The organism is Stenotrophomonas sp. GD04054 (genome assembly GCF_029836955.1).
Taxonomy (GTDB): Bacteria; Pseudomonadota; Gammaproteobacteria; order Xanthomonadales; family Xanthomonadaceae; genus Stenotrophomonas; species Stenotrophomonas maltophilia_A.
This window is the reverse complement of record NZ_JAOECR010000023.1, coordinates 1-54,962: the sequence shown is the minus strand read 5'-3', so window position 1 is coordinate 54,962 and position 54,962 is coordinate 1. Positions and strand designations below refer to the sequence as shown.

The following is a 54,962-nucleotide window of genomic DNA, read 5'->3' as shown; positions in this document are numbered from 1 at the left end:
GCTGCAGATCTGGGACGGCACGATCCTGGGCATGCAGCTGCTGAACGAGCCGGTGATCTGGTCGATCGCCACCGTCATCTGCATCTGCCTGTTCATCGGCGCCATGGGCAAGTCGGCCCAGGTCCCGCTGCACGTGTGGCTGCCGGACTCGATGGAAGGCCCGACCCCGATCTCGGCACTGATCCACGCCGCGACGATGGTGACCGCCGGTATCTTCATGGTCACCCGCATGTCGCCGCTGTTCGAGCTGTCGCAGACGGCGCTGAACTTCGTGCTGTTCATCGGTGCCACCACCGCGTTCTTCACCGGCCTGATCGGCATCGTGCAGAACGACATCAAGCGCGTCGTCGCGTACTCCACGCTGTCGCAGCTGGGCTACATGACCGTCGCCCTGGGCGTGTCGGCCTACTCGGCCGCCGTGTTCCACCTGATGACCCACGCCTTCTTCAAGGCCCTGCTGTTCCTGGGCGCCGGCTCGGTCATCATCGCGATGCACCACGAGCAGGACATGCGCAAGATGGGCGGCCTGCGCAAGTACATGCCGATCACCTTCGTCACCATGTGGATCGGTACCCTGGCCCTGGTCGGTACGCCGTTCTTCTCCGGCTTCTACTCGAAGGACACCATCATCGAGGCGGCCGAGATCCACGCCCACATGCAGAACAGCTGGGTGGCCACCTATGGCTACTGGGCAGTGCTGGGTGGCGTGCTGGTGACCAGCTTCTACAGCTTCCGCCTGCTGTTCCTGACCTTCCATGGCAAGGAACGCTTCCGCGACGCGCATCATGACGATCATGGCCATGGCCATGATGATCACCACGCTGCCGACGCCCACCATGCTGATGCCCACCACGGCGATGCCCATGACGACCACGGCCATGGCCACGGTCCGCATGAGCCGCACGAAACCCCGTGGGTGGTGACCCTGCCGCTGATCCTGCTGGCCATCCCGTCGATCGCCATCGGTTTCTTCAGCATCGGTCCGATGCTGCACGGCACCGACTGGGCCGGCCACCATGCGCACGACGCAATCAAGGGCCAGGTCAACACGTTCTTCACCGGCATCGTCGATTTCTACGATCCGGCCAAGAACACCGTTGCCTTCCTGGGCGAAGAGTTCCACGGGCCGGTGGCGTTCGCGCTGCACGGCATGATGCTGCCGCCGTTCTGGCTGACCCTGGCGGGCTTCCTGCTGGCTGCACTGTTCTACCTGTGGAAGCCGGACCTGTCGGGCAAGGCGCGCAAGACCTTCGCTCCGCTGGTGTCGGTGCTGGAAAACAAGTACGGCTTCGACAAGCTGTGGATCGATGGCTTTGCCGGTGGCAGCGTCAAGCTGGGCAAGGTCGCACGCTGGATCGACAGCAACATCGTCGACGGCGTGGTCAATCTTTCGGCACGTGTTGTGGACGTCGCAGCCGGCGTGCTGCGTCGTACCCAATCCGGTTTCCTCTATCACTACGCCTTCGCGATGATCATCGGCCTGATTGCCCTTCTGGGCGTGCTGATGCATTACCTGCGTTGATGACCTGTACGGAATAAGAAGACGTGTCGAACTGGCCTCTACTCAGTGTCCTCATCTGGCTGCCGATCATCGGTGGTGCCCTGATCCTTGCGATCCGTGATGCGCAGACCGCCCGCTGGGCGTCGCTGGGCGTAGCGGTGCTGACGTTCGTGGCGAGCCTCTCGCTGCTGAGCGGCTACAACGCGGGCATCGACGGTCTGCAGTTCGTCGAGACCCATGCCTGGATCCCGGCGTACAAGATCGGCTACAACCTGGGCGTGGACGGCATCGCCGTGGCGCTGATCCTGCTGACTACCCTGGTCAGCGTGCTTGCCCTGATCGGCGCCTGGAGCGCCATCGACAAGCGCGTCAACCAGTACGTGGCCGCCTTCCTGATCCTGGAAGGCGTCACCGTCGGCATCTTCGCCGCGACGGACGCGATGCTGTTCTACGTGTTCTTCGAGGCGATGCTGATCCCGATGTTCCTGATCATCGGTGTCTGGGGTGGCCCGCGCCGCATCTACGCAGCATTGAAGTTCTTCCTGTACACCTTCCTCGGCTCGGTGCTGATGCTGGTGGCGCTGATCTACCTGTACATGAAGGGCGGCAGCTTCCAGCTGGCCGACCTGTACGCGCTGCCGCTGTCGGCCAAGGAACAGACCTGGATCTTCTTTGCCTTCCTGATCGCCTTCGCGGTCAAGGTGCCGATGTTCCCGGTCCACACCTGGCTGCCGGACGCCCACGTGGAAGCGCCGACCGCCGGTTCGGTGATCCTGGCCGCCATCGCCCTGAAGATCGGTGGCTACGGCTTCCTGCGCTTCAACCTGCCGATCGTCCCGGACGCGTCGCAGGAATGGGCGTGGCTGGTGATCGCGCTGTCGCTGATCGCGGTGATCTACGTCGGCCTCGTCGCCCTGGTGCAGGACGACATGAAGAAGCTGATCGCCTATTCGTCGATCGCGCACATGGGCTTCGTCACCCTGGGCACCTTCATCGCGTTGTGGCTGGTGCGTGAAGCCGGCAACGCCGATGCCGCCCGCCTGGGCCTGCAGGGCGCCATGGTGCAGATGATCTCGCACGGCTTCGTGTCCGGCGCAATGTTCTCCAGCGTTGGCGTGCTGTACGACCGCATGCACAGCCGCCGCATCGCCGATTACGGCGGCGTGGTCAACGTGATGCCCTGGTTTGCGACCTTCGCCATGCTGTTCTTCATGGCCAATGCAGGCCTGCCGGGCACCAGCGGTTTCGTCGGCGAGTTCATGGTCATCCTCGCGGCCTTCCAGCGTAATCCGTGGATCGCGCTGGGCGCGGCCACCACCCTGATCATCGGCGCCGCCTACACCCTGTGGCTGTACAAGCGCATCTTCTTCGGCGAAGTGGCCAACAGCCACGTTGCCGAACTGAAGGACATCAACGGCCGCGAATGGCTGGTGCTGGGCGTGTTCGCCATCGGCGTGCTGGCCTTGGGCATCTACCCCAAGCCGCTGACCGACCTGATGGAGCCCTCGATCGCGAAGCTGGCGATGCAGATCGCATCCAGCAAGCTGCTGTAATTCCAGGATTTGATGATGACCACCTCGCCGCTGCTGCCATTGACCGCCGCTGACCTGCCACCGCTCGCTCCCGAGCTGGTGCTGATCGGCAGCGCCTTCGCCCTGATGATCCTCGACCTGTTCGTCAGCAACCGGAACAAGATCGTCACCCACCTGTTCTCGCTCGCTGCGCTGGCCGTGGTGCTGTTCATGCTGGCCACCGGCGTGGGCGGGCAGGGGGAGGTCTTCCATGGCATGTTCGTGCGCGATACCGCCGCGGACGTGATGAAGACCGGGATCGTGCTGCTCAGCGGCCTGACCCTGGTCTACGGCTGGCGCTACCTGCGCGACCGCAACCTGTTCCAGGGCGAGATCCCGGTGCTGATCCTGTTCGGCACCGCCGGCATGATGATCCTGGTCTCGGCGGGCAGCCTGCTGATGGTCTACCTGGGCCTGGAACTGCTGGCGCTGTGCTCCTACGCGCTGGTTGCCAGCAACCGTGAGAACGGCCTGGCCTCGGAAGCGGCGATGAAGTACATCGTGCTGGGTTCGCTGGCTTCTGGCCTGCTGCTGTACGGCATGTCGCTGATCTACGGCGCCACCGGCAGCCTGCACCTGGACGTCATCCGCGAGGCCATCCCGCACTCGGAAGAGCGCGTGCTGCTGATCACCGGTGCGGTGTTCATGATCGCCGGCGTCGCCTTCAAGCTGGGTGCCGCGCCGTTCCACATGTGGCTGCCGGACGTGTATCAGGGTGCCCCGGCACCGATCGCACTGTTCATCAGCTCGGCGCCGAAGCTGGCCGCCTTCGGCATGGCCTACCGCCTGCTGGAAATGGGCGTGGGCCCGCTGTCGACCGAACTGCAGCTGCTGATCGCCGGCCTGGCCGCAGTCTCGCTGGTCATCGGCAACCTGATGGCCATCGCGCAGAGCAACCTCAAGCGCATGCTGGCGTTTTCCACCGTCTCGCACATCGGCTTCCTGCTGATGGGCATTGCCGGTGGCGGCTCGCAGGGCTATGCCGCCGCACTGTTCTACGCACTGGCCTACGCCATCATGTCGACCGCCGCCTTCGGCGCGATCATCGCGCTGTCGCGTGCCGGCTTCGAAGCCGAGAACATCGAAGACTTCAAGGGCCTCAATGCCCGCAACCCGTGGATGGCTGGCCTGGTGCTGTGCATCATGGCGTCGCTGGCTGGCATCCCGCCGTTCCTGGGCTTCTGGACCAAGCTGGCGGTGCTGGGCGCGGCCGTCAACGGTGGCCTGCTGTGGCTGGCCATTCTCGGCGTGCTGTGTGCCGTGGTCGGCTGCTTCTACTACCTGCGCGTCATCAAGGTCATGTACTTCGATGAGCCGGTGGGCGAGGCCATGCCGCGCAGCAATGACCGCGTGCTGGGCCTGGTCCTGGGCGTGAACGCGCTGGCGCTGCTGGCGCTGGGCCTGGCATGGAACCCGATCATGGTCTGGTGCCAGCAGGCATTTGCGCATCTTGCATAAAAGTTGACACAAAGCTGCGCGATTCGTGTAATATGCGCAGCCTGAGTTGTCACTGCAGCGGTTCAGCCAGAACATCGTTGCGGTAGCCCTCCTCGAAAGAGCAGGGCAGCAGTTCAAACACTTCCGGTGCGGGGTGGAGCAGTCTGGCAGCTCGTCGGGCTCATAACCCGAAGGTCGCAGGTTCAAATCCTGCCCCCGCTACCAACTTCATATCGGCGCCAACCGGTTTGATGAATGAGGGAAGGCTTGCATGTTTTGAAGCATTCACTCATAATTCCGCTTCTGATGCGGGGTGGAGCAGTCTGGCAGCTCGTCGGGCTCATAACCCGAAGGTCGCAGGTTCAAATCCTGCCCCCGCTACCAAGTAAACAGTTCGCCTTCGAAGTCCTGCTTCGAAGGCGTTTTTCTTTGGGGTTCCGCATTTTTGTAGAGTCGAGCCATGCTCGACTGCCGGTGCGGCAAGGCCGGCCCAAGCCTTGCACCAGCGCGGTGCAGTCGCTATCATCAGCGGCCTAGCAATACCCCTGAAGGCGGCCTCCCAGCGGGAGTCCGGACCCGGAAGGAGGGCCGCAACCGGCAGGCACTGCAGGTTGCAACCGGAATCCAGTCACCGGAGTCTTTCCGGAAAAGGGGCCCAACGGGCCCTTTGTCGTTTCCGGGGCGTCATGTTTCCACGCCGGCCAAGGCCGGCACCCAACCATAGAGATCAAGGCAGGCTGTGAGCGACAAGGCAACCGACATCGCGAATCTGCTCGCCCCGACCGTTGTGTCGCTGGGCCTGGAGCTGCTGGGCGTTGAGTATCTGCCGGCCCCCGGCGGTGCGACCCTGCGCCTTTACATCGACGTGCCGCTGGCTGAACAGCCCGAGCGCATCATCAATGTCGACGACTGCGAGCGGGTCAGCCGCGAAGTGTCGGCACAGATGGACGTCGAAGACCCGATCAGCGGCAACTACACGCTGGAAGTGTCTTCGCCGGGCGTCGATCGTCCGCTGTTCAACCTGGAGCAGTTCGGCCGTCACCTCGGCGAAATGGCCAAGGTCACGCTGAAGCTGCCGCAGGACAACCGTCGCCGCCTGCAGGGCCGCATCGAAGCCATCGACGAGACCGCAGGTGCCATCACCTTCATCGTCGACAAGGCCGAAGTGGTCGTGTCGGCCGACAACATCGACAAGGCACGGATCATGCCCGACTGGGTGGCGCTGGGGCTGGCCCCGAGCAAGCCGACCGGTCCGGCACCGAAGCGTCCGAAGCCGAACAAGAATTCTTCTTCCAACGAGCCGGCGGCAAAGAAGCCGCGCGCGGAGTGAGCCAATGAGCAAGGAACTGTTGCTGGTAGTCGACGCAGTCGCCAACGAGAAGGGCGTGCCGCGTGAAGTGATCTTCGATGCCATCGAGGCCGCCCTGGCCTCGGCAGCGAAGAAGCGCTATCCCGACGAGGAAGTGCTGACCCGCGTGGTCATCGACCACAAGGATGGCAGCTACGAAACCTTCCGTCGCTGGGAAGTGGTGGCCGATGACGTGGTCATGGAATCGCCGGACCGCCAGATCCGCCTGATGGACGCCGTCGATGAAGCCGAAGGCGTGGACGTCGGCGACTACATCGAAGAGCAGATCGAGAACCCGGACTTCGGCCGCATTGCTGCCCAGGCCGCCAAGCAGGTCATCGTCCAGCGCGTGCGCGAAGCCGAGCGCCAGCAGGTCGTGGATGCATGGAAGGATCGCGTGGGTGAGCTGATCACCGGTGTGGTCAAGCGCGCCGAGCGCGGCAACATCTATGTCGACCTCGGTGGCAACGCCGAAGGCTTCATCCCGAAGGACAAGGGCATTCCGCGTGACGTGCTGCGCGCCGGTGACCGCGTGCGCGGCTATCTGGCCGAAGTCCGTTCGGAACCGCGTGGCCCGCAGCTGTTCATCAGCCGCGCCGCCCCGGAATTCATGATCGAGCTGTTCAAGCTGGAAGTGCCGGAAGTCGGCCAGGGCCTGGTGGAAATCAAGGCCTGCGCCCGCGATCCGGGCGACCGCGCCAAGATCGCCGTGCTCGCCCACGACCAGCGCACCGATCCGATCGGTGCCTGCATCGGCATGCGCGGTTCGCGCGTGCAGGCCGTGTCCAACGAGCTCAATGGCGAGCGCGTGGACATCGTGCTGTGGAACGACAACCCGGCCAACTTCGTCATCAACGCGATGGCGCCGGCTGAAGTGCAGTCGATCATCGTCGATGAAGACAAGCATTCGATGGACCTGGCCGTTGCCGAAGACCGCCTGGCCCAGGCGATCGGCAAGGGCGGCCAGAACGTGCGCCTGGCCAGCCGCCTGACCGGCTGGCAGCTCAACGTGATGACCCAGGACCAGGTCACCGCCAAGTCGGAGGCCGAGCAGGCTTCGGCCCGCCAGCTGTTCATGGACAAGCTGGAAGTGGACGAGGAAATCGCCGGCATCCTGGTGAGCGAAGGCTTCGGCACCGTCGAGGAAATCGCATATGTCCCGGTCGGCGAACTGCTGGCCGTGGAAGGTTTCGACGAAGACATCGTCGAAGAGCTGCGCGCTCGTGCCCGCGATGCGCTGCTCAATGAGGCCCTGGCAGTCGAGGAAGGCCTTGAAGACGGCCAGCCGGCGCAGGACCTGCTGTCCCTGAAGGGCATGGACGAAGCCACCGCGTATGCGCTGGCCGGCCACGGCGTGCGCACCAGTGAGGACCTGTCCGACCTGGCCGCCGACGAGGTCATGGACTTCGGCATCGAAGGGCTGGATCAGGCGCGCGCCGCTGCGCTGATCCTGGCCGCACGTGCCGAGGAGATCGCCCGACTGGAACGCGGCGAATGAGCCGGCAATGAACAGGGCCCTGAGCCGCTCAGGGCGTAGAATCCGCGCCACCTCCAGATGCGGGGGGGCGCCCACAAGATCATAGGATCCGAATGTCGCAGCAAACCACCATCCGCAAGCTTGCCGAACTGGTCAACACGCCGGTCGAAAAACTGCTGGAACAGCTGGCCGGTGCCGGCATGAAGTTCAGCGGTCCCGACCAGGTCGTGACCAGCACCGAGAAGGTGAAGCTCCTGGGCTTCCTTCGTCGTTCGCACGGCAAGCCCGAGCAGGCCCCGGAAGAAACTGATCAGTCTGCAAAGAAGATCACGCTCAACCGCCGGAAACAGCAGGAAGTGACGGTCAGTTCCGGTCGCAGCAAGACGACCGTGAATGTCGAGGTGCGCCAGAAGCGTACCTACGTCAAGGATGGTGCTCGCGCCATGACCCCGGACGAAGAGCGCGCCGACATCCTGCGCAAGCTGGAAGAGTCGCGTGCGCGCAACCTTGCCGAACAGCAGGCCCTGGCCGAGAAGGATCGTCTGCGCGACGAAGCCATCGTCCGTGCCCGTGAGGAAGAGGTTGCGGCCAAGGAACGCGCAGAGGCCGAGAAGAAGGCCGCCGAGGAAGCTGCGGCCGCCGCCAAGGCTGCCGAGGCGCTGGCTGCCAGCAAGCCCAAGCGCGCTCCGATCGATGAAACCGCGCCGCGCCCGCCGCGTGCTCCGGCCGCCGCTCCGGCTGCGCCGCGCAGCGCTCCGCCGCCGCCGCGCAACGACGACCGCAACAACCGCAGCGCGCCGCGCAACGAGCGTGGCCCGGGCGACCGTTTCGCCGGCCAGATGCACCTGTCGGCTGCCGACCGCGCGCGTCGTGGCAACAGCAACAACAGCAACACCCGTGGTCGTCCGGGCGGGCGTAACCAGGCCGGTGGCCGTCGCGACATGTCGCGCGGTGGCAACAATGCAGGTCCGCACGCCTTCGAGCGTCCGACCGCGCCGGTGGTGCGTGAAGTGGCGATCGGCGACACGATCACCGTGGCCGACCTGGCGCAGAAGCTCGCGCTGAAGGGCGGTGAGGTGGTCAAGGCGCTGTTCAAGATGGGCGTGATGGCCACCATCACCCAGTCCATCGACCATGACACCGCCGCGCTGGTGACCGAAGAACTCGGCCACAAGGCGATCCGTGCCAACGACAACGACGCCGAAGACGCACTGCTGGCCTCGACCGGTGAAAACCAGGGCGAAGCCACCCAGCGTCCGCCGGTGGTCACCATCATGGGCCACGTCGACCACGGCAAGACCTCGCTGCTGGATTACATCCGCCGCACCAAGGTCGCCACCGGCGAAGCCGGCGGCATCACCCAGCACATCGGTGCCTACCACGTGGATACGCCGAAGGGCGTGATCAGCTTCCTGGATACCCCGGGCCACGCGGCATTCACCTCGATGCGTGCGCGCGGCGCCAAGCTGACCGACATCGTGGTGCTGGTCGTGGCCGCCGATGACGGCGTCATGCCGCAGACCAAGGAAGCGATCCAGCACGCCCGTTCGGCGGGTGTGCCGCTGATCGTGGCGATCAACAAGATCGACAAGTCCGACGCCGACCCGATGCGGGTCAAGAACGAACTGCTGTCCGAGCAGGTCGTGGCCGAAGACTTCGGTGGTGACACCCAGATGGTGGAAATCTCGGCCAAGACCGGCCTGGGCATCGACGACCTGCTGGACGCCATCTCGATCCAGGCCGAACTGCTGGAACTGAAGGCCGTCGACGAAGGCCGCGCTTCGGGCGTGGTGATCGAATCGTCGCTGGACAAGGGCCGTGGCCCGGTCGCCACCGTGCTGGTGCAGCAGGGCCGCCTGAAGAAGGGCGACTACCTGGTGTGCGGCATCCAGTACGGCCGCGTGCGTGCGCTGTTCGACGAAACCGGCAAGCAGCCGGAGTTCGCCGGCCCGTCCATCCCGGTGCAGGTCCTGGGCCTGTCCGGTGTGCCGGAAGCGGGTGATGACTTCGTGGTCGTCGAGGACGAGCGCCTGGCCAAGGACGTTGCCCAGCAGCGTGAGACCAAGCGCCGTGAATCGCGCCTGGTCGCCACCGCCGGCAGCCGCATGGAAGACATCATGGCGACCCTGGGCAAGGGCGAGGGCCAGCAGGTCCTCAACCTGGTCATCAAGGCCGACGTGCAGGGTTCGGTGCAGGCCCTGAGTCAGGCACTGGTCGCGCTGTCCAACGAAGACATCCGCATCAACGTGATCCACTCCGGCGTGGGCGGCATCACCGAATCGGACGCCAACTCGGCGGCCGCTTCGAAGGCCACCGTCATCGGCTTCAACGTGCGTGCGGACGCTTCGGCCCGTCGCATCATCGAATCCAACGGCGTCGATCTGCGTTACTTCTCGATCATCTATGACGTGATCGATCAGGTGAAGCAGGTGGCTTCCGGTCTGCTGGGCGTGGAGATCCGCGAAGAGATCATCGGTATCGCCGAGGTCCGCGACGTCTTCCGCAGCTCCAAGCTGGGCGCCGTGGCCGGCTCGATGGTCATCGAGGGCGTGGTCAAGCGCAACAAGCCGATCCGCGTGTTGCGCGACAGCGTGGTGATCTTCGAGGGCGAGCTGGAATCGCTGCGTCGCTTCAAGGAGAACGTCGAGGAAGTCCGCAACGGTACCGAGTGCGGTATCGCGGTGAAGGCCTACAACGACGTCAAGCCGGGCGATCAGATCGAGTGCTTCGAGCGTATCGAAGTGCCGCGCACCCTGTAATGTGGTGTGGCCCGACCAACGGTCGGGCCCTACCAGGGTAGAGCCCGGTAGGGCCCTGCCATGCTGTAGAACTCGGCCAACGGTCGGGTACCATGTAGATGTAGTGCCCGACCGTTGGTCGGGCGACAACTGAACCAAGAGCTCCTCGTGCCCAAGACTTTCCATCGAACCGACCGTGTCTCCGCCCAGCTGCGCCGTGAACTCGGCACCCTGGTGCACAACGCCGTGCGCGAGCACGGGTTGCCCTCGGTGAGCGTGTCCGACGTGGAAATCACCCGCGACATGGCCCATGCCAAGGTATTTGTCACCGCGCTGATGCCGGAACGTTCGGCTGAAGCCGTGGCCGGCCTGAAGGAACTGGGCTACCGCCTGCGCATGGACCTGGCCCGTGCGATGAAGCTGCGCCACGTGCCGGAGCTGCATTTCCACTACGACGACTCGGTCGACCGTGGTGAGCACATCGACAACATCCTGCGCGATCTGCCTGATACGTTGGCCGCTGAGAAGCGTCGCGAGAGCGACGAAGAATAACCGCGCGACGCCGGGCATGCCCGGCGTTGTTGCATTCCGGCTGCGCGATGTCTGATGCAGACCGCGCTGCAGCAGTCGAGCATGGCTCGGCTCTACAAAATCCTGTCATGACCCGAATTCAGTTCCGCCGCCTGGATGGCATCCTGCTGCTCGACAAGTCGACCGGCATGAGCTCCAACGCCGCCCTGCAGGTGGCCCGTCGCCTGTTCCGTGCCGAAAAGGGTGGCCATACCGGCAGCCTCGATCCGCTGGCCACCGGCCTGCTGCCGCTGTGCTTCGGCGAGGCGACCAAGATTGCCGGACTGTTGCTCGGCTCGGCCAAGGCCTACGACGCCGAGATCATGCTGGGCCAGACCACCGACACTGACGATTCCGAAGGCCAGGTGCTGCTGCAGCGCCCGGTGCCTTCGATCAGTGCCGAGGCCCTGCAGGCGGCGCTGGCGCCGCTGACCGGCAGCATCCGCCAGCGTGCTCCGATCTATTCGGCACTGAAGCAGGGTGGGGAGCCGCTGTATGTGAAGGCCCGCCGTGGTGACGTCATCGAAGCGCCGGAGCGTGAGGTGCAGGTGCATGCCATCGAGGTGCTGGAGCAGCAGCCCGAGCGGTTGCGGCTGCGCGTGACCTGCGGCTCCGGCACCTACATCCGCAGCCTGGCCCGCGACCTGGGCGAGGCGCTGGGCTGCGGTGCCCACATCAGCGCGTTGCGCCGGCTGTGGGTCGAGCCGTTCCGTGAACCGGCGATGGTCACCCTGGACCAGCTGCGGGCGATGGTCGAGGCAGGCGACGAGGCCGGGATGGACGCGCTGCTGCTGCCGCTGGCGGCCGGCCTGGCTGAATACCCGCGGGTCGACCTGGATGCCGACCAGGCCCACCGCTTCTGCGTCGGCCAGCGCCAGCGCGACCTGTCCTGGCCGCATGGCCTGGTGGCCGTGTTTGGCCCGGACGATGCTGTCCAGGGCCTGGGCCAGGTCGATGACAGTGGCCTGCTGGCCCCGCAGCGTCGTTTCAACCTCTGACCTGGGCCGGGCGGTTCAGCCCCGGTCCTTGTCCCGGAAGCCCCCGACCGTTACAATTTCGCGGCCGTTTTCCGGCAGCCTGCCTCGCGCAGGTTTCATCCTCGTAGTCCATGGCGAGCCTGGCGGTGCGCGAAGCGCGTTCCTGCCGGCCACGCATCACAGAGAAAAAAGAAATGTCGATCGACACCCAGAAGGTCATTGAAGACAACAAGCGCAGCTCGGCTGACACCGGCTCCCCGGAAGTCCAGGTTGCACTGCTGACCGCCCGCATCGAACTGCTGACCGGCCACTTCAAGACCCACAAGAAGGACCACCACAGCCGCCGCGGCCTGCTGCAGATGGTCAACCGCCGTCGCAGCCTGCTCGACTACCTGAAGAAGAAGGACGTCGAGCGTTACAAGGCCCTGATCGAGAAGCTTGGCCTGCGTCGCTAAGCAACGAATCCCCCGCGGCGCAGCGATGCGCCGCGGTTTTGTTTTGTAGCACCGCAATCCCCGATTCAGGCCGGAACGATCCGGCCACCCGCTGGCGGCAAGGGTCGCCGACGGTCCAAATTCGCAGACAGCATCCCCAAGGACACCCTCCGTGGCAAAAATCACCAAAACCTTCCAGTACGGCAAGCACACCGTCACGCTCGAGACCGGCGAAGTCGCCCGTCAGGCCAGCGGTGCCGTCATCGTCAAGATGGACGACACCGTACTGCTGGTCACCGCCGTCGCCGCCAAGAGCGCGCGCGAAGGCCAGGACTTCTTCCCGCTGACCGTCGATTATCAGGAAAAGTTCTACGCCGGCGGCCGTATCCCGGGTGGTTTCTTCAAGCGTGAAGGCCGTGCGACCGAGAAGGAAACCCTGATCTCGCGCCTGATCGACCGTCCGATCCGTCCGCTGTTCCCGGAAGACTACAAGAACGAAGTGCAGATCATCGCCACGGTCATGTCGCTGAACCCGGACGTGGACGGTGACATCCCGGCCCTGATCGGCGCCTCGGCTGCCCTGGCCCTGGCCGGCACCCCGTTCATGGGTCCGATCGGCGCTGCCAAGGTCGGCTACAAGAACGGCGAGTACATCCTGAACCCGACCGTCAGCGAACTGGCTGACTCGCAGCTGGAACTGGTTGTCGCCGGTACCTCCAACGCCGTGCTGATGGTCGAATCCGAAGCCGCGCTGCTGTCCGAAGAAGTGATGCTGGGCGCCGTGACCTTCGGTCACCGCGAAATGCAGAAGGTCATCAACGCGATCAACGAGCTGACCGTCGAAGCCGGCACCAAGCCGTCGACCTGGGAAGCCCCGGCCAAGAACGACGCGCTGATCTCCGCCCTGAAGGAAGCCATCGGCCCGCGCCTGGGCGAAGCCTTCCAGGTGCGTGACAAGCTGCAGCGCCGTGACGCCATCTCGGCGATCAAGAAGGACGTGGTTGAAACCCTGGCTGGCCGCGTGGCCGCTGAAGGCTGGAACCCGGCCGAGCTGTCGAAGGAATTCGGCGAGCTGGAATACCGCACCATGCGTGACTCGGTGCTGGACACCAAGGTCCGTATCGACGGCCGTGCGCTGGACACCGTCCGCCCGATCGCCGTGAAGACCGGCGTGCTGCCGCGTACCCACGGTTCCTCGCTGTTCACCCGCGGCGAAACCCAGGCCATCGTGACCATCACCCTGGGCACCGCCCGTGATGGCCAGGTCATCGATGCCGTTGCCGGTGAGTACAAGGAAAACTTCCTGTTCCACTACAACTTCCCTCCGTTCTCGGTGGGTGAGTGCGGCCGCATGATGGGCCCGAAGCGCCGCGAAATCGGCCACGGTCGCCTGGCCAAGCGCGGCGTGCTGGCTGTCATGCCGTCGCTGGAAGCCTTCCCGTACACCATCCGCGTCGTCTCGGAAATCACCGAGTCGAACGGTTCCTCGTCGATGGCATCGGTCTGCGGTTCGTCGCTGGCCCTGATGGACGCCGGCGTGCCGGTGAAGGCGCCGGTTGCCGGTATCGCCATGGGCCTGGTCAAGGAAGGCGAGCGTTTCGTCGTCCTGTCCGACATCCTGGGTGACGAAGATCACCTGGGCGACATGGACTTCAAGGTGGCCGGTACCGCTGAGGGCATCTCCGCCCTGCAGATGGACATCAAGATCGAAGGCATCACCGAAGAGATCATGAAGCAGGCCCTGCAGCAGGCCAAGGCTGGCCGTCTGCACATCCTGGGCGAAATGGCCCACGGCCTGACCGCTCCGCGTGAAGAGCTGTCGGACTACGCGCCGCGCCTGCTGACCATCAAGATCCACCCGGACAAGATCCGCGAAGTGATCGGCAAGGGTGGCTCGACCATCCAGGCCATCACCAAGGAAACCGGCACCCAGATCGACATCCAGGACGACGGCACCATCGTCATCGCTTCGGTCAATGCCATCGCTGCCCAGGCCGCCAAGGCCCGCATCGAGCAGATCACCTCGGACGTCGAGCCGGGCCGCATCTACGAAGGCAAGGTCGCCAAGATCATGGACTTCGGTGCGTTCGTCACCATCCTGCCGGGCAAGGACGGTCTGGTCCACGTGTCGCAGATCTCCAGCGATCGCGTCGAGAAGGTCGGCGACGTGCTGAAGGAAGGCGATGTGGTCAAGGTCAAGGTGCTGGAAGTCGACAAGCAGGGCCGTATCCGCCTGTCGATGAAGGCCGTGGAAGAAGGCGACGCCGCCAGCGCCGAGTAATCGACCTCCGGTCGATTACGGTAGGTGTCAACCTTGGTTGACACGCTTCTGGAATCGCTGAATTGAAAAAGCGGGCTTCGGCCCGCTTTTTCTTTGCCTCGCTGTTATGAAGAACCGCGCACCCAGGTCGTTGCATGTCCTGCCGCAGTGCACGAGAGGCGCTACGCAGCCATCGTTCTGTCGCGGTTGCGCGGATCGCAGCTGTCCACTGGACGACATGCCACGACAACCGTCCCGCAGCCCCATCCGTTTGCTAACGTGGCTGCGCCTTCGAACCGGGAGATCCCATGTTCCGCCAGACTGTGGCTGCCCTTGCCGTGCTGATTGCCGGTGCCTTGCCCATAGCCGTGCATGCGGCACCCGCGCAGCCGCCGATCTTCGGTGCCTACTACCCCGGTGGTTCTGCCGAGCGCTACCCGGTGTCGAGCATTCCGGCCGAGCGCCTCACCCACCTGTTCTACGCGTTCTCCACCATCGAGGACGGGCGCTGCACGATCGCTGCGGAAGCGCCGAAGAATTTCGCGGCGCTGGCCGAGCTGAAGAAGGCGCACCCGCATCTGCGCACGCTGATCTCGATCGGTGGCTGGGGCGCAGGTGGATTCTCCGATGCAGCGCTGACCGAGGGCAGCCGCAAGCGCCTGGTCGACTCATGCATGGCGCTGTTCTTCGATCGTCATGCTGGCAGTTTCGATGGCGTGGACATCGACTGGGAGTTCCCGGTCAGTGGCGGGCCAAAGGAGCTGGCACACCGCCCGCAGGACCGCGCCAATCTGACCCGGCTCGCGCAGGCGTTCCGCGTGGCCCTTGATGCGCATGGCCGCAAGGCGGGGCAGCCGATGCTGTTGACCGCCGCACTGGCCGCCGGTCGCCTGCAGACCGATGGCCCCTACGATCCAGCGGCAAGCTATGACCTGCCGGCGCTGGCCAAGGTGTTCGATTTCATCAACCTGATGAGCTACGACATGGGCACCGGCTTCTCATCGGTGTCGACGTTCAATGCGCCCCTGCATGAAGTACCGACCGATCCGCTGGCGCCGGAACTGCGGCGCTGGAACAACGTTGCCGGCGCGGTGCAGTACTACCGCGAGCGCGGGGTGCCAGCCCACAAGCTGGTGCTGGGTGTGCCGTTCTACGGGCGCGGCTTCAAGGTCACCGGCGATGCGCCGGATGGGCTGTACCAGTCCTACAGTGCACCGGCCGATGCCGGCGACTGGCGCGTGATCAAGGCGCGCTATCTCGACCAGCCGGGCTGGACGAAGCACTGGCAACCACAGGCGCAGAGCCCGTGGCTGTACAACGCCGAGCAGAAGGTTTTCATCAGCTATGAAGACCCGCGCTCGATCGGCCTGCGTGCGCAGTTCGCCCGCGAGCAGGGCCTGGCCGGCGTCTTCATGTGGGAGCTGACCGGCGACGACGAACAGGCCGGCCTGCTCAACGCCATGCTGGGCCCCTGGCAGAAGGCACGCATCGGCGATTGAGCTGCATCAGGCGATGTCCGGCGCAACGCCGCAACGCCATCGGCCCGACCCCGCACAGCATGTCCATGCCCGCAGCGCTACGCTGCGGGCATGATCCATCTCGAACGCCTGGACCATCTGGTCCTCACCGTCGCCGACATCGACCGCAGCTGTGATTTCTACCAGCGCGTGCTCGGCATGCAGGTCGTGCGCTTCGGCGCCGGTCGTACCGCGCTGCAGTTCGGCCAGCAGAAGATCAACCTGCATCCGGCCAGCGCCCCGCTGCAACCGCATGCGCTGCGGCCCATGCCGGGCAGCGCCGATCTGTGCCTGGTCACGCGCACGGCGACGACCGATGTGCTGGCTCACCTGCAGGCGCAGTCCGTTGCAGTGAAGGAGGGGCCGGTCGCACGTACCGGCGCGCTGGGGCCGATCGAATCGGTGTACTTCCGCGACCCGGATGGCAACCTGATCGAAGTGAGTCGTTACCCCGGCGAGGCATGATCCTGCTTGGGTAGCGTCAAACTTGCTCGACGGAGCTTGGCGCGAGATCAACAGCTGTCGAGCATGCTCGACGCTACAGGGGGCGTTGCGCGTAACGGTCGGTAGCGCCGGGCCATGCCCGGCGACGGCTCAGTTGGCCCAGACGCTGTTGGGGTCGCCATTGCGGGCGCGGCGTTGGCTGGCCACAGCCAGGCGGGCGAAGCCGAAGGCCATGGCCAGCGCGATGGCATCGACCCAGAACAGCGGCCAGTGGCCACGCGCGGCAGCACGCCACAGCCAGTCACCATTGAGCGCGCCATGCAGGATCGGCACCAGTGCGGTACTGATCGCCGCCGCCCACAGCAGTTCGCGTGCCGCCTGCGCCGGGCGTCGCAGCGCGGCCCACAGCGCACAGGCCGCCCAGCTGCCGAAGCAGGCCCAGCGGATGCCGTGGTCGACCGCGGACGGTGCCAGCCGCTCCAGCACCAGCGCGGTGACGAACGCGACCGAGATCGCCACGCACAGGCCGATGCACACGCCGACCGTGGCCCGCGCCATGTTCACACCGGCGCGTGGCTGCTGCGGCTGGCGACGCTTGCGCCGCGATTCGATCCACAACAGGTTGCCGGAGTAGAACAGGAAGGCACCGCCAAGGCCGAGCAGGAAGTACAGCCAGACCACCACGCCGTTGCCGAACTCGCCAAAGTGCAATGCGTAGGCCGCGCTGAGCGTGGCGTGGTTGGCGTCGCGCTGGCCCGGCAGCTGGGAGGCCAGGACGTTGCCGGTGGCCACGTCCAGTGCCACCGCGCCGAGCGGGCCGAGCGTGCCGGTGGATTCGCCGGTGATCTCGATGGTGGCATTGGCATCGCCGGCGTTGGCCAGCTTCAGGTAGGTCGGCTCGAAGTTGGCCACGCCTTGTGCACGGGCGACTTCAAGCGCGCGTGCATGCAGCACGCGCAGGCTGCCCGGCGGCGCCGGAATGCCGCTGGCGTCGCGCACCGGCGCGGTGTCCATCGCCGTCGGCACCGCCTGCAGGGCCTTGCCGTCGTAGATCAGCGGGTTGAGCAGGGCCATCTGCACGAACACCAGGCAGAGCAGGGCGCCAGTGACCGCGAACATCAGGTGGAAGGGCAGGCTGAGCACGCCGATCACGTTGTGCGCGTCCTGCCACAATTGTTTCAGGTTGCGGCCCGGACGCAGTGCGAACAGATCACCGAACAGCTTTGGCAGGTGGATCACCAGGCCACTCAGCAGTGCCATGCCATACAGCAGGCTGACGATGCCCATCACGTAGATGCCGGCCACCGGCAGGCCGAGGCTGTAATGCAGCTCGTTGACCAGTTCGGCCAGCCCGGTCTGTGGCGGCGTCGGGCTGCCGGCGATCTGTCCCGGCCAGGCGTAGCGCCAGCTGCCGTCATCGGCCTGCCAGTAGGCCAGTGGCTGCGGGTGTTCGGTGCCGGGGAAGGTCATGCCGACGTGGCGGCGCGCTTCCGGATGCGCGGCAAGCACGTCCTCCAGCAGGTACTGCGCGTCGTCCAGGCCGGCGGGGAGTGCGGTGGCTGCACCGGGCGTCTGCCACAGCGGCAGGTCGTGGTGGAACAGGGTCAGCGCACCCGCGTAGAAGGCCACGAACAGGCCGAAGCCGGCGACCAGGCCGACCCAGGTGTGCAGGGTGGTGAATGTGCGCAGCGTCTGTGAGCTGAACTTCATGGGGTGGGTCTCATTGCACCGCGCCGGTCAGGCGCAGCAGCCCGAGCGCGGCAAAGCCGACGGCGGCACTGCCGGCCAGCACCAGCCAGGCGCGCAGCGCGCTGCGGAAACTGAACGCCCACAGGGCGGCCAGCATCCACAGCGGGATGAAGGCGATGAGGGTCGGCACCAGCGCCCGTTGCCACGGGCCGGGCGGCAGCCACGCCAGCAGGCCGGTGACGGCGGCGGCCAGGAGGAAGCCGGCCACGATGCCGGCGAAGGCGCGCGGCCACATCACGGCGACTCCGTACCGGGGCGGTGCCAGGCCGCCAGCGCCGGCAGCAGCATGGCGGCCAGCATCCAGGTGCACAGCATCGCCACCAGGCCGGCGGCAAAACCGAGCTCGGCCATCCACAGCCACAGCGCGGCGGCAGCGGCGACCAGGCCGATCTGGCGGCCAAGGCGGCCGGCACGGCGCAGGCGCGGCCAGCGGCAGTGCGGCGAGGCGGCATAGAACGCCAGCGCCGAGAACATCGCCGCCAGCATGCCCAGGCTGCAGAAGCCGAGCGTGGAAAGGCCGACGGTGATCATCGCGGGCGGCCAGCGTGGCAGCGGGCCGGCGAACGCGGGGCACGGGCGGGGCCGGCGGGAGCCGGTCGGAGCGGGTGGCGCATCACGGGGTCCTGGGGGAAAGCGGGCAGGCTGGCACAGGGCGGCCTGCGCCGACATGGTAATCATTGCAATTTCACGCCGCCAGCGAGACCCATTCAGCGGACCGTACGGTAGCCCTTGGGCTTTCCCCTGCGCTGGTTTAAGATCAGCGTAGAACCCTGACTGGAACAAGGTGGCCCGCGCCCAGCGCCGGCCGAGCGTGCGACATGAGCACTACCACCGCCCACTGTTGACCTGCCCCCGAAGGCCCTGTGTTCCAGGCGCCCTCGCGGCGCTTTTTTATTGCCCGGGCGCCGCCCCGGGAACGCTTTCCAGCCCGCCCAGCGGGCCCCGCACGAAGCCACTGCGATGATCAACATTACTCTTCCCGACGGCAGCCGCCGCGAATTCGAAAATCCCGTCAGCGTCATGGAGGTCGCCCAGTCGATCGGCGCCGGCCTGGCCAAGGCCACCATCGCCGGTGCCGTGGATGGCGTGCTGGTCGATGCCAGCGACGTCATCGACCACGATGCCAGCCTGCGCATCATCACCGCCAAGGACGAGGAGGGCGTTGAGATCATCCGCCACTCCTGCGCCCACCTGGTCGGCCACGCCGTCAAGCAGCTGTACCCGGACGTGAAGATGGTGATCGGCCCGGTGATCGCCGAGGGCTTCTACTACGACATTTACTCCGAGCGCCCGTTCACCCCGGACGACATGGCCGCGATCGAGAAGCGCATGGGTGAACTGATCGCCCAGGACTACGACGTCATCAAGAAGGTGACGCCGCGCGCCGAAGTGATCGAGATCTTCAAGGCTCGTGGCGAGGACTACAAGCTGCGCCTGATCGAGGACATGTCCGACGACATCCAGGCGATGGGCATGTATTACCACCAGGAATACGTGGACATGTGTCGCGGCCCGCACGTGCCGAACACGCGCTTCCTGAAGGCCTTCAAGCTGACCCGCATCTCCGGCGCCTACTGGCGTGGCGACGCGCAGAACGAACAGCTGCAGCGCATCTACGGCACCGCCTGGGCCGACAAGAAGCAGCTCGAGGCGTACATCAAGCGCATCGAAGAAGCCGAGATGCGCGACCACCGCCGCATCGGCAAGCAGCAGGACCTGTTCCACCTGCAGGAAGAAGCGCCGGGCCTGGTGTTCTGGCACCCGAAGGGCTGGGCACTGTGGCAGGTGGTCGAGCAGTACATGCGCAAGGTGTACCGCAAGACCGGCTACGGCGAAGTGCGCTGCCCGCAGATCCTGGACGTGAGCCTGTGGCAGAAATCCGGCCACTGGGACAACTACCAGGACGCGATGTTCTTCACCGAATCGGAGAAGCGCACCTACGCGCTCAAGCCGATGAACTGCCCGGGCCACGTGCAGGTGTTCAACCAGGGCCTGCACAGCTACCGCGACCTGCCGATCCGCTATGGTGAGTTCGGTGCCTGCCACCGCAACGAGCCGTCCGGCGCGCTGCACGGCATCCTGCGCGTGCGTGGTTTCACCCAGGACGACGGCCACGTGTTCTGCACGGAAAACCAGGTCGAGGCGGAAGTGACCGCGTTCCACCAGCAGGCGCTGGCGGTCTACCAGCACTTCGGCTTCGATGAGATCCAGGTCAAGATCGCGCTGCGTCCGGAATCGCGCCTGGGCGATGACGCTACCTGGGACAAGGCCGAGGGCGCGCTGCGCTCGGCACTGTCCAGCAATGGGGTGGAGTGGCAGGAGCTGCCGGGCGAGGGCGCCTTCTACGGCCCGAAGATCGAGTACCACCTGAAGGACGCGATCGGCCGTACCTGGCAGCTGGGCACCATGCAGGTCGACTTCATGATGCCGGGCCGTCTGGGCGCCGAGTACGTGGACGAGAACAGCCAGAAGAAGCACCCGGTCATGCTGCATCGCGCCATCGTGGGCTCGATGGAGCGCTTCCTGGGCATCCTGATCGAGCACCATGCCGGCCAGTTCCCGACCTGGCTGGCGCCGACCCAGGTGGTGGTGGCCAACATCACCGACGCTCAGGCCGAGTACGTCTCGGGCGTGACCAAAACCCTTGCGGAGCAAGGCTTCCGCGTCAGCTCGGATTTGCGTAACGAGAAGATCGGCTATAAAATCCGCGAGCATACGTTGCAGCGCGTGCCCTACCTGCTGGTCATTGGTGACCGCGAGAAGGAAAATGGGGCTGTGGCGGTGCGTACGCGTTCTGGCGAAGACCTGGGCAGCATGAGCCTGCAGGCCTTCATCGAGCGGCTCCAGGCCGAGGGCGCGTAAGCAAAGGTCCGGTCCGGGGGCACAGGCACCCGGACCGGTTCGATACCCTTGGGAGAACGTAATATCAGCACCCCTGACAACAAACAGAACCGCAAGAATCAGGAAATCCGTGTGCCGCGCGTCCGCGTGATCGGCAGTGACGGAGAAATGATCGGCGTGTTGTCGCGCGACGAAGCGCTGTCCATGGCCGAAGATGAAGGCCTGGACCTGGTCGAAATCCAGCCGCAGGCCGATCCGCCGGTCTGCAAGATCATGGACTTCGGCAAGTTCAAGTTCGAAGCGCAGAAGAAGGCCAGCGAGGCCAAGAAGAAGACCAAGCAGGTCGAGATCAAGGAAGTGAAGTTCCGTCCGGTCACGGACGAGGGCGACTACCAGATCAAGCTGCGCAAGATGCGCGGGTTCCTCGAGGATGGTGACAAGATCAAGGTCAACATCCGTTTCCGTGGCCGTGAAATGAGCCACCAGGAACTGGGCCGCGAAATGGCCAACCGGATCGAGACCGATCTGGGCGAGGACATCGTCATTGAATCCCGTCCGCGCCTGGAAGGGCGTCAGATGGTCATGATGATCGCGCCGAAGAAGAAGACCTGAGGCCTGACGGGCCGCCTTCCGGGGCGCCTGGCTGAATGGTTCAGGGTAGAGGGGCGCCATGGGCGTCCCTTTGCTTTTGCAGGAAGCCGGTGAATTGCCGGCGAAAGGGTTGCAGGGGCTGGTGGCAGGGCGGTTTTGCCTGTATCATGCCCGGCTCGACCCACCCAGGACGGGTCGTACGCCGATCATGGCAGGACGGAAAGAGCGGCCCAGGCCGCCGCCAGATCAGTCAGAAACCAGGGTCATATCCCATCAAGGACATTGCAATGCCCAAGATCAAGACCAACCGGGCAGCGGCCAAGCGTTTCCGCAAGACCGCCTCGGGCAAGTACAAGTGCGGCCACGCCAACCGTAGCCACATCCTCACGAAGAAAGCGACCAAGCGTAAGCGTAATCTGCGTCAGACGGGCCATGTCCGTGCAGAAGACGCAGGCCGTCTGGACCGCATGCTCCCTTACCTCTGAGGAACTGAAAAATGGCACGAGTTAAGCGTGGCGTACAGGCGCGTCGCCGCCACAAGAAGATTCTGGATCTCGCCAAGGGCTATTACAACGCCCGTCGCAAGGTCTTCCGCGTCGCCAAGCAGGCGGTCATCAAGGCACAGCAGTACGCCTACATCGGCCGTAAGCAGAAGAAGCGCAACTTCCGTTCGCTGTGGATCACCCGTATCAATGCGGCTGCCCGCATCAACGGCCTGAGCTACAGCCGCTTCATGAATGGTCTGCTGAAGGCCGGCATCACCCTGGATCGCAAGGTCCTGGCTGACATCGCCGTGCACGACGCAGCCGGCTTTACCGCGCTGGCCGAAAAGGCCAAGGGCGCGCTGGCGGCATAAGTCCTTCCCGATGCCGTAACCGTTCACTCGGAACGGTGTCAGGTCAAGGCAATGCATGGGGAAGGGCGCAAGTCCTTCCCCATTCTTTTTTGGGTCCCGGCGAGGCCATGACGGCAGCGCGGGGACGGCGGTGGCGACAGGGGTCGGCCCTTCGCGCATCGCGATGGCAGATCGACTGGAGTTCCGGCCCCCCATGAGCGACATCCAATCCCTCACCACCCAGGCGCTGGCCGATGTGGCCGCCGCACAGAGCCCCGACGTGCTGGAACAGCTGCGGGTGGCCCTGCTTGGCAAGAGTGGCAGCATCACCTCGCAGCTCAAGCAGCTCGGCGCCTTGCCGGCCGACGAGCGCAAGGCCGCCGGTGAAGCGATCAACCAGGCCCGCGACGCGCTGACCCGCGCGCTGGGCGAGCGCAAGGCGCTGCTGGAAGACGCGGCACTGGATGCGCGCCTGGCCGCCGAAGCCATCGACATCACCCTGCCGGGCCGCAATGGCGACCGCGCCGGCCTGCATCCGATCACCCGCACCCTGGAGCGCATCACCGGCATCTTCGGCCGGCTGGGCTACGAGTTGTCGGAAGGGCCGGAGATCGAGGATGACTGGCACAACTTCGAGGCGCTGAACTTCCCGCCGCACCACCCGGCGCGCGCCATGCACGACACCTTCTACTTCGGCGACGGCCGCCTGCTGCGCACGCATACCTCCGGTGTGCAGGTGCGCTACATGGGCGACCACGCGCCGCCGCTGCGCATGATCGCCGCCGGCAAGGTGTACCGCAGCGACAGCGACCAGACCCATTCGCCGATGTTCCACCAGGTGGAAGGCCTGCTGGTGGACGAGCATTCGACCTTCGCCGACCTGAAGGGCACGCTGGCCGAGTTCGTGCGCGCCTTCTTCGAGCGCGACTTCGAGATGCGCTTCCGCCCGAGCTACTTCCCGTTCGTTGAACCGGGTGCGGAAGTGGACATCGCCTGGCAGCAGCCCGATGGCAGCACCCGCTGGCTGGAAGTGCTCGGCTGCGGCATGGTTCATCCGAACGTGCTGCGCAACGTCGGCATCGATCCGGAGCGCTACACCGGCTTTGCCTTCGGCATGGGCGTGGAGCGCTTCGCGATGCTGCGTTACGGCGTCAACGATCTGCGCGCGTTCTTCGAGAACGATGTGCGCTTCCTCAAGCAGTTCGCGTAAGCGCCGGTCCGTAGAGTCGAGCTTGCTCGACTGCTTCTAAATTCGCAGGCCCAGGCGCATGCGCCGGGCCCACCAGGGTGACACCATGAAATTCTCCGAAAACTGGCTGCGCAGCCACGTCCCGACCCGCGCTTCGCGCGATGAACTGAGTGCGGTGCTGACCGCCATCGGCCTGGAAGTGGAAGAAGTGACCGCGCTGGGCGAAGGCCTCGAGCACGTGGTCGTGGCGCGCATCGTCGACGCCGTACGCCATCCGGAAGCCGACCGCCTGCAGGTGTGCAAGGTCGATGCCGGGCAGGGCGAGCTGCTGCAGATCGTGTGCGGCGCACCGAACGCACGTCCGGGCCTGGTTGCGCCGCTGGCGATGGTCGGCGCGCAGATCGGCGAGCTGAAGATCAAGCCGGCCAAGCTGCGCGGTGTCGAGTCCAACGGCATGCTGTGCTCGGCCAAGGAGCTGGGCCTGGACAACGATGCCTCCGGCCTGCTGGAGCTGCCGGATGACGCACCGGTCGGCCAGGCTCTGGTCGAGTACCTGGGCCTGCCGGACGCCAGCATCGAGATCAAGCTGACCCCGAACCGCGCCGACTGCTTCAGCCTGCGCGGTATCGCCTACGACGTCGCCGCGGCCACCCGCAGCGACGTGCTGGATTTCACCGCCGAGGCGATTCCCGCCATCGGCAGCCGTGAGCTGGCCATCCAGCTCGACGCCGGCGCCGAAGCACCGCGTTACCTGGGCCGCGTCATCGAAGGTGTCAACGCCGCCGCCAGGACCCCGCTGTGGATGGCCGAGCGCCTGCGCCGCAGTGGCGTGCGCCCGGTCTCGCTGCTGGTCGACATCACCCAGTACGTGATGCTCGAGCTCGGCCAGCCAATGCACGCCTACGACCTAGGCACCCTGCAGGGCAGTATCGCCGTGCGTCGTTCGCGTGCCGGCGAGAGCCTGAAGCTGCTGGACGGCCGCGACGCCGCGCTGGACGACAGCTTCCTGGTCGTGACCGACGCCGATCGTGCGGTCGGCCTGGCCGGCCTGATGGGCGGCTTCGACACCCGTGTCACCGACGCCACCACTGCCGTGTTCCTGGAAGCCGCGCACTTCGCCCCGGCAGCGATCATGGGCCGTGGCCGCAAGCTGGGCCTGCACACCGATGCCGGCCACCGCTTCGAGCGTGGTGTCGACCCGGCACTGCCGCGTACCGCCATCGAGTACGCCACCCGCCTGGTGCTGGACCTGGCCGGCGGTACCCCGGCGCCGGTCACCGAGGCCGTGCGTGAGGCCGACCTGCCGCAGCCGGCAACCATCGTGCTGCGCCGCGCCCGCATCACCCGCGTGCTCGGCATCACCGTCGACGATGCGGAAGTCGAGCGCATCCTGCGCGCGCTGGGGATGGACGTGGTTGCCACCGCCAACGGCTGGCAGGTCACGGCGCCGAGCCGCCGCTTCGACATCGCCATCGAAGAAGACCTGATCGAAGAGCTGGCGCGCATCCACGGTTACGAGCAGATCCCGACCACGCTGCCGGGCGGCGCCTCGCGTGTGGCGATGCCGAGCGAGACCCAGCTGGACGCGCTGAGCGTGCGTCGCCAGCTGGTCGCCCGTGATCAGCAGGAAACCGTCAACTTCGCCTTCGTCGACGATGCGCTGCTGACCCAGTGGCAGCTGCGCGACAACCTGGTGCCGCTGGCCAACCCGCTGTCGGCCGAACTGGCGGTGATGCGCCCGTCGCTGCTGCCAGGTCTGGTCGCCACGTTGGGCCGCAACGCCGCTCGCCAGATCGGCCGCGTGCGCCTGTTCGAACTGGGCCGCGTGTTCGCCCAGCAGGCCGGCGACGGCCGGCCGGCGCCGCTGGAAACCCCGCGCGTGGCCGCTGCGGTCTGTGGTGATGCACAGGCACTGCAGTGGGGCATGCCGGCCCGCAAGGTCGATTTCCATGACCTGAAGGGCGACCTGGAGTCGCTGGCCGCTGCCAGTGGTGCGGTACTGGAGTTCCGCCCGTCGGCCCGTGCCTACGGCCACCCGGCCCGTTCGGCCGAGGTGTTCCGCGATGGCGTGGCGATCGGCTGGATCGGCCAGATCCACCCGCGTCTGGCCAAGGCAATGGACATCGAAGCCGACGTCTATGCCTTCGAACTGGACCTGGAGCCGCTGACCGCCCGCCGCCTGCCGCGTGCCGGTGAACTGTCGCGCTTCCCGGCAGTGCGTCGCGACCTGGCATTCCTGGTGCCTGAACAGGTGGCCTGGGCCGATCTCGCGGCCACCGTCCGCCAGGCCGCTGGCCCGCTGCTGCGCGACCTGAACCTGTTCGACCGCTACGTCGGCCAGGGCGTCGAGCCGGGATTCAAGAGTCTCGCTATGGGCTTGATTTTGCAGGACAAGTCGCGCACTCTGACGGACCGCGACGTGGATGCGGTGGTGGCCGAGGCGGTCACTGCCATCGAGCGTGAACATCACGCCCGGATCCGCGGCTGAGCGGGCAGCACTCGGGGGTAGCAGGCAATGGCATTGACCAAGGCGGAGATGGCGGAAAAGCTGTTCGACGAAGTCGGTCTGAACAAGCGGGAAGCCAAGGAATTCGTCGACGCGTTTTTCGATGTGCTGCGTGAAGCATTGGAACAGGGACGTCAGGTGAAGCTGTCGGGCTTCGGCAATTTCGATCTGCGGCGCAAGAACCAGCGCCCGGGTCGCAACCCCAAGACCGGCGAGGAAATTCCGATTTCCGCCCGTACGGTGGTCACCTTCCGTCCGGGCCAGAAGCTCAAGGAGAGGGTGGAAGCTTATGCTGGATCCGGGCAGTAACCGCGAACTACCGCCGATCCCGGCCAAGCGCTACTTCACCATCGGTGAGGTCAGCGAGCTGTGCGACGTCAAGCCGCACGTCCTGCGCTACTGGGAAACCGAGTTTCCCAGCCTTGAGCCGGCCAAGCGCCGAGGCAACCGCCGCTACTACCAGCGCCACGACGTGCTGATGGTGCGGCAGATCCGCAGCCTGCTGTACGAACAGGGCTACACCATCGGTGGTGCACGCCTGCGTCTGGATGGCCCCGATGCCCGCGAGGAATCGGCGCTGAGCAACCAGATCATCAAGCAGGTGCGCATGGAGCTGGAAGAAGTGCTGCAGTTGTTGCGCCGCTGATCCCATTTCCATCGTAATCCGCTATACTTCACGGCCCGCCGCACTGGCGGGCACATCGCAGCATCAGTCGGGGCGTAGCGCAGCCTGGTAGCGCATCTGCCTGGGGGGCAGAGGGTCGTCGGTTCGAATCCGGCCGTCCCGACCACTGTGATGAATCAAGAAGCCTGCGCAGCGATGCGTGGGCTTTTTTGTGCGCGCGGTGTATGCTGCGCGCCACTCGTACTACCGCGGCTGCTGAACCCGGTACTCACGAGAACACATCATGGAATCTGCAAGAAACCGTGCCTGGCGTCGCAGCCAGGCGCGCAACCGTGGTGGCGACCGCGCCACGACCGCCTACAGCTACAAGCCCGAGAAGAACTGGAAGCTGCTGTACACGCGCGATGCCCAGCTTGCGCGCGCACGCCAGCTGGGCTTCACCTATCCGGTGCTCAGCGCCCGCCAACTGCAGGAACAGGAATGATCAACCTGCTGTTCGTCTGCAGCCGCAACCAGCTGCGCAGCCCAACCGCCGAAGCCATGTGGCGACGGCGGCCAGGCTTCACTGCGCTGTCGGCCGGCACCAGCCCGCATGCACGACGCCCCATCGGCCCGGCGGACATCCGCTGGGCCGATGTCATCTTCGTGATGGAGGCCAAGCACCAGCATCGCCTGCAGGCCGCATACGCGCGCCTGCTGGAACACAAGCGCCTGCATTGCCTGGATATCCCGGACGACTATTGCTGCATGGATCCCGTGCTGATGGATCTGCTGGACACCAAGGTGACCGCGTATCTCGATCAGCTGCCGGCAAAGCGGTAGATCAGCTCCGGGTCGCCGTCATCCAGTCCATGCACGATGCCGCTGTCGATGAAGCCCGATGCAACGAGCAGGCGCTGCATGGCGATGTTGGAGGCATTGGTCGAGGTGAACAGCTTGCGTTGTCCACGCTGTGCAATCGCGTGCCGCAGCAGTGCGGCGCCGACGCCCTGGCTGCGCCGCTCGCGCGCGACCATCAGCATTTCGACGAAGCCTTCGCCGAAGAAGTGCTCATGGAGGGTCATGTAGCCAACGATCTCGCGCTCCTGCTCGGCAACATGCACGTTGCCCCGCGCCAACCACTCGCCAATCTGTTCCGCCCGTCGAGGGTCGCTTGCCGCCACGCTGTCGAGTGCGATCAGCGCGGAGGCATCGGCGGGCGTCGCGTCGCGGACGCGCAGCGCAGTCGCAGCGGGCATGGTCGGGCTCCTGACAGGAGGGCCCAGTCTATCGGCTCTGCCGCAGGCGCAGCCGCACCCGCCGCAGCCAGCGCGTGCTCGGCAGTCAATACACGCGGAACTCGGCCCGGCAGCCGTCGCTGACCCACACGCCGCGGCGGTCCCAGCCCCAGTTCTGGTCCTCGATGCAGGCCGTCACCGACTTCTGCTTGATCAGGCGCACCTCGTGGCGCACACGGATACGGCATTCCTTGTCCTTCTTTTCGTAGGACTCGCAGACCAGGCGCTCGCCATCATCGTCACGGTCCCTGCCGCGGCCCGGCCAGCGTCCGCGCCCATAGCCGTCAGCGACGAACTCGGCGCGGCAGCCGTCGGTCACCCACAACGTGCGGCGGCTCTGGCCCCAGTTCTGGTTCTCCACGCACCGGGTCACCGACAGTTGCCTGGCCAGGCGCATCGGGCCTTCGATCGGGCATTGCGCGGTCTTGTTGAACTGCGATTCGCAGCGCAGCGCCGGAATGTGATCGGTGTCGTAGTCCTGTGCGGCCACGGTGGTGGCGGCCAGCAGCAGGGCAAGGGAGGTGCCGGTGATCGTCAGCAGCAGGCGATGGGACATGTGCAGGCTCGGTGGGGATGGGGCGGCAAGAATGGCCCAGTCCGGGGCTGCCGGAACGCTTCGTTCCGAAGATGGCTCAGTGGCGGTTTAGTAGTACGCGCGGGCCCATGCAGAGGCTTACATCCCGTATCATCGCTGCACATCCGATCGCATCGGTTTACACCCTCTTACATGTCTCCCACGCCGGTCGGCACAGCCTGTGGCTGTTGTCACTGGCATGCGGCCGGCGCGTGGAGGAGGATGCGCGGACCACGACGACCACAGGGGGTTGCGTTGATCAGCAGTACCGTCATTCATCGCTCGGCCGACGCAGGTGGCGCCGAGGTGCGGGTCCTGGACACCACGTTCAAGGGCAAGCATGTGTTCATTGCCTGGGGCCTGCGCGGGCCGGAACTGACCCGCAGCGCGGACCCGGCTGCCACCGTGGCCGCACGCAAGGCGCTGCACGCGGTTGCCGGCCACAGCGAGGGGCCGCGCAGCCCGGAAGTGTTCATCGCCAACCAGTCGGCGGTGGCGATCACGGTCTATCGCCTGCTTACCGAGGCGCGCTCCGGCGATGCCATCTTTTTCCTGTGCGATTCACAGGCGGTGGTCGAGTGGCTCATCACCGCGCTGGAAGTGAAGGGCGCGGACTGATTCCGCGCTCCGGCGCGCATCGATTCACGCCAGCGCCGCGTCCACCGCAGCCCGTGCGTGCAGTGCAGTGGTATCGAACAGCGGCACTGCGCTGTCTTCCGGTCGTACCAGCAGCATGATCTCGGTACAGCCCAGGATGATGGCTTCGGCACCGCGCGCCACCAGTCTCGCGATCACGCCGGCGTAGACCTGTCGTGAGTGCTCGCTGACCACACCGGCGATCAGTTCCTGGTAGATGATGTCGTGCACGCTGCGACGATCATCGGCTTCGGGTACCAGTACCTCCAGCCCGAAGCGCTCCTGCAGCCGGCCGCGGTAGAAGTCCTGTTCCATGGTGAAGGCGGTGCCGAGCAGGCCCACCTTGCGTGCGCCTGCCTGCACGATGGCCTGGGCGGTGGGGTCGGCGATATGCAGCAGCGGCAGTGGGCAGACCGCCTCGATGCGGTCGGCCAGCTTGTGCATGGTGTTGGTGCAGATCAACAGCAGATCGGCGCCACCGGCCTGCAGGCGCCGTGCAGCGTCGGCCATGTGGTCGCCCAGCGCATCCCAGTCGCCGTCATGCTGCAGCTGCTTGATGCCGGCGAAATCCACCGACCACAGCAGCAGCTGCGCCGAATGTGCGCCACCGAGGCGCTGCCGCACGTCCTCGTTGATGAGCCGGTAATACTGCGCCGAGCTTTCCCAGCTCATGCCGCCGATCAGGCCAAGGGTCTTCATGCACAGCTCCATGCCGGGGAGCCGTCATTGCAGCACAGCCGATGCGGGAGTTGCACTACACATTAGTGATTGCTAATGTGTTGGTCATGATCGAGAACGCCCTCTTCAAAGCGCTGGCCGACCCCACCCGCCGCCACATCTTCGAAAAGCTGGCCGGGGGCGGGCAGCATGCCAGCGCGCTGCGCGAGGGCATGGCGATCAGCCAGTCTGCGATGTCCCAGCACCTGGCGGTGCTGCGCGATGCCGGGCTGGTGAGCGAACAGCGCCAAGGCCGTTTCGTCCACTACGAGGTCGATCCGCGCGGGCTGGCGCACATCGGCAACTGGCTGCAGCGCTACCGGGCCTACTGGCCCGCGCGGATGGATGCCTTGCAGGATCTGCTGAAGGAGATGGACTGATGGACGATGTTCTGAACGAAGCGGCTCCCGTGTTGGTGATGGAGCAGTGGCTGCCAGCGCCACCGGAACGGGTCTGGCGCGCACTGTTCGATCCGGCGCTGCGTGAGCGCTGGTTGCCTGCGGCCGATCTTGCCGATCCGCAGCCCTGCCTGTGCGAGGAGGGGCGGGAGCTGGGGTTCCGCCTGCGCGATGCGCAGCCTCCGCATCTGCACAGCCTGGTGTGTTTCCAGCTGCGCGCGGATGACGGCGGGGGGACGGTGCTGACCATCGTGCATCGGCTCACCGACCTGCGCGCGCTGCTGCCGTTGGCCGCCAACGACGATCATCGCACCATGATGCGCGCGGCCTGAGCCGGCGCCTGGATCGAACGCTACAGGGAGCAGGCACATGCGGGACAGAATGCAGCTGATACCAATGGTGGTGGAACGCAGCGAGTGCGGTGAGCGCTCGCATGACATCTACTCGCGGCTCCTGCGCGAGCGCATCATCTTTCTCAACGGTGAAGTCGATGACACTGTGTCGGCGCTGGTCTGCGCGCAGCTGCTGTTCCTGGAATCGGAAAACCCGGAGAAGCCGATCCATCTGTACATCAACTCGCCGGGTGGAGTGATCTCCAGCGGCCTGGCGATGTACGACACCATGCAATACATCTCGGCCCCGGTGCATACGCTGTGCATGGGCACCGCGCGGTCGATGGGTTCGTTCCTGCTGATGGCCGGCGAGCCCGGTCACCGTGCGGCGTTGGCCAATGCCAGCCTGCATGTGCATCAGCCGCTGGGCGGGGTGCAGGGCCAGGCGTCGGACATCTTCATCCATGCCGAGGAAATGCAGCGCACCAAGCAGCGCATCACCCGGCTGTATGCGCAGCATTGCGGACGCAGTGTCGAGGAGGTCGAGCAGACCCTGGACCGCGATCGTTTCATGAGTGCCGAGCAGGCATGCGAATGGGGCTTGATCGACCAGGTACTGGTACGGCGCGACGCGCTCGCGGCCTGAGCCTGCCTCTGTAACCACCGCATCCATGCTGCGCTGTGTGTGCCGCGCCAGGCCGGCGCACTCTATGCTGGTGGGATCTTCTGAAGTGGATGTCCGATATGGCCCTGCATACCTGGTGGTGGTTCCTCGCCACGGTGTTCGTTCTGTGTGGTACGCCGGGGCCGAACATGCTGCATATCCTCGGTCGCAGCGTCGGGCTCGGCTTTCGCGGTAGCGTGCCGGCGATGGCTGGCTGCCTGCTGGCGATGCTGCTGGTGCTGGCGGCCTCCGCAGCAGGCTTGAGTGCGCTGCTGCATTCCTCGCCGATGCTGTTTGAGGTGCTGCGCTATCTGGGCGTGGCCTATCTGGCCTGGCTGGGCCTGAAGGCATGGCGTGACAGTTGCCGGCCGGCACCACCGGTGACGGTCGATGCCGCGCTGCCGGTTGCGGCGTCGCTGGGCGCGTGGAAGGTGTTCCGTGGTGGCCTTCTGGTGGGCCTGAGCAATCCCAAGCTGCTGCTGTTCGCTGCGGCGTTCCTGCCGCAGTTCGTCGACCCGTCGCGTGGCCAGGCGCTGCAGTACAGCGTGCTGGTCGCCACCTTCGCCGGCTGCGAACTGTTCTGGTACGTGATGTATGCCACCGGTGGCCATGGCCTGCGCCGATGGTTGGCCAAACCCTTCGCGCGGCGCTGGTTCGAGCGGCTGGTGGGTAGCGTGTTCCTGGCCTTTGCGGTGGCCCTGCTGCGTTTCCGCCCGCGCTGATTCACGCCGCGCACGCGGCCTGTTCACGACTGCCGCATCGGCTACGGCCTAGCCTGATCATCCAGTACGCAGTCCCCACGGGGAAAGGTTTGACATGATCAAGTGGGCCATCATCTTCGCCATCATCGGCGTCATTGCGGGCGTGCTCGGCTTCGGCGGCATTGCCGGCGCCGCGGTCGGCATCGCCAAGTTCCTGTTCTGGGCCGGCATCATCATCGCCGTGGTGCTGTTCCTGCTCGGCATGACCGTAGCGAAGAAGGTCAGCTAGCGTTGATCGCGCAGCAGCGTACTCAGTGTGCGCTGCTGCGCGAGAACAGATTGATCACCAGTACGCCAGCACAGATCAGGCCGATGCCGATCAACGCCGGTGCATCCAGGCGCTGCTTGAACACCACCAGCCCGATCAGCGAGATCAGCGCGATGCCGACGCCGGACCAGATCGCGTAGGCGATGCCGGTCGGGATCGACTTCATGGTCATCGACAGCAGGTAGAAGCACAGTCCATAGCCGACCAGCGCGCCCAGTGTCGGCGCCAGCCGGCTCATGCCGTCGGATGCCTTCAGCAGCGACGTGGCAATTACTTCCAGCACGATGGCAGCGGCAAGGTAGAGGTAGGGATTCATTGAGCGCTCCTGCTTACTGCGGGTCGCATAGTTTCAGGGCCTGTTCGGCCATCGCCAATGCGTTGGCGCGTTCTTCCTCGTCCAGCGGTCGCCCATAGGCCGTGGCCCAGTAGCCATCGGCAGCGCAGCGCGCCGCATACAGTCGGGGATCGTTGGCTTCGCCGGCGAACTCGGCCAGCATCGCACGCTTCCAGGTACGCCAATGCGCGAGCAGGGCTGGTTCCATCAGGTTGCCCAGGGTCAGGCCGATGTCGTTGTCCTGTTCCTGCTGCAGCAGATGCTCGAAATTGGCCTGCACATAGGCGCGGCTGAAACGGCCATACCCTTCGGGGTTTTCCTGCAGCAGGGCACGTACCCGCGCTTCGAATTCGCCGATGAGCGCTCCGATGGCTTCATCCACCAGTGCCTGCTTGCTGCTGAAATGATGGAACAGCGCACCCTTGCTGACACCGGCGGCCTGTGCGACGTCCTGCACGGTCAGCGCGGCCAGGCCATTACGGCCGATCACTTCAATGGTGGCCTGCAGCAGTGACTGGCGCACGCTGTCGGGCGCCTTGCGGCGCGAGCGGGAGGGGGATGCGGACATGGCGGGAAGAAACCGACTGGACGGTACGATTGTAACGCAGGCCCGTGGTGTCACCGCGCTGCCGGCCAGGGCCGGCAGCGGAACCGTCATGCGTCGATGCGGGCGAAACGCGGCTGCGGTCCGTGTTCGCCCGGTACCTGTTCGACGAACATGGCATACGGGCGCACCCACAGGCCGCCTTCGCCATAGAGCGCGCGATACAGCACCAGTGGCTCCAGCGTCTCGCTGCTGCGGACGATATCGAGCACGTCGTACTCGCCGCCCTTGAAGTGGCGGTAGCGACCCGGGGCCAGGGTGGGTAGCGGGCTCAGCTCAGCCATGGGGTGCGAGCCTCACTTGCGTGCCGGGCTGGCCGGCTTCGCGCAGTAGGCATCGATGGCCTCGGCGGTATTGGCCAGGCCCTGTGCCTGTGCCAGTTCCCACGGGCGTTCGCAACGCTGGCTGTGCTCGCACCACTGGTAGCCGGCCGAACCAATGCATCCGTGGGCATCGCGATCGCCGCCCACCTTCGGTACCGCAGACGAGGTGGGTGCCGCATCGGCACGTGCGGCGGCGTCGTGCTGGTTGGCGCACGCGGTCAGCACCAGCAGGGCTGGAATCAGAAGAAGCGCTTTCATCGGGCGGGCTCCGTGCCTAAAGCGACAGTGTCTGTCGCAAATAGCCGTCCAGCAAGCGCTCAGTGCATGGCGGCGCGGATCAGCTCTTCAATCAGCACCAGATAGCTGGCCACGAAATAGAACTTCAGCAGCGTCCAGCGCTGCTGCGAGAAGAAGGTGCGCATGTGGAAGGGGCCCCTGTTGGTGACGGTAGTGTGAAGCTCCGTCAACTCCGTGACAAGGGTCACGGAACGCCTTCACTAAACAGCCTCAGGGATGTGAGGGTTGGGAAGCGCCCGACCGAATCCTGAGGCATTTTCGTACAAATCTGATGGGCCATCTCCGACGCGATCGATAGCCTGAGGGTGTACTGGCACGTGGCCCTGCCGCCTGTCACCGCCTCTTTCCTTCCGCAGGAGCTTCTCATGGTCTTTACTGTCCAATGCACTGCCCGGCACTGGTCCGTGTTGCATCCGAAGGCGGGTGACGCCACCCGTTACGCCCGCGGTGCCGATGCCTTCGACGCGGCCGCTGCGCTGGCCCTCGAGCACCATCGTCGCACCGGCCAGCGCAGCACGGTCCGGGTCGAGGCGCTCGGCAGCACCGTGGATGCGCTCCATATCGGGGAGTGACGCCACCGGCCGAGGCGCAGTCAGCCACGGTTGAGTTGTTTGAATGGGGAAAAAACCGCCGTGGTGCGCCCCCCTGTGCGCCGCGCCACGAATCCCGGATGCTTGCGCCATCGTATTCATCCGGAGATTCCGATGGGCAAGGCACTCACCTGGCGCACCCTGGCCTGCACGCTGCTGCCGATGCTGGCGGCCGCAGGCGGCGCGCAGGCGCAGAGCTATGGCTACGGTTATGACGACGATCGCTATGGCGGTCGTGATGGCGGTGGCATCGTCCGCTGCGAATCGATCAAGAACCGCAGCAATGAATGCCGCCTGGAAGGCCGTGCCCGGATGATCCGCCAGTTGTCCGGTTCGCCGTGCGTGGAAGGCGAGACCTGGGGGCAATCGCGCTACGGTGTGTGGGTCACCCAGGGCTGCCGTGCCGAGTTCGTTGGCGAGTACCGCCGTGGCGGTGGCTGGGGTGGTGGCCATGGCAACGGCTGGGGCAACGGTGGCAATGGCTGGGGCGGGGGTGAGGTGATCACCTGCCATTCCAACGGCCACCGCCAGGAGTACTGTGATGCCCGCATCCGTCGTGGTGTGCGCCTGGTGCGTCAGGATTCACGCAGCGCCTGCATCGAGGGCCAGACCTGGGGCTGGAACCGTCGTGGCATCTGGGTCAGCGACGGCTGCCGGGCGCAGTTCCAGGTGAATTGAGCTCGCCCATCGAAAATCAGAATAATCTGATACAGCTCACATTTTGAACGTCGTATCTTCTGTGATCAGGGCGCCCCTGCGTGCCCCTGATCCGTCGCGATGAAGTCTGCCGTAACCGGCACGCCCGTCCCGCCACCGTCGATACGCTGCCTCAAGGAGTGAGCTGCATGTTGATCCGCCTGCAATGCGAGCAACGCCAATGGCGAGTGCTGCACCCGGACCGGCCGGAACCGATCGAGTTCCGCGATGGTGCCCGGGCCTACGATTTCGCTGAAACCCTTGCACGCCTCCACTTCGTCGACACCGGGCAGCGCGCTGCGGTGCGGGTGGAGGCCAGCGGCGCGTTCGTGGAAGCGGTCAGCTACGGCTGAGGGTTGGGGTTTCCGGCCAGATCATCGTTCCGGAGCCCGCTAGCCACGCACAGCGTGGATCTACTTTGCATCTGTCTCCACGCATGGCGTGGATCGACCCCTGTTCCGCAGTAGATCCACGCCATGCGTGGATCTACTGGTGGTGACCGGCCTCAGCCTGCCGCGCTGAGCGGCGGGGTCCCGGCAGCCAGCTGCGGCCAGCGCTTGAGCACCGCCGCGCGGATGCCCGCTGCATCGATACCGGCTTCGGCCAGCAGGTCCTCACGGCTGGCGTGGTGCTGGTAACTGTCGGGCAGGCCCAGGTGCAGGATCGGGCGCAGTACGCCTTCGGCGTTGAGCAGTTCGCCGACGCCGGAGCCGGCGCCGCCGGCCACCACGTTGTCTTCGATCGTGACCAGGCCCTCGTGCTGGGCGGCCACGGCCAGCACCAGCTCGCGGTCCAGCGGCTTGATGAAGCGCATGTTGACCACGCTCAGGCCCAGTTCGCGGCCGACCTGTTCGGCGGCGGCCACGGTGCTGCCGAAGGCGAGCAGCGCGACGCGGCTGCCCTGCAGGCGCAGCTCGCCCTTGCCGATTGGCAGGGTGGACAGGTCGGTACCGGCGGCAACGCCGGTGCCGGTGCCGCGCGGATAGCGCACGGCAGCCGGGCCCGGATGCTGCAGGCCAGTGCTGAGCATCTGCCGGCACTCGGCTTCATTGGACGGAGCCATCACCACCAGGTTCGGCACGCAGCGCAGGAAGCTCAGGTCGAGGTTGCCGGCATGGGTGGCGCCGTCCGGACCGACCACGCCGGCGCGGTCGATCGCGAACAGCACGTCCAGGTCCTGGATGGCCACGTCATGCACCAGCTGGTCGTACGCGCGCTGCAGGAAGGTCGAATAGATTGCCACCACCGGCTTGCCACCCTGGGTGGCCATGCCGGCGGCGAGGGTGACCGCGTGCTGTTCGGCAATTGCCACGTCGAAATAGCGCTGCGGGTATTCCTTGCTGAAACGCACCAGGCCGGAGCCTTCGCGCATCGCCGGGGTGATGCCGTACAGGCGTGGCTCGGCAGCGGCGGCATCGCACAGCCAGTCGCTGAACACATCGGTGTAGGTCGGCTTCTTGGCACCGGCCTTGGCCACCAGGCCCTTGTCCGGATCGAACGGGCCGACGGCGTGGTAACCGATCTGGTCGCCTTCGGCCGGCTCGTAGCCCTTGCCCTTGGTGGTCATCACGTGCAGCAGCTTCGGGCCCTTGGAGGCGCGCAGCGTCTTCAGCGTGGACAGCAAGGCGGGCATGTCGTGGCCGTCGATCGGGCCGGTGTAGTGGAAGCCCATTTCCTCGAACATCGTGGACGGCACGAACATGCCCTTCCAGTGTTCTTCCCAGCGCTTCACGAAGCGCGCCGGGTTGTTCTTCTTGTCGCCGAGGATCTTCTTGCCGCCTTCGCGCAGCGCATTGAGCGTGCGGCTGCCGGTGGCGCGGCCGAGCATCTTGGTCAGACCGCCGACCGCCTCGGAGATCGACATGTTGTTGTCGTTGAGGATCACCAGCAGGTTCGGCTCGGGCTCCATGCCACCGGCGTGCATCAGCGCTTCGAACGCCATGCCGGCGGTCATTGCGCCATCACCGATCACTGCAACGACCTGGCGGTTGTCGCCTTCGGACTGGCGGGCGATGGCCATGCCGAGTGCGGCCGAGATCGAGGTCGAGGAGTGGCCGACGCCGAAGGTGTCGTACTCGCTCTCTTCGCGCTTCGGGAACGGCGCGACGCCGTCCTTCTGCTTGACGGTGTGGATCTCGTCGCGGCGACCGGTCAGGATCTTGTGCGGGTAGGTCTGGTGACCGACGTCCCAGACCAGCTGGTCCTGCGGAGTCTGGTACAGGTAGTGCAGGGCCACTGTGAGTTCGATCACGCCCAGGCCGGCGGCGAAGTGGCCGCCGCTCTTGCCCACCGACTCGATGAGGTAGGCGCGCAGTTCGTCGGCGACCGCCCTCAATTCGGATTCGTCGAACGTGCGCAGGTCATCCGGTGTCTGGATGCGCGCGAGGCGGGGATAGCGGGCAGAGTCGATCATCATGTTCGCACTTGTTCTGAACGCCCATTTTCGCCCTCAAACGGGGGTGGGGCAAGCAAACGCCGCCGCCCGTGACAGGACGGTGAGGGTTGCATTTTCAGCGATTCAGGTGCTCAGTTTTGACCGCTTGGGCAATTGCGCCTTCAGGAAGGCCATCTGGTCGGCCAGGATGTTGCGGTTGGACAGGATCAGATGCTCGATCCAGCTGGGCCGGTAAGGCACCGCCAGCAACGGCATTCCGGCCTGCTGGGGGGTGCGGTCGCTCTTGCGCGAGTTGCAGTGGAAGCAGGCGGTGACCACGTTTTCCCAGCAGTCCAGGCCACCCTTGGACAGCGGCATGACGTGGTCGCGGGTGAGCGTGGGGCGGTTGAACTGCTGGCCGCAGTACATGCACAGGTGTGCGTCGCGGGCGAACAGGGCCGGGTTGGTCAGGTTCGGCGTGGGGTCGATCGCGCGGGAGCGGGCGTGGCCGCGGGCGGCGATGATCGGGTGCAGGTCCATGCCGCTCTGCAGGCCGCTGAAGCGGTTGGTACCGCCGTGGATGTGCAGGCAGGGATCGCCGAGTGTCCAGGCGACGGCTTCGCGGGCGTAGAGGCACGCCGCATCCTGCCAGGTGATCCAGTCCAGTACGCGTCCGTGGGCATCAAGCGAGAGCAGCCGGACCGAACCGGGGCGATGCAGCGTCGTGGCGTTGGGCGATGCTTCGGCGCCCGGAGCAGAAAACGGAGCTCCGGCTTCGATCAGACCCAAGCGTGTAGTGTCTGTCTCCATCGGGAGAACAGCTTATACCTGAATGTTGACGATTTGTGTATCGCCGACAGGCGATACACAAATCGTCAACATTCAGGTCCACGCATTCCTCCTATCCCCCGCACCTGTCGGTGCGCCCCCTTTAGCAACCCAGCCCGCCGTTGGCGCGCTGGGTTGCCCGCGCATTCTTCCTAATCCCCGCGCCTGTCGGCGCGCCCCCTTTAACAAAAGGGGGCTTTTCTCCAGATGGATTTCGGTGGTTTCCATCCACGCATGGCGTGGATCTACGGTGTCGACCAAGGTCGACACCTACCAGCAGCAGAAATCTGTCGAGGGCGGGGTGGGTCCGGTTGCGGGGGCGTGAGCCGCATGGATGCGGCGACCGAGCTTACATGGACGTACTTGCAGCGTCCCCCGCAATTGGACCCACCTCGCCACCCCGCAGGAAGCCAGCTCTTGCCGTTGATGTTGCTGTTGCGGTGGCCGGCCAGCGGCCGGCACTACCGCGGGTGCCGGGCGCAGCCCGGCTCAGGCGCCGAAGCGCTCGTCGTCCATCGCCATCAGCGGGGCGGCGCCGGCCTGGATCGCGGCGGCGTGGCTGAGGGTGCGCGGCAGCACGCGGGCGAAGTAGAACCGTGCGGTCTCGCGCTTGCCCTGAGCGAAAGCGGCGCCGTGCGCGCTGGCATCGGCGGCCGCCACGCTGCGGGCCCACCAGTAAGCCAGCACCACGTAGCCCGAATAGAACAGGTAGTCGTAGCTGGCCGCGCCGAGTTCGTCCGGATTGGAAGCCGAACGCTGCAGCACATCCATGGTCAGCTTGCCCCATTCGGCGGCCTTGGCGCGCAGCGGGCCGATGAACTCGGCCAGCGCTTCGTTGCCCTCGTTGGCCTTGGCGAAGGCTTCGATCTCGGCCAGCATCAGCTTCAGGCCGGCGCCCTGGCTGGACGCGGTCTTGCGGCCGATCAGGTCCAGCGCCTGGATGCCGGTGGTGCCTTCATACAGCGTGGTGATGCGCGCATCGCGGGCCAGCTGCTCCATGCCGTGTTCGCGGATGTAGCCGTGGCCACCGAAGCACTGCAGGGCGTTGTAGGTGTTCTCGATGCCCCATTCGGTCTGGCAGGCCTTGGAGATCGGGGTCAGGAAGCTCACCAGGGTGTCGGCGCGCTCGCGCTCGGCGGCGTCCTCGGCGTGGTGGGCGACGTCGATCAGGGTGGCGGCGTGCAGGGCCAGCAGGCGGCTGCCCTCGACCAGTGACTTCACCGTCAGCAGCATGCGGCGCACATCCGGATGGACCAAGATCGGGTCGGCCGGCTTGTCCGGGAACTTGGCGCCGCTCAGGGCGCGCGACTGCAGGCGCTCACGGCTGTACTTCAGTGCGTTCTGGTAGGCGCGCTCGGACAGGCCGATGCCCTGCAGGCCGACGCCCAGGCGCGCGGTGTTCATCATGGTGAACATGGCCTGCAGGCCCTTGTGCGGCTGGCCGACCAGGTAGCCCTGCGCACCATCGAAGTTCATCACGCAGGTGACCGACCCCTTGATGCCCATCTTGTGCTCGATCGAGCCGCAGCGCAGTGCGTTGCGCTCGCCGACGTTGCCTTCGCGGTCGACCTTGAACTTCGGGGTGACGAACAGCGAGATGCCCTTGGCACCCGGAGGGGCGTCGGGCAGCTTGGCCAGTACCAGGTGGACGATGTTGCCGGTCAGGTCGTGCTCGCCGGCAGTGATGAAGATCTTGGTGCCGGTGATCGAGTAGCTGCCATCGGCATTCGGCTCGGCCTTGGTCTTGAGGAGGCCCAGGTCGGTGCCGCAGTGCGGTTCGGTCAGGCACATGGTGCCGGTCCAGCGGCCCTCGATCAGCGGCTTCAGGAAGGCCTCGTGCTGCCAGGCCTCGCCGTGCTGCTTCAGCGCTTCGATGGCGCCGTGCGAGAGCAGCGGGAAGTTGCCCCAGGCCAGGTTGGCGGCGTTGATCATCTCGTTGAGCGGCACGCCCAGGGTGTGCGGCAGGCCCTGGCCGCCCAGCTCCGGCGACGCGGTCAGGCCGGTCCAGCCGCCATCGACGAACTGGTCGTAGGCCTGCTTGAAGCCGGGCGGGGTGGTCACTTCACCGGTGGCCTGGTCGAGCACGCAGCCGATCTCGTCGCCGACGCTGTTGAGCGGGGCCAGCACGGTGGCGCTGAAGCGGCCGGCTTCTTCCAGCACGGCATCGACCACGTCGGCGGTGGCGTCGGTGAAGCCCAGGCGGGCGAACAGGGGTTCGACCTTGAGCACATCGTGCAGGGCGAAACGGAGGTCGGAAAGCGGGGCGGTGTAGCTGCTCATCGGTACGTCTCGATTTGATCAGGGACAGGGGGAGCGGCGCCGGGCGCCGCGGCGGAAAGCGGGAGTCAGCGCAGCACGCCCGGCAGGCCCGGGGCCTGGTTGAGGGTGCTGCGGCTGCTGATGTCGAAGCTGCGCTGCTTCTTTTCCTGCGGCGTTGCTGCCACCGTTCCCTTCAGGCCATAGGCCAGGGTGCGGTTGCTGGCCAGCGCATCGGCCACCACCAGGCGTGCGGCCGAGCTGGGCACCAGATCGACCTGGATGACGTCGGCCGAGGTGCCGCCGATGGAAATGCCCGGCGTGGCCTGCAGGGTGCCGGCGTCGCTGTCGCCGACGGTCAGCGCCAGCGCGACGTCATCGAAGGTCATGGGCATGGAGCTGTAGTTCTGCAGGCGCAGGGCTACGGTCCAGTTGCCGTCGGCGCGCACGGTCAGCTGCTGCAGGCTGGCCGCCGGTTCCGAAACACGCTTGACGATGCCGTTGTTGCAGGCAACAAGGGCGAGGGTGCACAGGACGATCAAGGCGATACGGAAGCGGTGGAGCATGGGCGCAGGTCCTCTGGAGGGGTGCGTTGGATAAGCATACTACGGCGTATGGTCGTTTGGATCGCCTGTGGCGACCCGTCGCAGAGGGTAGCGCGTGAAGATGGCGGCCGGGCGTGCGCGGCGCCGGATGGCGCGCGCGTGGTGCGCCGGATACGACGCGGTTCAGTCGGCGGGCGTATCGCGAATCGGAGCCATCAGGCGCAATGGGCCGAGGTCGTAGCCCATCGTCTCGGCTTTCTCTTTCAACTGTTCGAACCGGGTGCGATCCATTTCCGGCAGGCGCGAGAGGATCCACAGGTACTTACGGTCCGGCTCACCGACCAACGCCCACTGATAGTCCGGGTCCAGTGCCAGGACCCAGTAGTCGGCCCAGACCAGCGGCACCCAGCTCAGCCAGTCCGGCACGAAGCGCACCTGCAACTGGCCGGGATGGCCGGCAACCGGGCGTGCAACGCCTTCAGCAACCACGCGTTCTCCGTCGCCGTTGCGGCAGGCATTGGTGACACTGATGCGGCCATCGCGGCGCAGCCCGTAGTTGGCGGTGATCTCGCCGACGCACTGCTTCTGGAACGACACCGGAAGATGCGCGATCTCGTGCCACTGGCCTGCGTAGCGATCAATGTCCAGCGTGTCGACTGCGCGCACCGGTTCGGCGGCGATCACCGGGGAGGCGGCCAGCAGCAGGCAGGCAAGCAGGGTGGGGCGCAGAGGCATCGGCAGGCTCCAGGCAGGAGTCCTGAGCTTAGGCGAGCGGCCACGGGCGCGTGTAAAGGTTCCATGCGCCGGCACCATTGCCGTCGTCGGTTGCGGCTACTGCTCGAACGGGCGTTGACTGCGCTCGTCGCCGTCAAAGGTAAGTGTCCGCGTATGCAACGTGCCGCTGCCCATATCCCATTTGAAGGTGTCCAGCCCTCCGCCGCCAGTTCCCTTGGAATGCAGGCGTACTGCGCCGCGGGTCAGATTGTCGGTCAGCAGCAGTTGCGCGGAGCCGTCGGCGTCCACACGGAGTCCGGCCCGGTCCCGCCACCGGTCCTCGCCCTGTCCCTTCGGGGCGTCCAGAGCAAGAGCGACGCTGTTGTCCTCGAACGTGCTCAGGCCGCCTCGCTCGGCGCCGGAAGCGTCGAAAATCAGGATGCCGGCAGCGCGGCTTCGTCGCCCTTCTTCTACGCTGTCCTGGCCAATCTCCACCCGTACCACGCCGTGCTCGTCGAGTACCTGCAGCTGCCGCGTGCTCAAATGATCGACGTGTAATGGGGCATCGCGCTGCGAAAGCAGCCAGGCCGTGACTGCGGCCAAGCCAAGCAACAATACGGACAGCCCGGCAACCAGCCATTGCAGGCGACGCAGCGATTGCCGTAGTTGGGACAGGGAAGGGGTGTCATCCATGTCATCAGTGCTCCATGCAGTGAACCAAGGACGGTACTACAGAGACGGCAGGCACGATCGCGCAAAAAAAAAAGACCTGCATTTCTGCAGGTCTCTGAAGATGGTGGCCGAAGACGGAATCGAACCGCCGACACGGGGATTTTCAATCCCCTGCTCTACCAACTGAGCTACTCGGCCAAATTGTGTGGCAACCGTGATCAAACCCGGTTTCCGGAAAAAAAAGACCCGCATTTCTGCAGGCCTTCGAAAGTGGTGGCCGAAGACGGAATCGAACCGCCGACACGGGGATTTTCAATCCCCTGCTCTACCAACTGAGCTACTCGGCCACATGTTTCGTTGCAGCGAGGTCGCTGCCAAGGACGCGTATATTACGGAGGTCGGCTGCCTTCGGCAAGCGTTTTGCCAAGATTTCTTCACATTGCCGTCTGCGCGCTCGCAAGTGCTTGATCCTCCGTTCTGGGGCGGGGCGTGGCCAGTCGATCATCGTCTGCGGTGGAAATCAGCAGATCGCCGCGATCGCCAAAGCTGCAAGGGCAAGGGCTGCGCCGGACCTGCGCCGGTCCGGGCGATGGAACGCTGTTTTCGTGGCCGCCATCGGGGATGGCTGCGGCGTAGTGTCGGCACTCCTTTCCTGATGCTGGCAACAGCAGAGACCTGGCCATGTCCGATCCCTCGACCACCTCCCGCATCGTGCTTGCGTCGCGTCCGCAGGGGGCGCCAAGTGCAGCCAACTTCCGCCTGGAACAGGTTGCGTTGCCGTCATTGGCCGATGGCGAGGTGCTGCTGCGCAACCGCTACCTGTCGCTGGACCCGTACATGCGTGGACGCATGGACGAGGGCCCCTCGTATGCCGCGCCGGTGGCGGTGGGCGCGGTGATGGAAGGGCAGACCGTGGCCGAGGTGCTGCAGTCCAACGCCGAGGGCGTAGCCGCAGGTGAGCTGGTGCTGGCGCCGGGTGGCTGGCAGACCCACGCGGTGCTGCCGGCCAAGGCACTGGGGCGCCGCCTGGACCCGGCCGGACTGCCGCTGAGTACCGCGCTGGGCGTGTATGGCATGCCCGGCTTCACCGCCTATTCCAGCCTGCATGAAATCGCCCGTTTGAAGCCGGGCGAGACGCTGGTGGTGGCTGCCGCGACCGGGCCGGTGGGCGCGACCGTGGCCCAGCTGGCCAAGCTGCAGGGCGCGCGCGTGGTCGCCATCGCCGGCGGCGAAGCCAAGCGTGCCTATCTGCAGACGCTGGGCGTGGACGTGGCGCTGGATCATCGCGCCGCTGATTTCGCCGCGCAGCTGCGTGCGGCGGTGCCCGCGGGCGTCGACGTCTACTTCGAGAACGTGGGCGGGCACGTGCTGGATGCAGTGCTGCCGCTGCTCAACGACTTCGCCCGCATTCCGGTGTGCGGCACCATCGCCACCTACAACGAGCGGGGCGTCGAGCAGCCCGGCCCGGACCGGTTGCCCGCACTGTTCAGCCAGATCCTGCGCCAGCGCCTGACCGTGCGTGGTTTCATCGTGCACGACTTCAACCATCTGTGGCCGGACTTCGAACGCGAGATGCCGCAGTGGCTGCGCGACGGCCGCCTCCAGTACCGCGAGGATGTGGTGGAAGGGTTGGAGAATGCGCCGGAGGCGTTCTTCGGGCTGTTGCAGGGGCGCAACTTCGGAAAGCTGGTGGTGAAGCTGGATTGAGGCCTTGGCGGTGTGCCGACCAAGGTCGGCACCTACGGGAAGCTGGGTGTGCCGACCAAGGTCGGCACCTACGGGAAGCTGAGTGTGCCGACCAAGGTCGGCAGCTACCGGAAGCTGGGTGTGCCGACCAAGGTCGGCACCCACGTCAGGCAGTCGAGGCCTTTTCCCGGCGCAGCAGTTCGCGCTTGCGCGCTACGCCCCAGGCATAGCCGGACAGGTCGCCATCGCGGCGCACCACGCGGTGGCAGGGCACGGCCACCGCCAACGGATTGCTTGCGCATGCGCGTGCGACGGCACGGCTTGAGCGCGGCGCGCCAATACGCGCGGCGATATCCGCATACGAGGTAGTGTGCCCGCGCGGAATCTGCTGCAGTGCCTGCCACACCCGTTGCTGGAACGCGGTGCCACGGATATCCAGCGGCAGCGTGGCGCCCCGCGAAGGATCCTCGACCATGCCTACGACCTGTGCCACCAGTTGCTCGTAGCCTTGGTCGGCGCCCACCAGTTCGGCCTGTCGGAAGCGTTGCTGCAGCGACTGCAGCAGGGTCTCCGGATCGTCGCCGAGCAGGATCGCGACCACGCCGGTGGCACTGCTGGCCACCAGCACGCTGCCCAGTGAGCTTTCGGCAAGCGCGAAGTGGATGACTTCGCCGCGCCCCCCTGCGCGCCATTGCTTGGGCGTCATGCCCAGCAACTTCGGTGCGTTCTCGTAGAAGCGTCCACTGGAACCGAAGCCAGCATCGTGGAAGGCGTCGGTGATGCGTTCCTGTTGTTCCAGCCCGGTGCGCAGGCGGTCGGCGCGGAGCGCGGCGGCGTACTGCTTGGGGGTCAGCCCGGTGGACTGCTTGAACAGGCGATGCAGGCGCGTCGGGCTGCAGCCAGCAATATCGGCCAGTTCCTGCAGCGAGGGTTCGTCGAGGCTGGTCTGCAGGTGGCGGCAGACCCGTTCGATGCGGTCATCGAGGGCGGTGGTGGCGGTACTGTCCATGGCCGGATTCTGGCACGTGCCGGTGCTGCGGAAACTCCGTTTCCTGCACTCACCTGTGAGGCCCGGAAACGGAGTGTTGGCGGGCCGAACGCACGGCATCGTGGCGGCCACTTCACAACCGGTACCACGACCATGCGCCTGAACAACAAGATCGCTCTCATCACCGGTGCCAGCGCCGGTATCGGCCGCGCCAGCGCGCTGCGCTTCGCCGCCGAAGGAGCAAAGCTGGTGCTCAACGCACGGCGCCCGGAGCCGCTGCAGGCGCTGGCCGAGCAGATTCGCGCTGCCGGTGGCGAAGCCGTGGTGCATGCCGCCGACGTGGCCAACCCGGGCACGGCGCAGGCGCTGGTAGATCTGGCCCAGCAGTCATTCGGCGGCCTGGACATCGCGCTCAACAATGCCGGCATGCTCGGCCCGGGCGTGCCGGCGGCGGAGTTTCCGGTGGATGCCTGGCGCGAGGTGATGGCCACCAATCTCGACGCCGCCTTCCATGCGGCACGCGCGCAGCTGCCGGCACTGCTGGCGCGCGGCGGCGGCTCGCTGGTGTTCGTCGGTACCTTCGTCGGCCACACCGTGGGATTCCCGGGCATGGCGGCCTATGCGTCAAGCAAGGCCGGGCTGATCGGCCTGAGCCAGGTGATCGCTGCCGAATACGGTGCGCGCGGTGTGCGCAGCAACGTACTGCTGCCCGGTGGCACCGATACGGAGATGGGCCGGCAGGCCGCACCGACCGGCGATGCCCGCGACTTCGTGCGCTCGTTGCACGCACTCAAGCGCCTCGCCGAGCCGGAGGAGATCGCCAATGCGGCGCTGTTCCTGGCCAGCGATGAGAGCAGTTTCGTTACGGGTACCGCGATGCGCGTGGAGGGTGGGGTGTCGATCACCCGTACCTGAGCGCGGTCACGTGCGTGGTGAGTAGCGAATGCCGCTGCTGGCCATGAAGCCTTTCGGATCGAAACGGGCCCAGGCTTCGCCCCAGTTGAACCGGGCGCAGCCGCCGGCCAGTTTTCGCCCCAATGCCGTGGCCAAGGTGCGGCGCATGAACGCGACTTCGGCATCGATCGCTGCCTGGGTTGGCCAGCCGTCTTCCAGTGTTGCACCGGGTAGATCGACGCCCATCGTCACCATGTCGAGCTGTTGCCCGTGGAAGCACAGGCTGATGCCAGCGGGCGCACCGCCCAGGCTGAGCCGGTGCAGGCTCAACCAGTGATAGCTGGTGCCGACATCACGCTCCCCACTTACCAAGGCGGTAAAGGCGATGCGCGCTTCATCCAGTGAGAGCGTGGGGCAGATCAAGGCCGGCAGATTGCCGAGCTGGATGCTGCCGTCGGTCGCATCGAGGCGCATCGGCACGGCGTGTGCTGCGTGCTGGACAGAAGAGGGCATGGCATACCGGTGGGCGTGGTGCCTCGGATTCTGGCTGCACGGGGGCCGCAGCGGCAAGCCAGTGCCTGCACATGACGTTGGCAAAGGACTGACCTGTGGCTTACCCGGCAACCTCTAGCGTGATGGGCAACGTTGGCGTTCCGCCGGCGAGGGAGATTTCAATGAACGAGCGAGGCAAGGATCAGGACCCGAAGCAGGGCATCCAGGAAAGCCGCCAGGACAGGAAGCAGGACGACGTGGCCAAGCAGCGGCCGGGGCAGCGCGATCAACAGGTGCGCGATACGCACTCGCGCAGCCCGCAGCGCAAGGACGGCGGCGAGGAGCCGGCCTGAGCCGCGGGCGCTGAAAAGAAAAAACCCGCAGATCACAGAGATCTACGGGTTCTTCTGAATAGTGGTGGAGCCAAGGAGGATCGAACTCCTGACCTCGTCATTGCGAACGACGCGCTCTCCCAGCTGAGCTATGGCCCCACGGCAGGGCATCAGTCTAGCCAAGCGCCTGCCGCTTGCCAAGCCGATCAAAGGAATTCCATGTCGAGACGCGAGGCACATCAGCGGGTGACTGTGCCGAAACCGCTTGTTTCGCCGGGTTTGGGTGCTGCGCAACGAAATCGTAACAATTTGGGGGATAATGGCGGCTTGCGCAGTTATCCTCCTTTTTGCCGCCCGGCTCGCGCAGGCCGCACGGACGCCTCCTCAGAGCATTTCATGCCCTCCCATTCCGATTCCCGCCGCCTGTCGGGTATGTCGTCTTCCTTCGTTTCCTTCCGCCGCCATCCGCTGGCCCTGGCCTGTGCCGGCCTGGCCCTGGTCGGCAGCTTCGGCGCCGCCGCACAGGACAGCGCGCCGACCCCGACCGGCCTGGACACGATCACCGTGACCGCCGAACACCGTGAGCAGAACCTGCAGGAAGTGCCGGTCTCGGTGGGCGTGGTGCAGGGCGAGCGCATGCGCGACTTCACCGCCGGCGGCGACGACACCCTGCTGGCGCTGTCCGGCCGCGTGCCGAGCCTGTATGCGGAAACCACCACCGGTCGCATCTTCCCGCGCTTCTACATCCGTGGCCTGGGCAACATCGACTTCTACCTCGGTGCCTCGCAGCCGGTGTCGATCATCCAGGACGACGTAGTGCTGGAACACGTGGTGCTGAAGTCCAACCCGGTCTATGACGTGGACCAGGTGGAAGTGCTGCGCGGCCCGCAGGGCTCGCTGTTCGGCCGCAACACCACCGCCGGCATCATCAAGTTCGACACCCTGAAGCCGACCCAGGACTACACCGGCCGCGTCAGCGCCAGCTACGCGTCCTACAACAGCGTGTCGATCGACGGCGGCTTCGGTGGCCCGATCAACGACATCGCCTCGTTCCGTGTGTCGGCCCTGTACCAGCACCGCGACGATTACGTCGACAACACCTACAAGGGCCCGAGCGCCGACGGCACGGTCAGCCCGAAGAAGAACGCCATGGGCGGCTTCGATGACCGCAACGTGCGCGCCCAGCTGCTGCTGACCCCGAGCGACCAGTTCTCGATCCTGGCCTCGGCCCACGCCCGTGATTACGAAGGCACCTCAACCCTGTTCCTGCGCGGTGCGCTGACCAAGGGCTCGAACAAGACCGACGTGCCGCGCGACAAGGTCGCCTACGACGAAGCCGGCAACAACCCGCAGGCGTACAAGACCTATGGCGGTTCGGTGAAGGCGCGTTACGACTTCGGCGCGATCGACTTCACCTCGATCACCGCCTACGAAACCACCTCCGGCTACAGCCGCGGCGACACCGACGGCGGCGCTGCGGTGAACTTCCCGGTCAACGGGGTGCCGAACGGCTACGGCCAGTCGATGGGCCGCATCCGCGACCTGGACCAGTGGACCCAGGAGTTCCGCCTGGCCAGCCATGACGACAGCGCCCTGCAGTGGCAGGCCGGTGCGTTCTACTTCAACGGCAGCGACACCACCGACTTCTACCAGCGCGCGTGGTTCCTGCAGGGCGCGGCACGCAACCCGAACAACTGGGTGCGCCTGCGCAACAAGAACACCTCGTGGGCCGGTTTCGGCCAGATCAGCTACGCCTTCACCGACAAGTTCACCGTTACCGCCGGCCTGCGCCAGACCAAGGACGAGAAGCACACCCGTCTGCTGAAGACCGCTGATACCGCCGCCGGCGTGGTCACTTACAAGGGCCGCACCGACGTCAAGATGTCCGATACCACCCCGAGCTGGGATCTGAGCGCGATGTACCAGATCACGCCGGACGTGAGCGTCTACGCCAAGGTCGCACGCGGCTTCCGCGGCCCGACCATCCAGGGCCGTTCGGCGGTGTTCAATGCCGATTTCACCACCGCCGATTCCGAGACCATCCTGTCCTGGGAAGCGGGCGTGAAGAGCAGCCTGTGGGACAACCGCCTGCGCCTGAACGCCACCGCGTTCACCTACACCGTCAACGACATCCAGCTCAACGGCAACGATTCGGACGGCAACGGCGTGCTGTTCAACGCCGACAAGGCCAAGGCCTATGGTTTCGAAGCGGACATGGAGCTGCGTCCGATCCCGAACCTGACCCTGAGCGCCGGCCTGAGCCTGCTGCACAGCGAGATCAAGGACAAGCGCGTGTACGCGCAGGTCTGCGGCCTCAATGGCCAGGTGGTCTGCACCGTCGGCGACCCGACCATCAAGGTCGGTGCCAACACCTTCGCGCAGATCGACGGCAACCCGCTGCCGAACGCGCCGAAGTACAACGTCAACCTGGCGGCCCGCTACGACTTCCCGGTGAGCGACGCCGGCACCATGTTCGTCTCCACCGACTGGAACAAGCAGGGTTACACCAGCTTCGTGCTGTACGACAGCAAGGAGTTCAACTCCAAGGGTGACTTCGAGGGTGGCCTGAAGATCGGCTACTCGGGCAACTACGGTGCCTACGAAGTGGCGCTGTTCGCGCGCAACATCACCAACGAGAAGAACCTCAAGGGTGTGATCGAGAACTACATGGCCGCGGTCTACAACGAGCCGCGTACCGTCGGTGTCTCGCTGAACATGAACTGGTAAGCCTTACCCCGTCGTGTAACGGAAACGGCGCTCATCGAGCGCCGTTTTTCGTTGCTGGCCAGGCATCATCCGTGCTCAAGGCGTGGCGCTGACGCCCTTGCCCAGCGCTGCATCGGACGGCGCACTGGGGCCCAGCACCTGCAGCTGCATCGCCTCCATCCGCTCCAGTACCTTGCGCTGCTTGCCGTTGAGGCCGCGCGAGGTGATTGCGATGTGCTTGCGTGCAGCGTCCAACGGCGCGGGTTGGTAGTGCACCCTGAAGCGGCGCAGGGCGCAGCCCGTCAGCTTGTCGACCGGTGCGCAGTCGTTCGCGTTGAAATCGATATCGCCGTCGGCGGCAACAATGAAGGGGCTGAGCAGGATCTGCCCTTCGTGGGCAGTGAAGGCCAGTGGCGCGTGGGCCTTGGCGATGACCGCCTGGATGCGTACGGCAGGGATGTCTTCAGGGACGATCCTGTCATCCCAGTAGCCTTCGGTCGGGCGCGAGGTTTCATAGTTCTGGGTGCCCCATGCCACGCAGTTGCCGGAAGCCACGTGCACCGAGATGCAGACCTGCTGGGAGTGCTGATCGGTCAGGACGCCCGGTGGTACCCAGACCTTCTTCCAGGAATAGAAACGGTAGTCGACGTCGGCAAGGCGGGTGGCGCCGATGTCCTTCGATACTTCGTCCATGGTCCCCAGCGGCTTCAGCTTGGCCACGCGGGTGTTCAGGCGGTAGTTCTCCGCACCGTTCAGCAGATAGGTGCCCGGCGGAATCAGATGCACCTCGAACACGTCCATCAACACCGTCCGCTGCGGGCCCGTTTCCAGTTCGTTGGTGTTGAACAGCTGCACATAGCCCTGGGAGGGAATGTCCTTGTGCTGGAAGGACACCCGCGTCGAGAACCCGGGCAGGTCGGTCGAGCGGTTGCCCAGATGAAAGCCGGGGACCGGAGAGCCGACGCCTGGCCCGCCGTTGTGCACGACATACGGGGCCGGCACCAGCACGGCAACCAGACCATCGCGGGTGGCACCGTCAATGATGTCCACCAGCTTGGCTGTGTTCTCCTTTTCCTGTGCATAGGAAAGCGGTGCGGCCTGCCCAGCGCATGCCAGGACCAACGGGGTTAGCAGCAGTGCGCAGGCGGTCGCGATCTTGAGGGTCTGCATCGACGTCTCCTTGTCAGTACCGGCAAACCCTAGCACGGCCCCAGCAGGCCTGAGGTGCACGGCGCCGGCGTGGTCCGGCGCCTTGTGCCATCAACGTGCCGGCAGCAGCGCCTGCAACCGCGATTCCAGTTCCTGCTGGCGCCAGCCGGCCAGTGCTGCCGGCCATTGGCGGCGTTCCAGATAGCTTTCCAGATGCTTGCGGGAGGCCAGCACGCCATCCGGCAGGCCCAGCTCGCGGCTGCGCTCGGCCACCGCGTCTTGAAGCTTCTTCACCGCCTGCTTGTTGCTGTCGTTGGCGGGTAGCGCCAGCGGTGCCCCGGCCTCATCGGCCAGCGGTGTGGACAGCGCCTGCCAGACCGCGCCGGCCAGCTTGCGCGGTGCCTTCGGGAACTGCTCGAACAGCTTGCCCAGCGCAGCCTCGTCGGCCGGTGGCGTGCGCGCCAGGGTGGCGGCCAGTTCGTTGTCCAGGATCCAGCTTCGCGGGCGGTCGCTGTTGCGTGCCTGCACATCACGCCAGCGCAGCAGGCGCAGCAGGCGGTGCTGTGCGGCCGCGTCGAGGAACTGCGCCGAGCGCATCGCCAGATGCGGCCAGCGGTCTTCGTCATTGGCGACGCTGGCCAGCAGGCGCTCGCCATCGTCATGCAGCCACTGCTGGCGGCCGAGTGCCTGCAGCTTGGCATCAATGGCGTCATGCAGCGCGAACAGGTGCTCGACGTCGTCGGCGGCATACTGCAGTTGCGACTCCGAAAGCGGGCGGCGCATCCAATCCGAACGGGTTTCGCCCTTGGCCAGGGCGACGCCGGTGATTTCCGCCACCAGCTTCTGGTAACCCATGCCGCCACCGATGCCGGCCAGCGCAGCACCGATCTGGGTGTCGAACAGCGGCCGCGGCAGCACGCCGCAGGCCCACTTGAAGGCGACCAGGTCTTCGCTGGCGCTGTGCATCACCTTGGTGATGGATTCATCGGCCAGCCACGGCGCCAGCGCCTCGGTCATGCCGGGAATCAGCGGGTCGATCAGCAGGATGTCCTGCCCGACCGCCATCTGCACCAGGGCCAGCTGCGGCCAGAAGGTGCGCTCACGGATGAATTCGGTGTCCAGGCCGATGCGGGTCGGGCGCTGCTGGAAGTACGCATCCAGCTCGGCGGGGGTGGTGATCCAGGTTGCCACGGGTCAGGGCCTACTACTCGGGTTTGCTCAGGCAGGGGAGAATAGCCTAACGTCGGTGCGCGTCCGTGCCGAAGGAGGCTCTGCTTGCGTTTTTCGTTGTCACCCGTGCTGTGCACCGCCCTGGCCTTGGCCCTGGCCGGCTGCACGCCGTCGCCCCCCACGGCAACGGACCGGAGTGCCGGGGAACAGGCGCGCCCGTCCGCGGACGCAGACAGCGACGAGCGCCCGCAGGCCGGGCAGGGCAGCGTGACCATCGCCGGTGAGGATGCCGCCGAGGATGTACAGCAGTGGACGCCGCCGCGGGTGGACCGCCAGGGCCGCAGCCTGGCCCAGTTGCGCCGCGCCGCCGAGCAGGCGTTCGCCGAAGGACGGCTCTATGAGGATGCCGATGCCGCCATCCCGCTGTGGCTGGCGGTACAGGAAGAGGATCCGGATGACCGCCAGGCTCGCCAAGGCCTGCAGCGCGCCCGCCAGCGCCTGCAGCAGCAGGCGGATGCGTTGCTGGTGCGGCCGCTGAAGCAGCGCGAGGCGCTGGCTGAGGCCAGCCGCCAGGCGCTGGTGTTGCTGACGCTGGCGCCAAAGGACGAAAAGGTGCGTGCGCTGCAGGGACGGGTGGAGCTTGCCCAGCGTGTGGTGGCCTATAACCGCGCCGGCGAAGAGGACCTGCGCTCGGACCGGATCGGTGAAGACGGGGATGGGGCCATCGGCAACTTCCGTGAGGCACTGGCACTGGATGAGGACAACAGCCGCGCACGGCAGGGACTGGCCGCGGCCGAAAGTGGACTGATCCGCCGCGCCGAAGACGCGGCACGCACGCGCGATTTCGCCAGCGCCGGCACCTGGCTGGCCGAAGCGAGCAAGGTGCGCGACTCGTCGCCCACCATCGCCGACGCGTTCGAGCGCATCGAGCAGATCCGTGCGGCGGCATTGCTGCAGCTGCGCGATGACGGCCTGCGCGACCTGTCCACGCCGCAGGGCCTGAAGCCGGCGCGCGAGAAACTGGCCGAGGCCCTGCGCATCGCCCTGCCGGGAGACGCGGTGGTGGCCCAGCTGCGTGAGCGTATCGATCTGGCCACCCACTACGGCAGCTTCCGCCCTGGACAGGTGTTCAGCGACGCCATGCGCGATGGCGGACGCGGGCCACAGATGGTGGTGGTGCCGCATGGCGGTTTCCAGATGGGCGCCGGCGATGCCGAGCCGGGCTCGAGCGATGCCGAGCGACCATCGCACTATGTGCGCTTTGATCGAGGCTTTGCGATGGCGATCACCGAGGTCACGGTCAGCGATTTCCAGCGCTACGTGAAGGCGACCAATGCGCGCCCACGGGCGACGCGGCGCGGCCATTCGGTGGTCTATGACGAACGCAGCGGCAACTTCATCCGCCGCAGCGGCGTGGACTGGCGCTCGGATTACGACGGTGGCCGCGCGATGGCCAATTCGCCGGTGATGCACGTCAGCATCCGCGATGCCGAAAACTATGCGGCGTGGTTGTCCGAGCAGACCGGGCGCAGCTACCGGTTGCCCAGTGAAGCAGAGTTCGAGTACGCGCTGCGCGGTGGCAGCAGTGGTCGCTACCCCTGGGGCGATGCCGGCACGCCGCCGCCGGGCAGCGGCAATTTCACCGGCAGCAAGGACGTGTCGCCGTCCGGGCGGCATTGGCACAACGCCTTCATCGGCTATGGCGATGGCTGGTGGGGGCCGGCACCGGTAGGGAGTTTCCAGGCCAATGCCTTCGGCCTGCACGACATGGGCGGCAATCTCAGCGAATGGGTGGCCGATTGCTGGCATGCCAGCTACCGGCGCGCGCCCTCCGATGGCGCCGCCTGGTTCAACCCGGGCTGCCGCGCACGGGTGATCCGGGGCGGCAACTGGGCCAATGCGCCGGAGCAGACCCGTGCCGCCTGGCGGCAATCCCAGGACTCGGATACCACCAACGCGCGCATCGGCTTCCGCCTGGTGCGCGGCATCTGATCGGCGGCCGGCTTCACCCGTTGCTGGCATCGGCGCACTAAGATTGCGCCGTGCCCGCCGGCCGGCGGGGCCTGCTGGAAGCCGACCCGATGCGCAATGATCCCTTCTCCCGCTCGCCGCAAGGCCCGCAACGGCGCGGCCTGTTCGGCAACATCCGCTGGTGGGTGCTGTTGCTGGCCGCCGGCTATGCGGTCTTCTACTGGTTTTCCAACCGCACGGTGGATCCGTATACCGGCGAGAAGGTGATGATCGACAGCAGCCTGGATGCGCGGCAGGAGACCGCTTTGGGGCTGCAGGCCTACCAGCAGATCCTGTCGCAGGAACGGCCGATGGATCCCAATGCGCCGATCGCGCGCGATGTGCGCGACATCGCCCAGCGGTTGATTGCCAAGGTCGATGTGGTGGAGACCGCGCTGGCCCAGGAGCACGGCGTGCAGCCGGCGCATTTCGCGCGGGATTTCCAGTGGGAAGTGAATGTGATCCCATCCGAGCAGGCCAACGCGTTCTGCCTGCCGGGCGGCAAGATGGCGGTCTACACCGGGCTGGTGCCGGTGGCGCGCACCCGTGATGCGATGGCGGTGGTGATGGGCCATGAGATTGCCCATGCGCTGCTGCGCCACGGTGCACAGCGGATGGCCCAGCAGAAGCTGACCCAGATCGGGCAGGTGGCCGGCGCCGCCAGCGGCATGGATGCGCAGCAGCAACAGATGATGATGTCGGCGATGGGTTATGGGTATCTGCTGCCGTATGCGCGCAGCCACGAGACGCAGGCCGATGAAGTGGGGCTGATGCTGGCCGCAGCGGCGTGCTTCGATCCACGCGAGGCGGTGCCGCTGTGGCAGCGCATGGGCCAGGCCAGCGGTGGCCAGGCGCCGCCGGAATTCTCCTCGACCCATCCCAACCCGGGCACCCGCATCCAGAACCTGCAGGCGTTGATGCCGAAGGCGCTCGAGTACCGGCAGAAGTTCTGCGAGCAGGCAAAGTAGAGGGTTGTTCGGCAGGGCTGCGCCCTGCACCTGCCGAAGCAACAGCAACAGCGTGCATTCCGTGGGATGGCGGGGTGGGTCCGGTTGCGGGAGACGT

At 65.9% G+C, this 54,962-nt stretch carries 57 protein-coding genes and 6 tRNA genes (1 of these 63 running past the window's edge); 40 read left to right on the top strand and 23 right to left on the bottom strand.

What is annotated here, in order from left to right; all coding sequences use genetic code 11:
- From nuoL to N7573_RS12440, 14 genes are all read left to right on the top strand, one after another.
- A protein-coding gene (gene nuoL / locus N7573_RS12505) for an NADH-quinone oxidoreductase subunit L (RefSeq protein ID WP_134951222.1) crosses the window boundary here: on the top strand, positions 1–1,522 show its 3' portion. 656 nt of this gene lie to the left of the window's left edge; the window shows 1,522 of its 2,178 coding nt (coding positions 657–2,178); the start codon falls outside the window, past its left edge; the stop codon is at positions 1,520–1,522.
- A gap of 23 nt (positions 1,523–1,545) precedes the next feature.
- Positions 1,546–3,054 carry an NADH-quinone oxidoreductase subunit M gene (locus N7573_RS12500; RefSeq protein WP_024958700.1) on the top strand — a complete coding sequence of 503 codons (1,509 nt, stop codon included), beginning with the start codon at positions 1,546–1,548 and terminating at the stop codon, positions 3,052–3,054.
- Positions 3,055–3,069: 15 nt separating this feature from the next.
- On the top strand, positions 3,070–4,530 hold the full coding sequence (nuoN, locus tag N7573_RS12495; RefSeq protein WP_032128648.1) for an NADH-quinone oxidoreductase subunit NuoN: 1,461 nt from the start codon (positions 3,070–3,072) through the stop codon (positions 4,528–4,530).
- 127 nt (positions 4,531–4,657) lie between these two features.
- A tRNA-Met gene (locus tag N7573_RS12490) sits at positions 4,658–4,734 on the top strand.
- A gap of 82 nt (positions 4,735–4,816) precedes the next feature.
- Positions 4,817–4,893, top strand: a tRNA-Met gene (locus tag N7573_RS12485).
- 355 nt (positions 4,894–5,248) lie between these two features.
- Positions 5,249–5,839: a ribosome maturation factor RimP gene (rimP, locus tag N7573_RS12480; protein ID WP_164080648.1), complete on the top strand. Its 591-nt coding sequence runs from the start codon at positions 5,249–5,251 to the stop codon at positions 5,837–5,839.
- A gap of 4 nt (positions 5,840–5,843) precedes the next feature.
- Entirely contained in the window at positions 5,844–7,355 is a 1,512-nt protein-coding gene (nusA, locus tag N7573_RS12475) for a transcription termination factor NusA (RefSeq protein ID WP_005410449.1), read from the top strand.
- 92 nt (positions 7,356–7,447) lie between these two features.
- Positions 7,448–10,093, top strand: a complete 2,646-nt coding sequence (gene infB / locus N7573_RS12470; RefSeq protein ID WP_032128650.1) for a translation initiation factor IF-2 — start codon at positions 7,448–7,450, stop codon at positions 10,091–10,093.
- Between the two features lie 147 nt (positions 10,094–10,240).
- Positions 10,241–10,624, top strand: coding sequence for a 30S ribosome-binding factor RbfA (rbfA, locus tag N7573_RS12465; RefSeq protein ID WP_005410447.1), 384 nt, complete (start codon positions 10,241–10,243; stop codon positions 10,622–10,624).
- 107 nt (positions 10,625–10,731) lie between these two features.
- A complete protein-coding gene (truB, locus tag N7573_RS12460) occupies positions 10,732–11,640 on the top strand; it encodes a tRNA pseudouridine(55) synthase TruB (protein WP_032128651.1) in 909 nt (302 codons plus the stop codon).
- A gap of 173 nt (positions 11,641–11,813) precedes the next feature.
- A complete protein-coding gene (gene rpsO / locus N7573_RS12455) occupies positions 11,814–12,074 on the top strand; it encodes a 30S ribosomal protein S15 (RefSeq protein WP_005410445.1) in 261 nt (86 codons plus the stop codon).
- Between the two features lie 151 nt (positions 12,075–12,225).
- Positions 12,226–14,334: a polyribonucleotide nucleotidyltransferase gene (gene pnp / locus N7573_RS12450; protein WP_121504563.1), complete on the top strand. Its 2,109-nt coding sequence runs from the start codon at positions 12,226–12,228 to the stop codon at positions 14,332–14,334.
- A 287-nt stretch (positions 14,335–14,621) separates the two neighbouring features.
- Complete coding sequence (locus tag N7573_RS12445; protein ID WP_279913699.1) at positions 14,622–15,812, top strand: glycoside hydrolase family 18 protein; 1,191 nt, start codon at positions 14,622–14,624, stop codon at positions 15,810–15,812.
- A gap of 90 nt (positions 15,813–15,902) precedes the next feature.
- Positions 15,903–16,295, top strand: a complete 393-nt coding sequence (locus N7573_RS12440; protein WP_279913700.1) for a VOC family protein — start codon at positions 15,903–15,905, stop codon at positions 16,293–16,295.
- A 129-nt stretch (positions 16,296–16,424) separates the two neighbouring features.
- Here N7573_RS12440 and N7573_RS12435 read toward each other — a convergent pair whose 3' ends face one another.
- Genes N7573_RS12435 through N7573_RS12425 form a run of 3 tightly spaced genes read right to left on the bottom strand, consistent with a single transcriptional unit; the run spans position 16,425 to position 18,554 of the window.
- Positions 16,425–17,984, bottom strand: coding sequence for a PepSY-associated TM helix domain-containing protein (locus tag N7573_RS12435; RefSeq protein ID WP_279943169.1), 1,560 nt, complete (start codon positions 17,982–17,984; stop codon positions 16,425–16,427).
- Positions 17,985–17,994: 10 nt separating this feature from the next.
- Positions 17,995–18,258 carry a hypothetical protein gene (locus N7573_RS12430; protein WP_279912814.1) on the bottom strand — a complete coding sequence of 88 codons (264 nt, stop codon included), beginning with the start codon at positions 18,256–18,258 and terminating at the stop codon, positions 17,995–17,997.
- On the bottom strand, positions 18,258–18,554 hold the full coding sequence (locus N7573_RS12425) for a hypothetical protein (protein ID WP_005410439.1): 297 nt from the start codon (positions 18,552–18,554) through the stop codon (positions 18,258–18,260). Before N7573_RS12425 ends, N7573_RS12430 begins: the two co-directional genes overlap by 1 nt.
- Before the next feature lie 429 nt (positions 18,555–18,983).
- On the opposite strand from N7573_RS12425, the gene thrS reads away from it, so the two are divergent.
- From thrS to N7573_RS12370, 11 genes are all read left to right on the top strand, one after another.
- Positions 18,984–20,885 (top strand): threonine--tRNA ligase, encoded by a 1,902-nt coding sequence (thrS, locus tag N7573_RS12420; RefSeq protein ID WP_049401217.1) that lies wholly within the window; start codon positions 18,984–18,986, stop codon positions 20,883–20,885.
- A 63-nt stretch (positions 20,886–20,948) separates the two neighbouring features.
- Positions 20,949–21,476 (top strand): translation initiation factor IF-3, encoded by a 528-nt coding sequence (infC, locus tag N7573_RS12415; protein WP_074725076.1) that lies wholly within the window; start codon positions 20,949–20,951, stop codon positions 21,474–21,476.
- A 266-nt stretch (positions 21,477–21,742) separates the two neighbouring features.
- Positions 21,743–21,940, top strand: coding sequence for a 50S ribosomal protein L35 (gene rpmI / locus N7573_RS12410; RefSeq protein WP_005410436.1), 198 nt, complete (start codon positions 21,743–21,745; stop codon positions 21,938–21,940).
- 11 nt (positions 21,941–21,951) lie between these two features.
- Positions 21,952–22,311, top strand: a complete 360-nt coding sequence (gene rplT / locus N7573_RS12405) for a 50S ribosomal protein L20 (protein ID WP_006380762.1) — start codon at positions 21,952–21,954, stop codon at positions 22,309–22,311.
- Positions 22,312–22,504: 193 nt separating this feature from the next.
- A complete protein-coding gene (locus N7573_RS12400; protein ID WP_005417865.1) occupies positions 22,505–23,500 on the top strand; it encodes a phenylalanine--tRNA ligase subunit alpha in 996 nt (331 codons plus the stop codon).
- 85 nt (positions 23,501–23,585) lie between these two features.
- Positions 23,586–25,967, top strand: coding sequence for a phenylalanine--tRNA ligase subunit beta (gene pheT / locus N7573_RS12395; protein ID WP_279912800.1), 2,382 nt, complete (start codon positions 23,586–23,588; stop codon positions 25,965–25,967).
- Positions 25,968–25,994: 27 nt separating this feature from the next.
- Positions 25,995–26,294: an integration host factor subunit alpha gene (locus N7573_RS12390; RefSeq protein WP_005410432.1), complete on the top strand. Its 300-nt coding sequence runs from the start codon at positions 25,995–25,997 to the stop codon at positions 26,292–26,294.
- Positions 26,275–26,631 carry a MerR family transcriptional regulator gene (locus N7573_RS12385; RefSeq protein ID WP_005410431.1) on the top strand — a complete coding sequence of 119 codons (357 nt, stop codon included), beginning with the start codon at positions 26,275–26,277 and terminating at the stop codon, positions 26,629–26,631. Before N7573_RS12390 ends, N7573_RS12385 begins: the two co-directional genes overlap by 20 nt.
- Before the next feature lie 68 nt (positions 26,632–26,699).
- Positions 26,700–26,776 (top strand) — tRNA-Pro (locus N7573_RS12380).
- A 117-nt stretch (positions 26,777–26,893) separates the two neighbouring features.
- Positions 26,894–27,094, top strand: a complete 201-nt coding sequence (locus N7573_RS12375; RefSeq protein WP_279912801.1) for a hypothetical protein — start codon at positions 26,894–26,896, stop codon at positions 27,092–27,094.
- A complete protein-coding gene (locus N7573_RS12370) occupies positions 27,091–27,432 on the top strand; it encodes a phosphotyrosine protein phosphatase (RefSeq protein WP_279912802.1) in 342 nt (113 codons plus the stop codon). Before N7573_RS12375 ends, N7573_RS12370 begins: the two co-directional genes overlap by 4 nt.
- Here the strand turns inward: N7573_RS12370 and N7573_RS12365 are convergent.
- Positions 27,411–27,848: a GNAT family N-acetyltransferase gene (locus N7573_RS12365; RefSeq protein WP_279912803.1), complete on the bottom strand. Its 438-nt coding sequence runs from the start codon at positions 27,846–27,848 to the stop codon at positions 27,411–27,413. The two genes, N7573_RS12370 and N7573_RS12365, sit on opposite strands and share 22 nt — an antisense overlap.
- 85 nt (positions 27,849–27,933) lie before the next feature.
- Entirely contained in the window at positions 27,934–28,443 is a 510-nt protein-coding gene (locus N7573_RS12360) for a DUF3011 domain-containing protein (RefSeq protein WP_032128662.1), read from the bottom strand.
- A gap of 240 nt (positions 28,444–28,683) precedes the next feature.
- Between N7573_RS12360 and N7573_RS12355 the strand changes: the two genes are divergently transcribed.
- Complete coding sequence (locus tag N7573_RS12355) at positions 28,684–29,079, top strand: hypothetical protein (RefSeq protein ID WP_343238910.1); 396 nt, start codon at positions 28,684–28,686, stop codon at positions 29,077–29,079.
- Positions 29,080–29,103: 24 nt separating this feature from the next.
- On the opposite strand, the gene N7573_RS12350 is transcribed toward N7573_RS12355, so the two are convergent.
- On the bottom strand, positions 29,104–29,796 hold the full coding sequence (locus N7573_RS12350) for an aspartate/glutamate racemase family protein (protein ID WP_279912805.1): 693 nt from the start codon (positions 29,794–29,796) through the stop codon (positions 29,104–29,106).
- An 86-nt stretch (positions 29,797–29,882) separates the two neighbouring features.
- Between N7573_RS12350 and N7573_RS12345 the strand changes: the two genes are divergently transcribed.
- The 5 genes from N7573_RS12345 (at position 29,883) to N7573_RS12325 (ending at position 32,198) form a co-directional block, all read left to right on the top strand.
- Positions 29,883–30,194, top strand: coding sequence for a metalloregulator ArsR/SmtB family transcription factor (locus tag N7573_RS12345; RefSeq protein WP_012511690.1), 312 nt, complete (start codon positions 29,883–29,885; stop codon positions 30,192–30,194).
- Positions 30,194–30,544 (top strand): polyketide cyclase, encoded by a 351-nt coding sequence (locus N7573_RS12340; RefSeq protein ID WP_279912808.1) that lies wholly within the window; start codon positions 30,194–30,196, stop codon positions 30,542–30,544. The genes N7573_RS12345 and N7573_RS12340 overlap by 1 nt, the downstream gene beginning before the upstream one ends.
- Before the next feature lie 37 nt (positions 30,545–30,581).
- Positions 30,582–31,190 (top strand): ATP-dependent Clp protease proteolytic subunit, encoded by a 609-nt coding sequence (locus tag N7573_RS12335; RefSeq protein ID WP_279912810.1) that lies wholly within the window; start codon positions 30,582–30,584, stop codon positions 31,188–31,190.
- Between the two features lie 98 nt (positions 31,191–31,288).
- Positions 31,289–31,930: a LysE family translocator gene (locus N7573_RS12330; RefSeq protein WP_279912811.1), complete on the top strand. Its 642-nt coding sequence runs from the start codon at positions 31,289–31,291 to the stop codon at positions 31,928–31,930.
- A 94-nt stretch (positions 31,931–32,024) separates the two neighbouring features.
- Positions 32,025–32,198 carry a DUF1328 domain-containing protein gene (locus N7573_RS12325; protein WP_006380555.1) on the top strand — a complete coding sequence of 58 codons (174 nt, stop codon included), beginning with the start codon at positions 32,025–32,027 and terminating at the stop codon, positions 32,196–32,198.
- Between the two features lie 22 nt (positions 32,199–32,220).
- Here the strand turns inward: N7573_RS12325 and N7573_RS12320 are convergent, their stop codons facing one another.
- From N7573_RS12320 to N7573_RS12305, 4 genes are all read right to left on the bottom strand, one after another.
- On the bottom strand, positions 32,221–32,553 hold the full coding sequence (locus N7573_RS12320; protein ID WP_279912812.1) for an SMR family transporter: 333 nt from the start codon (positions 32,551–32,553) through the stop codon (positions 32,221–32,223).
- A 13-nt stretch (positions 32,554–32,566) separates the two neighbouring features.
- Entirely contained in the window at positions 32,567–33,139 is a 573-nt protein-coding gene (locus N7573_RS12315) for a TetR/AcrR family transcriptional regulator (protein WP_279912813.1), read from the bottom strand.
- 86 nt (positions 33,140–33,225) lie between these two features.
- On the bottom strand, positions 33,226–33,459 hold the full coding sequence (locus tag N7573_RS12310) for a DUF1653 domain-containing protein (protein WP_032128669.1): 234 nt from the start codon (positions 33,457–33,459) through the stop codon (positions 33,226–33,228).
- A 12-nt stretch (positions 33,460–33,471) separates the two neighbouring features.
- Positions 33,472–33,756, bottom strand: coding sequence for a hypothetical protein (locus N7573_RS12305; protein WP_049423876.1), 285 nt, complete (start codon positions 33,754–33,756; stop codon positions 33,472–33,474).
- A gap of 404 nt (positions 33,757–34,160) precedes the next feature.
- Between N7573_RS12305 and N7573_RS12300 the strand changes: the two genes are divergently transcribed.
- From N7573_RS12300 to N7573_RS12290, 3 genes are all read left to right on the top strand, one after another.
- Positions 34,161–34,367: a hypothetical protein gene (locus tag N7573_RS12300; protein ID WP_049423877.1), complete on the top strand. Its 207-nt coding sequence runs from the start codon at positions 34,161–34,163 to the stop codon at positions 34,365–34,367.
- Positions 34,368–34,499: 132 nt separating this feature from the next.
- A complete protein-coding gene (locus N7573_RS12295) occupies positions 34,500–35,063 on the top strand; it encodes a DUF3011 domain-containing protein (RefSeq protein WP_049401711.1) in 564 nt (187 codons plus the stop codon).
- 167 nt (positions 35,064–35,230) lie between these two features.
- Positions 35,231–35,434 (top strand): hypothetical protein, encoded by a 204-nt coding sequence (locus tag N7573_RS12290; RefSeq protein WP_005417823.1) that lies wholly within the window; start codon positions 35,231–35,233, stop codon positions 35,432–35,434.
- A 152-nt stretch (positions 35,435–35,586) separates the two neighbouring features.
- On the opposite strand, the gene dxs is transcribed toward N7573_RS12290, so the two are convergent.
- From dxs to N7573_RS12250, 8 genes are all read right to left on the bottom strand, one after another.
- Positions 35,587–37,494: a 1-deoxy-D-xylulose-5-phosphate synthase gene (gene dxs, locus N7573_RS12285; protein ID WP_049462121.1), complete on the bottom strand. Its 1,908-nt coding sequence runs from the start codon at positions 37,492–37,494 to the stop codon at positions 35,587–35,589.
- A 105-nt stretch (positions 37,495–37,599) separates the two neighbouring features.
- Entirely contained in the window at positions 37,600–38,265 is a 666-nt protein-coding gene (locus N7573_RS12280) for an HNH endonuclease (protein WP_019336875.1), read from the bottom strand.
- A gap of 507 nt (positions 38,266–38,772) precedes the next feature.
- Positions 38,773–40,563: an acyl-CoA dehydrogenase C-terminal domain-containing protein gene (locus N7573_RS12275; protein ID WP_201116893.1), complete on the bottom strand. Its 1,791-nt coding sequence runs from the start codon at positions 40,561–40,563 to the stop codon at positions 38,773–38,775.
- 65 nt (positions 40,564–40,628) lie between these two features.
- Positions 40,629–41,105 (bottom strand): LEA type 2 family protein, encoded by a 477-nt coding sequence (locus tag N7573_RS12270; protein ID WP_279913849.1) that lies wholly within the window; start codon positions 41,103–41,105, stop codon positions 40,629–40,631.
- Positions 41,106–41,267: 162 nt separating this feature from the next.
- The gene (locus N7573_RS12265; RefSeq protein WP_049401708.1) at positions 41,268–41,819 is read right to left on the bottom strand and encodes a lipocalin family protein; all 552 of its coding nucleotides are present in this window, start codon (positions 41,817–41,819) and stop codon (positions 41,268–41,270) included.
- 96 nt (positions 41,820–41,915) lie between these two features.
- Positions 41,916–42,491 carry a hypothetical protein gene (locus N7573_RS12260; RefSeq protein WP_107432594.1) on the bottom strand — a complete coding sequence of 192 codons (576 nt, stop codon included), beginning with the start codon at positions 42,489–42,491 and terminating at the stop codon, positions 41,916–41,918.
- Positions 42,492–42,592: 101 nt separating this feature from the next.
- Positions 42,593–42,668: transfer RNA gene (locus N7573_RS12255), tRNA-Phe, on the bottom strand.
- A 73-nt stretch (positions 42,669–42,741) separates the two neighbouring features.
- A tRNA-Phe gene (locus N7573_RS12250) sits at positions 42,742–42,817 on the bottom strand.
- 334 nt (positions 42,818–43,151) lie between these two features.
- On the opposite strand from N7573_RS12250, the gene N7573_RS12245 reads away from it, so the two are divergent.
- Positions 43,152–44,177, top strand: a complete 1,026-nt coding sequence (locus N7573_RS12245; RefSeq protein WP_279913850.1) for an NADP-dependent oxidoreductase — start codon at positions 43,152–43,154, stop codon at positions 44,175–44,177.
- A gap of 145 nt (positions 44,178–44,322) precedes the next feature.
- Here the strand turns inward: N7573_RS12245 and N7573_RS12240 are convergent, their stop codons facing one another.
- On the bottom strand, positions 44,323–45,165 hold the full coding sequence (locus tag N7573_RS12240) for a methylated-DNA--[protein]-cysteine S-methyltransferase (protein WP_279943167.1): 843 nt from the start codon (positions 45,163–45,165) through the stop codon (positions 44,323–44,325).
- Positions 45,166–45,297: 132 nt separating this feature from the next.
- Here N7573_RS12240 and N7573_RS12235 point away from each other — a divergent pair, with 132 nt between their 5' ends.
- Positions 45,298–46,059: an SDR family oxidoreductase gene (locus tag N7573_RS12235; RefSeq protein ID WP_032130300.1), complete on the top strand. Its 762-nt coding sequence runs from the start codon at positions 45,298–45,300 to the stop codon at positions 46,057–46,059.
- A 6-nt stretch (positions 46,060–46,065) separates the two neighbouring features.
- On the opposite strand, the gene N7573_RS12230 is transcribed toward N7573_RS12235, so the two are convergent.
- On the bottom strand, positions 46,066–46,551 hold the full coding sequence (locus N7573_RS12230; protein WP_279913532.1) for a hypothetical protein: 486 nt from the start codon (positions 46,549–46,551) through the stop codon (positions 46,066–46,068).
- 161 nt (positions 46,552–46,712) lie between these two features.
- Between N7573_RS12230 and N7573_RS12225 the strand changes: the two genes are divergently transcribed.
- Positions 46,713–46,883, top strand: coding sequence for a hypothetical protein (locus N7573_RS12225; RefSeq protein WP_165929940.1), 171 nt, complete (start codon positions 46,713–46,715; stop codon positions 46,881–46,883).
- 62 nt (positions 46,884–46,945) lie between these two features.
- On the opposite strand, the gene N7573_RS12220 is transcribed toward N7573_RS12225, so the two are convergent.
- Positions 46,946–47,021: transfer RNA gene (locus N7573_RS12220), tRNA-Ala, on the bottom strand.
- A gap of 237 nt (positions 47,022–47,258) precedes the next feature.
- Here N7573_RS12220 and N7573_RS12215 point away from each other — a divergent pair.
- On the top strand, positions 47,259–49,589 hold the full coding sequence (locus N7573_RS12215) for a TonB-dependent receptor (RefSeq protein WP_032130294.1): 2,331 nt from the start codon (positions 47,259–47,261) through the stop codon (positions 49,587–49,589).
- 75 nt (positions 49,590–49,664) lie between these two features.
- Here the strand turns inward: N7573_RS12215 and N7573_RS12210 are convergent, their stop codons facing one another.
- On the bottom strand, positions 49,665–50,738 hold the full coding sequence (locus N7573_RS12210; RefSeq protein ID WP_032130293.1) for a hypothetical protein: 1,074 nt from the start codon (positions 50,736–50,738) through the stop codon (positions 49,665–49,667).
- Positions 50,739–50,828: 90 nt separating this feature from the next.
- Entirely contained in the window at positions 50,829–51,908 is a 1,080-nt protein-coding gene (gene rnd, locus N7573_RS12205) for a ribonuclease D (RefSeq protein ID WP_032130292.1), read from the bottom strand.
- An 84-nt stretch (positions 51,909–51,992) separates the two neighbouring features.
- Between rnd and N7573_RS12200 the strand changes: the two genes are divergently transcribed.
- Both N7573_RS12200 and N7573_RS12195 read left to right on the top strand, forming a co-directional pair.
- Complete coding sequence (locus N7573_RS12200) at positions 51,993–53,879, top strand: formylglycine-generating enzyme family protein (protein WP_049423890.1); 1,887 nt, start codon at positions 51,993–51,995, stop codon at positions 53,877–53,879.
- A gap of 89 nt (positions 53,880–53,968) precedes the next feature.
- Entirely contained in the window at positions 53,969–54,865 is an 897-nt protein-coding gene (locus tag N7573_RS12195; protein ID WP_032130290.1) for a M48 family metallopeptidase, read from the top strand.
- Positions 54,866–54,962 lie beyond the last annotated feature (97 nt).

Bases quoted from the DNA above. Each gene is read 5' to 3' on its own strand.
- N7573_RS12240 (WP_279943167.1), bottom strand. From the start codon at position 45,165: ATGGACAGTACCGCCACCACCGCCCTCGATGACCGCATCGAACGGGTC.
- N7573_RS12330 (WP_279912811.1), top strand. From the start codon at position 31,289: ATGGCCCTGCATACCTGGTGGTGGTTCCTCGCCACGGTGTTCGTTCTG.
- N7573_RS12270 (WP_279913849.1), bottom strand. From the start codon at position 41,105: ATGCTCCACCGCTTCCGTATCGCCTTGATCGTCCTGTGCACCCTCGCC.
- N7573_RS12295 (WP_049401711.1), top strand. From the start codon at position 34,500: ATGGGCAAGGCACTCACCTGGCGCACCCTGGCCTGCACGCTGCTGCCG.
- infB (WP_032128650.1), top strand. From the start codon at position 7,448: ATGTCGCAGCAAACCACCATCCGCAAGCTTGCCGAACTGGTCAACACG.
- N7573_RS12440 (WP_279913700.1), top strand. From the start codon at position 15,903: ATGATCCATCTCGAACGCCTGGACCATCTGGTCCTCACCGTCGCCGAC.
- N7573_RS12230 (WP_279913532.1), bottom strand. From the start codon at position 46,551: ATGCCCTCTTCTGTCCAGCACGCAGCACACGCCGTGCCGATGCGCCTC.
- N7573_RS12370 (WP_279912802.1), top strand. From the start codon at position 27,091: ATGATCAACCTGCTGTTCGTCTGCAGCCGCAACCAGCTGCGCAGCCCA.
- N7573_RS12300 (WP_049423877.1), top strand. From the start codon at position 34,161: ATGGTCTTTACTGTCCAATGCACTGCCCGGCACTGGTCCGTGTTGCAT.
- N7573_RS12275 (WP_201116893.1), bottom strand. From the start codon at position 40,563: ATGAGCAGCTACACCGCCCCGCTTTCCGACCTCCGTTTCGCCCTGCAC.
- N7573_RS12355 (WP_343238910.1), top strand. From the start codon at position 28,684: ATGCGCGGACCACGACGACCACAGGGGGTTGCGTTGATCAGCAGTACC.
- N7573_RS12390 (WP_005410432.1), top strand. From the start codon at position 25,995: ATGGCATTGACCAAGGCGGAGATGGCGGAAAAGCTGTTCGACGAAGTC.
- thrS (WP_049401217.1), top strand. From the start codon at position 18,984: ATGATCAACATTACTCTTCCCGACGGCAGCCGCCGCGAATTCGAAAAT.
- nuoN (WP_032128648.1), top strand. From the start codon at position 3,070: ATGACCACCTCGCCGCTGCTGCCATTGACCGCCGCTGACCTGCCACCG.
- N7573_RS12260 (WP_107432594.1), bottom strand. From the start codon at position 42,491: ATGGATGACACCCCTTCCCTGTCCCAACTACGGCAATCGCTGCGTCGC.
- dxs (WP_049462121.1), bottom strand. From the start codon at position 37,494: ATGATCGACTCTGCCCGCTATCCCCGCCTCGCGCGCATCCAGACACCG.
- N7573_RS12210 (WP_032130293.1), bottom strand. From the start codon at position 50,738: ATGCAGACCCTCAAGATCGCGACCGCCTGCGCACTGCTGCTAACCCCG.
- N7573_RS12305 (WP_049423876.1), bottom strand. From the start codon at position 33,756: ATGAAAGCGCTTCTTCTGATTCCAGCCCTGCTGGTGCTGACCGCGTGC.
- rpsO (WP_005410445.1), top strand. From the start codon at position 11,814: ATGTCGATCGACACCCAGAAGGTCATTGAAGACAACAAGCGCAGCTCG.
- N7573_RS12365 (WP_279912803.1), bottom strand. From the start codon at position 27,848: ATGCCCGCTGCGACTGCGCTGCGCGTCCGCGACGCGACGCCCGCCGAT.
- N7573_RS12435 (WP_279943169.1), bottom strand. From the start codon at position 17,984: ATGAAGTTCAGCTCACAGACGCTGCGCACATTCACCACCCTGCACACC.
- N7573_RS12315 (WP_279912813.1), bottom strand. From the start codon at position 33,139: ATGTCCGCATCCCCCTCCCGCTCGCGCCGCAAGGCGCCCGACAGCGTG.
- N7573_RS12350 (WP_279912805.1), bottom strand. From the start codon at position 29,796: ATGAAGACCCTTGGCCTGATCGGCGGCATGAGCTGGGAAAGCTCGGCG.
- N7573_RS12310 (WP_032128669.1), bottom strand. From the start codon at position 33,459: ATGGCTGAGCTGAGCCCGCTACCCACCCTGGCCCCGGGTCGCTACCGC.
- N7573_RS12225 (WP_165929940.1), top strand. From the start codon at position 46,713: ATGAACGAGCGAGGCAAGGATCAGGACCCGAAGCAGGGCATCCAGGAA.
- N7573_RS12385 (WP_005410431.1), top strand. From the start codon at position 26,275: ATGCTGGATCCGGGCAGTAACCGCGAACTACCGCCGATCCCGGCCAAG.
- nusA (WP_005410449.1), top strand. From the start codon at position 5,844: ATGAGCAAGGAACTGTTGCTGGTAGTCGACGCAGTCGCCAACGAGAAG.
- N7573_RS12320 (WP_279912812.1), bottom strand. From the start codon at position 32,553: ATGAATCCCTACCTCTACCTTGCCGCTGCCATCGTGCTGGAAGTAATT.
- N7573_RS12215 (WP_032130294.1), top strand. From the start codon at position 47,259: ATGCCCTCCCATTCCGATTCCCGCCGCCTGTCGGGTATGTCGTCTTCC.
- truB (WP_032128651.1), top strand. From the start codon at position 10,732: ATGACCCGAATTCAGTTCCGCCGCCTGGATGGCATCCTGCTGCTCGAC.
- N7573_RS12430 (WP_279912814.1), bottom strand. From the start codon at position 18,258: ATGTGGCCGCGCGCCTTCGCCGGCATCGTGGCCGGCTTCCTCCTGGCC.
- pheT (WP_279912800.1), top strand. From the start codon at position 23,586: ATGAAATTCTCCGAAAACTGGCTGCGCAGCCACGTCCCGACCCGCGCT.
- N7573_RS12400 (WP_005417865.1), top strand. From the start codon at position 22,505: ATGAGCGACATCCAATCCCTCACCACCCAGGCGCTGGCCGATGTGGCC.
- N7573_RS12265 (WP_049401708.1), bottom strand. From the start codon at position 41,819: ATGCCTCTGCGCCCCACCCTGCTTGCCTGCCTGCTGCTGGCCGCCTCC.
- N7573_RS12445 (WP_279913699.1), top strand. From the start codon at position 14,622: ATGTTCCGCCAGACTGTGGCTGCCCTTGCCGTGCTGATTGCCGGTGCC.
- N7573_RS12340 (WP_279912808.1), top strand. From the start codon at position 30,194: ATGGACGATGTTCTGAACGAAGCGGCTCCCGTGTTGGTGATGGAGCAG.
- N7573_RS12235 (WP_032130300.1), top strand. From the start codon at position 45,298: ATGCGCCTGAACAACAAGATCGCTCTCATCACCGGTGCCAGCGCCGGT.
- rplT (WP_006380762.1), top strand. From the start codon at position 21,952: ATGGCACGAGTTAAGCGTGGCGTACAGGCGCGTCGCCGCCACAAGAAG.
- rpmI (WP_005410436.1), top strand. From the start codon at position 21,743: ATGCCCAAGATCAAGACCAACCGGGCAGCGGCCAAGCGTTTCCGCAAG.
- N7573_RS12245 (WP_279913850.1), top strand. From the start codon at position 43,152: ATGTCCGATCCCTCGACCACCTCCCGCATCGTGCTTGCGTCGCGTCCG.
- N7573_RS12335 (WP_279912810.1), top strand. From the start codon at position 30,582: ATGCGGGACAGAATGCAGCTGATACCAATGGTGGTGGAACGCAGCGAG.
- N7573_RS12345 (WP_012511690.1), top strand. From the start codon at position 29,883: ATGATCGAGAACGCCCTCTTCAAAGCGCTGGCCGACCCCACCCGCCGC.
- N7573_RS12280 (WP_019336875.1), bottom strand. From the start codon at position 38,265: ATGGAGACAGACACTACACGCTTGGGTCTGATCGAAGCCGGAGCTCCG.
- N7573_RS12195 (WP_032130290.1), top strand. From the start codon at position 53,969: ATGCGCAATGATCCCTTCTCCCGCTCGCCGCAAGGCCCGCAACGGCGC.
- N7573_RS12325 (WP_006380555.1), top strand. From the start codon at position 32,025: ATGATCAAGTGGGCCATCATCTTCGCCATCATCGGCGTCATTGCGGGC.
- N7573_RS12375 (WP_279912801.1), top strand. From the start codon at position 26,894: ATGGAATCTGCAAGAAACCGTGCCTGGCGTCGCAGCCAGGCGCGCAAC.
- N7573_RS12290 (WP_005417823.1), top strand. From the start codon at position 35,231: ATGTTGATCCGCCTGCAATGCGAGCAACGCCAATGGCGAGTGCTGCAC.
- N7573_RS12360 (WP_032128662.1), bottom strand. From the start codon at position 28,443: ATGTCCCATCGCCTGCTGCTGACGATCACCGGCACCTCCCTTGCCCTG.
- N7573_RS12425 (WP_005410439.1), bottom strand. From the start codon at position 18,554: ATGATCACCGTCGGCCTTTCCACGCTCGGCTTCTGCAGCCTGGGCATG.